This window comes from Roseateles sp. (assembly GCF_049240545.1).
GTDB lineage: Bacteria > Pseudomonadota > Gammaproteobacteria > Burkholderiales > Burkholderiaceae_C > Paucibacter_A.
This window is the reverse complement of record NZ_JBMLSK010000168.1, coordinates 1-46,929: the sequence shown is the minus strand read 5'-3', so window position 1 is coordinate 46,929 and position 46,929 is coordinate 1. Positions and strand designations below refer to the sequence as shown.

Sequence of the window (46,929 nt, the reverse complement as noted above, 5' to 3'; positions counted from 1 at the left end):
ATCTTCCGGGTAAACCTAAATCCGCCGCAGCAGATCGGCTTAAGAATGGAGCGAGGCTTGACCTTCCCATGATGGCAAGCTTTAAAGTGAAGCCATGATGAACGCAAACAAGAGCTCGGCGCTACAAGTCTTCACCCTCCCCATCGCGGGCATGACCTGCGCCTCCTGCGTCAAGCGGGTGGAAAAGGCCCTGCTGCGCGTCACGGGCGTGCAGACCGCCGAAGTCAATCTGGCCACCGAAACCGCCACGGTCAGCGGCAGTGGCGAGATGAGCTTGGCACCGCTGCGGGAAGCCATTGAGGCCGCCGGCTACAGCCTGCCTGAGAAAACCCTGACGCTGCAAATCAACGGCATGACTTGCGCCTCCTGCGTCGGCCGCGTCGAGCGGGCACTGCTGAAGTTGCCCGGCGTCTTGTCGGCCGAGGTCAATCTGGCGACCGAGTCGGCCAGCGTCCACATGCTGGCCACCGTGGTGGCGCAAAGCTTGATCGCAGCCATCGCCAAGGCCGGCTATGACGCGCGCCTGCCGACTGGAGATGCCGACGCCGCCCCCATAAAGCCCGATTGGCAACACAGCGGCTGGCCGGTGCTGATCGCAGCGCTGCTGTCGGCCCCGCTGGTGCTTCCGATGCTGGGCATGCTGTTCGGCCGCCACTGGATGCTGAATGGCTATTGGCAACTGGTGCTGACACTGCCGGTGCAGTTCTGGCTGGGCAGCCGTTTCTACAAGGCTGGCTGGGCCGCGCTGCGCGCAGGCAGCGGCAATATGGATTTGTTGGTGGCCTTGGGCACCAGCGCGGCTTTTGGCTTGTCGGTCTATGAGCTGTGGCTGAACGGCCCGCACACGATGGCGCTGTACTTTGAGTCGGCGGCCGTCGTCATCACCCTGGTGCTGCTGGGCAAGTGGCTGGAGGCGCGCGCCAAGCGGCAAACCACCGAGGCGATTCGCGCGCTCAAAAAGCTGCAGCCCGAGACCGCGCGGGTGCGCCGCGACGGCAAAGAAGAAGAGCTGCCCTTGGGTCAGCTGCGCCTCGGTGACGAAGTGCTGGTGCGACCCGGTGAGCGCATCCCGGTGGACGGCGAGATTCTGGAAGGTGCATCGCATGTGGATGAATCGCTGATAACCGGCGAAAGCTTGGCCGTCAGCAAGGCGGTCAAGGACAAGGTGGTCGGCGGCGCGGTCAACGGCGAGGGTTTGCTGCTGGTGCGCGTCCGCGCACTCGGCGCCGAGTCGACCTTGTCGCGCATTGTTCGCCTGGTGGAATCGGCCCAGGCCAAGAAGGCACCGATCCAGCGCATGGTCGATCAGGTCAGCGCCGTCTTCGTGCCGGTGGTCTTCGGTCTCGCCCTGCTGACCTTGCTGGGCTGGGGCTTCTTCAGTGGCGACTGGCAACAAGCGGTAATGAACGCCGTCGCGGTGCTGGTGATTGCCTGCCCTTGCGCCTTGGGCCTGGCCACGCCGACGGCCATCATGGCCGGCACCGGCGTCGCCGCCCAGCATGGCATTCTGATCAAGGACGCCGAGGCGCTGGAGTTGGCAGCCAAGCTGGATGTGGTGGCCTTTGACAAAACCGGCACCCTGACGGTCGGCAAGCCGCAGCTCATCGCCCTGCTGTCTGCGCCCGGCACCGAGGAAGCACAGTTGCTGGCCTGGACCGCCGCGCTGCAAGCAGGAAGCGAGCACCCGCTGGCCCATGCGGTGGCCGAGGCGGCCGCTAGCAAGGCGGTGGAAGTTCCGCAGGCGACCGAGATGCGGGCCGTGGCCGGGCGCGGTGTGGCCGCAAGCTTGATGGTCAGCGGCGCGACGATGGAATTGCGCCTCGGCAGCAGTCGCTTCATGCAAGAGTTAGGTGTCGCAACCACCGACTTGCAAGCGCAGGCCGATGATTTGCAGCGCCATGGCCGCACGGTTTCATGGTTAGCCGATGTGTCCCCCGCTGGCACCGCACCGCGCCTGCTGGGCCTGCTGGCCTTCGGCGACAAGATCAAGCCCAGCGCAGCGGCGGCCGTGCAGGCCCTGCACAAGATGGGCGTTCGCACCGTCATGCTCAGCGGCGACAACGCCGGCAGCGCCCACCACGTGGGCCAGCAACTGGGTATCGACGAAGTGCGGGCCGAGGTCTTGCCCGAAGACAAGGCACGCATCGTGAGCGAGCTGAAGCTTGCCGGGCAATCCGCCGCCGCTCATTCGGGCCCGCAACGCGTGGCCATGGTGGGCGACGGCATCAATGACGCCCCGGCCCTGGCCGCCGCCGATGTGGGCCTGGCCATGTCCACCGGCACCGATGTGGCGATGGCGGCGGCCGGCATCACGCTGATGCATGGCGACCCGGCGCTGGTGGCGCAGGCCATCGATCTGTCGCGCCGCACGGTCGCCAAGATCCGGCAAAACCTGTTTTGGGCCTTTGCCTACAACGTGGTGGGCATCCCGCTGGCGGCCTTGGGCTACTTGAATCCGGTGATTGCGGGTGCGGCCATGGCGCTGTCCAGCGTCTCGGTGGTCAGCAATGCCTTGCTGCTCAATCGCTGGAAGGCGGCACGATAAGGCAAGCCGCCCTGCGCCGTGAACTCAGCGCTGTTGGCTCAGAAAACCGTCTTTCTGCATGGCTGACAAGGCTTCGTCCAACTCCCTCAGATGCAGTTCCGAATCCTGGGACAAGGCACAGCGCAGCGCGACTTTGTCGACCAACAAGGGCGTATGCATTGCCAACGTGAACAAGCCCTGCGAACGCTGAAACTCCAAGTAGCTGCGGCTGACGATCGCATGCGAGATTCGCTTGGCCGCCAAGCGCCGCAGCAAGGCCTGGGCATCGGGGCCGTCATCACGAACGAATCGGGTGCCGAGTTGTCGCTCGGCACCCGAATATCGAAAACCGGCAATGGTGCCGACCGCCTGATCGGCCACATCGCTCAGCCGCCGCGGCGCCGGCGCATCGGCACGGGTGATCAAGATATCTTCGTGCTGGGCCATCGGTCGGCTCCACTGAAAAGGGCCGCTCAGCCAATGGCGGGCATAACCGCACACCAAATCGGCTTGCCCGGCCTGCAACATCGTGGTCAAACGCTTACGGGCCACGGGCACAAACTGCACCTCACGCCCCAAGCGGCGTGCCAACTCGATCCCTAAGTCGCGGCTCAAGCCTTCCTGCAGCTCTCCACCTTCAAAGCGGGCATAGGGCATCGAGGCACTGGTGTCCACCAGCACACGCAAAGGCGCGGCATCGACACGCAGCGTCAACAACGCACAACACATCACGCCAAGCATCCATCGAACCACCTCTTGAGCCCCTCGCCGCTTCTTCATCCACACGCACAAAGCCGCGAGGATACCGTCTTCGAAGTGCCTGAATCACAACTTGGGCGGGATCAGGACGCAATACCGCACGGCACGCCGGGGACTGTTGCCCCCCTCAGGCAAGCACACCGGCCTGAAAGTCGCGCACCGCCTGGATCAACTCGGCCTGCGTGTTCATCACAAACGGCCCGTGCTGCGCAATCGGTTCGTTCAAGGGGCGCCCCGCCACCAAGATGACTCGCGCGCCAGCCTCACCGGCGCTAAAAGCCAACCCGTCGCTGCCCGGCGTGTTGGCCAACAGCGCCATGCGCTGCTGCGGCACCAGCACGCCGCCGTCAAACTGCAGCTCACCCCGGTACACATAAACGAATGCGTTATGGCCTTCAGGCAAGGCCTGGCTGAAGCGGACACCGGGCGCCAGATGCAGGTCCAAATAAAGCGGCTCGGTGTGATCGCGCTGCACCGCGCCGGCAATGCCATGGCTCTCGCCCGCAATCACCCGCACCTTGACGCCGTCCACCTCCAACTCTGGGATCTGCGCGCTGGGGATGTCGCGGTACCAAGGCGCGCGCATCTTGTCGAAGCTGGGCAGGTTCAGCCAGAGTTGAAAGCCTTCCATGCGGCCCTCTTCCTGCTCGGGCAACTCGCTGTGGATCACGCCACGCCCGGCCGTCATCCACTGCACGCCGCCATTGCCCAGCAAGCCTTCGTTGCCGGCCGAATCACGGTGACGCATGCGGCCTTCCAGCATATAGGTGATGGTCTCGAAGCCGCGGTGCGGATGGTCGGGGAAGCCGGCGATATAGTCGTCCGCCTTGTCCGAGCCAAAGGCATCCAGCATCAGAAAAGGGTCGAGGCGACGTTGCAGGTTTTGCGTCAAGACGCGGGTCAGCTTGACCCCGGCGCCGTCGCTGGTGGCCTGGCCGGCAATCAAGCGCTCCACTGCGCGCGGCTGTCTCAGGGTTTGAGTCGTGCTTGTCATGATCTGCCTTTCTTCGTTTTCTTGGTCTTTACTGCGTGCAAACAGAGAGCGCTGATTGTGTGGGCTCGGGGCTGCGCCCGGAGAAGCCCAAACTCAAAGCCAGCACGATCAGCGCGGGAATGCCCTGGCTCAGCGGTGTGTACAAAGCATGGAAGCCCAAGGCCCCCAGCATCACCACCGCAATGCCAGACGCCGCCCAGGCCCGCAGCGGCCGGAAGAGCAAGCCGATGGCCCCGGCCACTTCGGCCGCGCCGATGAAATAGCCAAACCAGGCGGGCAAGCCCATCAAGGCAAAGCTGAGATGCAGCTGCGGCACACCGGCCAGCTTGGCCGCGCCGGCCGCCAGCAAAGGCAGGGCCAACAAGAGCAGCGCGGCGCGGCGCAGCCAGGTCTTGGTCTTGCGATCGGTCTTGTTCATCCCTGGGCTCCGTTTCTTTCTAACGATTGGCTTCGCCGGCTTCACCGGTTTCAGACGCTCAGCGCGGCGATCTGTTCACGCGCCGCCACCAGGCCGCGGGCCTCAGACTCCGGCCCCATGGCCAGACCTTCGGCATAGATGAACTCCACATCGCTCATGCCCAAGAAGCCCAGCACGGTGCGCAGATAAGGCACCATGGTGTCGGACGCTTGGTCGCGGTAGATGCCGCCACGGGTCAGCACCACAAAGACCTTTTTGCCGGTCAACAAGCCCTCGGGGCCGTTGGCGGTGTAGCGGAAGGTGACGCCGGCCTTGGCCACCGCATCGATCCAGTTCTTCAGCTGTGCCGGCACGCCGAAGTTGATCATGGGCACGGCCAGCACCAGCACATCGGCCGAGCGCAGCTGTTCCACCAAGGCCATGTCCAAAGCCACTCGCTCGGCTTGGGCCGGGCTGCGGCTTTCGGCCGGGGTGAACATCGCTTGCAGCGCGGCTTCGTCCAGCACCGGATGCGGCTGCACCGCCAGGTCCAAGACTTCAAGCTCGGCAGCCTGAGTCTGGGCTTGAGCTTGGCTCAGCAGACCCGCCACCAGCTCATTCGCCAGACGGGTGGAGTTGGAGCCTTGGCCGTCTTCTTGCAGGCGGCGGGCGCTGGAGTTGATTTGCAGAATCTTCATGGCGGGGTCCTTCTATCTGGCGCTGAGTGAGCGTCTTGTGTTGACGATGGCCTCACTGTATTGATATTCGATTTGCACCAGAAGCCATTGAATTGGATAACATCGTTCCACCAATGCACCAATCAAACCCAAAGAAACCATGAGCCTGGACGCTGACGACCTTTTGCTTTTTGCCCGGGTGGTGGAGGCCGGCAGCTTCAGCCGCGCGGCCGAGCGGGTCAATCTGCCCAAATCCACGGTCTCGCGCCGAGTGGCTGCGCTGGAGCTTCGCCTGGGTGAAAAGCTCTTGCAGCGCAGCACCCGCAGCCTGACGCTGACCGAGTTCGGCTCCGGCGTCTTGGAGCATGCCCGCGCCCTGGCCGGCGAGGTGGATGGCGCCCTGGCCCTGGCCCTGCATCGGCAACAACGCCCGCGTGGACGGTTGCGCGTCTCGATGCCGGGCGACCTGGCCAATCTGGCCTTGAGCCGCATGCTCAGCCGCTTTGTGCTGGACTACCCCGAGGTGATGCTGTCCCTGGACCTGTCACCCCGGCGGGTGGACCTGATTGCCGAAGGCTTCGACCTGGCCGTGCGCATGGGCCCCTTGCCTGAGGACAGCCAGCTGGCCGCGCGCCGCCTGGCCCTGTTCAGCAATGGCTTGTATGCCTCGCCGGCCTATCTGCATGCCCATGGCGAACCCTTGATGCCCGAGGCCTTGCAAGACGCCCACGGCCTGATGATTCTGAGCCGCTCCGGCGAGCCCATGGCGTGGGACCTGCGCAAAAGCCAGGGCGAAGGCGCCCCCGAGCTGCGCTGGCAAGGCCTGCCGAGCCGCCGTACCCTGGTCAACGCCCCCGATCTGCTGCTGAGAATGGCTTGTGCCGATGTCGGCATCACCGCTGTGGGCGAACATTTCGCTCAGGACTATGTGGCCCGCGGCGAGCTGGTGCGCATCCTGCCGGACTGGTGCCTGGCCCCGGTGCCCTGCTGGGCCGTGTTCCCAGAGCGCCGCTTGATGCCGCTGCGCACCCGGGTCTTCTTGGAAGCTTTGGCGGGGGCGCTGTCGAATTGCCCGGGACAGGGCTGAGCGGATAGTGCCAAGTCCTTCAGCCCGGGGCTTGCTGCACTTCAGTTCACCAGCGCGAAGGTGACAAAACCACCACCCGCATCGGCCAAGCTCTTGAGGCCCACCGTGCTGGCACTGATGCCGAGGAACTTGACCTGCCGTTCAACTTCCTTGGCATGCTTTGCGATCGCCAAGGCCGAGGCCATGCGGTCGCTGGCATGGGGCGCCAGATCGTTGTAGCTCAGCTCAAGATTCGCGCCTGCGGTCATCAGCGAGTTCAGGTACGCGGGCTGGAGCGAGTTGCTGTGCATGTGATGCCTCCCTTGGGTTCAGCCAGCATAGTCCTGGATGGCGCCCACAGCATCTAGCGCTTACGAGGAGTGAGCCGAAGGTGTAGCGCGCGCGACCAGAATGACCGCGGGGGGGGTGTTGCCGCTCAAGCAAGCCGTGCCATACTTTGCCAAGCACTGCTGCGCAACTAACCGTTGTCTTCATCGCAGGCTTGCCCGTGAGATCTGGGCCATTGTTCGCTCGGCCCCTGACAGCTTTGTTCGGAGGATAGGACATGGATCTGACTTTCTGGATGCGCCGTTTCACGATCCGCACACGCATGCTAGGAGCCATCGCCATTGTGCTCGGCATGTTTGCCCTGGTCGGGATCACCGGTTTTCTTGGGGGCCAGCAGCTCAAGTCGCTGAACACCGAGTTCATGGAGCACTCCGTCAAGGAGCTGACCCAACTCGCTGAGATCCGCAGCGCACTCGCCGATGTGCGGCTGCTGGAAAAAGAGATGGTGATCAATTACGAGGACGGTGTCGCGGTCCTCAAGGCGCGCGAAGGCTGGCAGGCCGCCATCAAGCGAACGAAAGTCGGCTTGGTCTCGCTGCTGCAAGGCGAAGAGGACGAAGACAACGCCCTGGCCCGCGAGGCCACTGAACTGATGGACGCCTACAGCAAGGCCTCGCTGCCGGTGCTAGCGCAGATTCAAGACGGAGGCTTTGATACCGCCAAAGTAGCTGACCGCATGCTGGGTCGGGCCAAAGCCCATATGAGCGGGGTCGAAGAACGGGTGAGCAAGATCGCCACCATCGTTGAGCAAGAGGCCAACGAAACTCAGCTCAGCTTCGACGCCTCGATGCAACGCATTGGCTACGCCTTCTTGGGCGTGCTGGCCGTGGTCGTGCTGCTGGTGGTGCCCTTGACACTGCTGAATTCACGCACGATCACCAGCCCGATCAGCTACGCCCGAACCGTGGCCCAGGCGATCGCATCGGGCGATTTGAACCGGCAGATCCGCGTCGAAGGTCATGACGAGGCGGCCGACCTGCTCGGCTCATTGAAAAGCATGCAGGACTCGCTGCGCCAACTGGTGAACCAAGTGCGCGAGTCCACGCGTTTCATCGAAAGCGCCAGCGTCGAGGTTGCGGCCGGCAACCAGGATCTCAGCGAGCGCACCGAGCAGGCCGCATCCAATCTTCAGAGCACCGCCAACTCGATGGATCAGCTGACCGGCGGCGTGCGCCAAGGCGCTGAAGCCGCCATGACGGCCAAACAACTCGCCAGTTCGGCAGCGGAAGTTGCTCAACGCGGCGGCATCGTCGTGTCTGAGGTCGTCTCCACAATGGACCGCATCAACCAGAGTTCGCGCCGAATCGGCGACATCATCGGGGTGATCGATGGCATCGCGTTTCAGACCAATATCCTGGCGCTGAATGCGGCCGTCGAGGCAGCGCGCGCGGGAGAACAGGGCCGTGGCTTTGCCGTGGTCGCCAGCGAGGTGCGCTCGCTGGCGCAGCGCAGCGCAGCGGCGGCACGCGAGATCAAGCAGTTGATTGGCGCCAGTGTCGAACAGGTCGGTGCCGGCTCACAACTGGTTCAAGACGCGGGCAAAACCATGGACGAGATCGTTGCCTCGGTGCAGCATGTCAGCGACATGATTGGCGATATTGCAAGCGGCACCTCAGACCAAAGCCAGCGCATCGGCAACGTCAACCAAGCGATCAACCAGCTCGACCAAATGACGCAGCAAAACGCGGCCTTGGTCGAACAGTCAGCAGCTGCGGCAGAGAGCCTGCGCGAACAATCACAAAGGCTGGGCGCTGCGGTGTCGCAATTTCATCTTGACGCCAACTGAACGCAGAGCCGAGCTTCAGCGTGCAGCCTTGAACACCGCTCTTTGCTGGGCCTCTTGCTCACTGCGCCGGGCAATGCTGCCGCAGACCAGGTCGCACAAGTCATAGACCGAGGGGTCGGCAATGCGGTAGAAGGCGCTGGTACCACGGCTTTCGCGCTCGACAAAGCCGTGCTGCTGCAGCACGCTCAAATGACGCGATACGTTGGCGGCACTGAAATTGCACAACTCGGCCAGCTCGCCGACCTTGCGCTCTTGCTGACGCAAGAGGTTCAGGATCTGCAGGCGCGTGGGCTCAGACAAGACCTGGAAGTAGGCGGCCACCTGGACAAGCGCGTTTTGAGGGAGGTCCTGCATGGGCGTGAGAGGGGAAGACAACACCAAGGCCCGCCTCACCCGGCCGAACCGCCGGGCCAAACTCCTGAATCCCGAGCTGGGACTCTTGGCCTTTTGATGCGGAATTCTAGTGAAACCCCGCTTTCATTGCGTGCTTGATTGTTTGCAGGCCAACGCAAACAAGATATCCGGGCTCGCTAGGCCCCATGCAGTCCCATACGGCGCCGCCGCGCTGCAGCGTCTACTGCAGCGCCACACCGCTAAGCAAGGCCGGAGCAAACAATGCCCCCTCAATGCAAGCCTGAGATGCCGGCCAAGCAGAGATTGAACCAAGCATGCATGCCCACGCACAGCCAGTACTGCCGGCGCTGGCTCCATAAAAGCCCGAGCGCCAGGCTGGGAACCAGGAGGTCCAGCCGCCCCCAAAGTGGCAGGCCCGGCTGATGCGAGATCACAAAAGCCAGGCTTGCGAGCAGATTGGCCGCGCCATGAGCGAGCCATGAGCCTTGGCGCCCGACGGCCCGACCCAGGGCCTGTGTGAGCGACTCCTGCAAGCCCCAGCGGAAGATGGCCTCTTCCAGAAGCGGCGCCCCCATCAGACACCACAACCAGCCCGAGACGGCGCCAGGTGCGATCTGCCGCCCCAAGACCGCATGGGCGCCCCAAGCCAGCAAGGGCGCCGCTAGCGCCATCGCTGCGGGCCACCCCAGCAGAGCCCAGGAGCGGCAGCGCCCACCGCCCAAGTCGGCGATGGGGCTGCTTTCACCGCGACTTTCAAGGCTGCCACGTGGGCCAGCCGCAGCGCCCAGGGGCTGCGTCATCGCCGTCTCAGCGCCGGCGCTGTGCTGGCCCCGTTGGCCCATGCTCAGCGCTTGCTGCCGAAGGGCAGACGGCGACGCAGCGCCAGGGCCAGCAGCGCCCAGCCGGACAGGAGGGCCAAGCTGGCATCACGGCCATCAGGGTTGGTGGTGCAACCGCCGCCGCTGGCCGACGCTGCTTCAGCATTGGCCCTTTCCTGCGCCACCTTCTTCGCCGCTTCTGCAGCCACGGCAGCAGCGGCGGCCGAATCGGCGGCCGCTTTGTCCGCCGCTGCCGCAAACTGCGTCATCGTGGTCTGGTCCTCAACGAAGAACTCAGCATTGGCCTCGCGAGTGAAGGCCTCAGCCGCGCTGCCGTCCAACAACTTGGAAGCTGCGCCCACCGTGCCTTCCACAGTGACTTCATAGTCACCCAAGGGGAGCTTGCCGCCCAAATTGGCGGTGTACACCCCGTCAGACTTCACATAGTCGCCGTTTTGACCGTCATCGCTGAGCGCAATGTTCTCCAGCACCACATTACCCTCGCGGTCGTAGACGGTCGCCACCAAGCTGGCATTCAGGGCCTTTTTCTGGCCACTGCCCAACTCAGCCGTGATCACCAGCGGCCGCTTGTCTGCCGCCGTGCCGCCCACCATGGTCACGTTCAAAGGCGAGCCCCCTTGCGAAGACACGTCCACGCTCAGCGCCTCGACCATATCGATGGCGGCGCTCAAGCTCAGGGCCCATTCGCCGCCTGTGGCGCGTGACGCCAGCTTGGCCGGGACGGTGATCTCGTAAGTCCCCTCGCTGGGCTGAATGTTGTAGCCATAGCCGCCCACACTGCCTGAGGCCTTGGTGTCGGTCGACCTGGGCAGAGTCACCACGCCACCGCTTGGGTCACGCAATGAAGGCGTGAGCTTTTGGATGTCATCGCCATCAAAGAACAAGGTGATGGAGACATCGTTGTCGGTGTTGCGAGAGGCCAGACGGAAGCTCAGTGTTTGCGAAGCGTCGGCCGCCAAGGGGTCGACGCTGCCGCTGAAGATGGTGGACTCTGCACGACCCAAGAGTTCATTGCTGGCCTGCGCCATCTTCTTGGCGGCCTCAGCACCGGTCTTGGCCGTGGCGGCATTGCCGCCGGTCAAAGCGGCCAACTTGGCCAAAGACATTGTTCCCGTGGGCAGCGGCGTCAAGGCCGCGCTGGCGGCCGCAGCTGGCGCAACGGCCCCCGCGCTGCGCACCGACTGCGCCACCCGCTTGTTGCTGGCGGGCGCCGGCGTGCTGTTCACCTGCTTGATCAACAAGGTGTTCAAGGTGATACGGTTTTTCTTCAGCATCTTGAGTGTTTCTTCACTCAGACCCGGCTCGGCATCGGTGATGTAGTGGATGGTGGAGAAGCCCCCGTCCGTGCGGGTGGTGTCGCTGTTGAGCACCGAGACTGCGTACTGCACCGCGTTGTCAAACGAGTATTTGCCGTAGTCTTCTGGGCAGGTCGCCGCCACCGTCCCCGGCCCCGGCTTGACACGGCTCTTTGCGGTGGCGACAAACTTCTCGTACACAGCTTGCAAGTCGGCGGCTGAGGGCTTGTACTGCGCATCATTGCCGCCGTCGGCCTTGTTCTGCGAGAACGCAATTTCCTTCTTCGCCGCAGCGCCGATCAGATTGTTCGCCGGGTTCTTCTGCGGCAAGACATCCATCGAGGCGGCCGGGCCTTTGCAATCGACCTCGACCGTGTCCCTGGTGTCGTTGAAGGGGGCTTGCGCCACGACCGGCGTCGAGATCATTGCAAACTGCGACAAGGAGCCGCCCGCCTCTGCGGCCGCCTGCAAGATCGGGGCCACAGCGCCCAAGCGGTTGTCACGGTCGGTCTGCCTGCCGTGGAGGATGTCCACCAGCACCACATCCTTGCGATAGACCGTGTCGACAAAAACAATCTCAGGCAAGGTGCTGGGCACACCCGTGCCGTTGGGCACGTTTTTTTGCCAGTCATAGTCGGCCAGGGCGGGGAAGGCGGTGCGGCCCAGGCCCAGCGCCCCCTTGGGGTCGCTGCTCACCGGACGGGACAGCATTTCCCAGGCACTGGCGCCCACGGCATAGGTCTTGTCCGGGCCAAAATCCGTGGAGCTCGCCCAGACGCGCTGTTGCGCCGTGACGGCGGGCGCCGGCGCCAAGCGGGCTTTTTCCGCATCGCGCAGGAAGAAGCGGCTTTGGATGTAGTCCATCGGCGTGGTCAGGCGACGCACCGCCCCGCCCGCCTCATTCTTGGCATTCGGGTTCAGCAAAGACTGGGCGCCCGAATCGGTATCGCAGCTGACCGCTGGGTTGACATTGCAGGGGATGCCAGGACTCTGTCCCTCACTGGCCAGTCCGTACAAATAACCCAGCAGGCCCCGCGCCACTTCCACACCCACGGTTCCGCCAATCACTGAATTGGTGATCGGCGTTGGCGTGTTGTTGCTGACCACCGCGCCATTGCTGATGCTCAACAACTCGTGCGACAGCATGACCACGTTTTGCTTGTTGGGCTTACCCCAACCGGCCAAGTCGACCAAATTGTTGCCGTGGGCATTCACCAGGGTGACGTCGTAGTTGGTGTCCTTGACGTTCCGGTACACATAGATCTTCTTGATCATGTGCCGCGACTCGGTGGCGGCATAGATCAGCGCGGAGGCATCGGTCAAGATGCTTTTGATGGCGTCGCGATCCAGCGTGACCGCGCCATTGCTATTGACCTGCTTGACGCCAGCATCCCAGTCCCAGTCCACGCCGACCGTCAGCGTGAGATCTTCCGTGATCTGACCGGGCGTGTTGTTGGCGACGACCGCGGTGCTGTAGACCGACTGAGCGGCAGACGCGGGTACAGCATGTTGAAGAACGAGTGCACTGCCGAGCAGGGCGGTGACGATTTTGTTGGAGCGACGATTGGATTTCATGACAGCGAGTTTTTTGGCTAAGAAGGGTTGAGTCGGGTTTCTGAGTGACGAGCGCCTCACCACGCCCGACAGAGATCAACGAAATGCGTATGCGCCAAGCCGCGCATAACCGCTGATCTATTCGGCACAGCACACGAGCTCTTGAGGGAAACGCTAACGCCCAATTCACACAAACCTTTTTGCACCATGAAATAAATCACGCAACATCCACGAGCGCTTGACAAGCAAGCCACTGCTACACGCCACAGGAGTCGCAAATCGCGCGAGACCATCGACTCCAGCAGATGGTAGGCGCCTGCATAACCTTCCACAAACACGGAACTAGACTTCGCAAAAATTCAAGGCAAGGCCAGGCCTTCCAAGCAAACCTAAGCCACCCTAATGCTTGAGGCTAGCGCTGCATTTCGGCGGACAAATTTCTGCGAGCACAGACCCATGCGCGTGAACTAGCTAACGCGAAATTCAATCTGTCCCCTCATGTGAGGGCAGGTGAGCAAAGGGCAGGCCCCTACACTTTTCTCACCCAGACGGACGGGCTTCTTGAGCAGCAAAAGCTCGTTCTTTTTTACTTCTATTGCGGGCAAGGCCCAAGAGGTTGAACATGCAGAAAGCTATGAGGACTTTGGCAATTTGGGTGGGCGCATTGGCCTTGACTGGCGCCGCACAGGCGGGCCCAGTGGTCCTGACCAAGTTGGATGACAAGCAAGTGCTGGACAGCAGTACCAAGCTTGTTTGGGCCTCTGACTGGAACCTCGCCAAAACCACCGGCTACGCCAGCGATGGCCGGATGACATGGAGCGAATCCATGGCCTGGATCGCCAAGCTCAACGCCAGCAACTACGCCGGTCACAACGATTGGCGCTTGGCCTCCACCAACACCACGGCCCCATCGAAATGCAACGAAAGCTACAACCCCGGTGGCGGCCATGCTGACCAATACTTCGGCGCCTTCTGTTCCGGCAGCGAAATGGGTCATCTGTTTTATGAAGCACTGGGCGGCAAGAGCGGTGAGAGCGTCTTGAACCAGGCCGGCGACAGTGCCGTCGAAAAGGCCAATCTGGCCTTGTTCAAGAACGTGCAGGCTGATTTCTATTGGTCAGCTACGACTTTCCCACCAAATTCTGACTATGCATGGGGCTTCTATACCCAATTCGGAGGCCAATACCTCACCGACCGCAAGGATCTCTACTTTGCGCTGCCGGTGCGAGCCGCCGATGTGAGCGCCTCCGTGCCGGAGCCTCAAACATTGGCCTTGACCTTGCTTGCGTTGATCGGGCTGACTTTTGTTCGACGCCGCCGAGCGGCTTGAGGCCGTACCGGCCTCGTCGGACCTTGAAGAATGAAATGGGGGCCTTGGCCCCCATTTTGTATCTGCGCCGCCAGCGACCGATTGGAATGACGCCGCTGCCGTTCTGGCCCTTACTCGACTTGGAACCCAATCTCCACCGAAGCAACGCGTGGCGCCTCAATGGGCGCAAAGCGCCACTGCGTCAGCGCTGCGACTGCTGCCGAGGCCAGTCGCTTATTGCTGGCATTGACGGCCTCGGCCTGCTCGACCGAGCCGTCCGCCTTCACCGTGAAACGCAGCTTCACCGAGCCGCCTCGGAAGTCGCGTTGCAGTTGGCGCGGCACCTCGGGATCAACCTTGTGCAGCAACTTCAGCGGGGCCGGTTCTGGCTCCGGCTCGGGCTCCGGTGCCACCGGCGCATGCACGCCTGGCTTGGGAACGGCCAAGCTGGCCGCAGCCAACACGGTCTTTTCATTCGGGGTGGCAGTAGTGGCCGGTGCGACCTCAAGTTCTTGAGGTGGCTGTTGCCGCTGCACTGAGGACATGGTGTCACTGCCTGAGGGCAAGACCGCCGCAATCGCCGCCGCAGCGTCAGCGGGCACTGTAGGTGGAGTGGCGGCAATGGCCGAAGTGGAGGCCGTGGACGTGGGCTTGCTCGCTGGCTTGGCCACAGCCTTGGCCTGAGCGCCGGCATTGCTGTTGGCTGCTGGCTCAGCAGCCGGCGTGTTGCGCTTGGCCTGCGGCTTCTCGGCGTGCAGGCGTATCCAGGTGAAAACCTTGTCGGCTTGCTGCTGGGCCCGCGCTTCAGCGCTGGCGGCAGCGGGGCTAGGAGCAGCACTCTGTGCCTGAACGGCAAGAGCCAAAGAAGTGCCCAGCATCGTCATCACCGCCAGGCGCAAGCGTCGAAACATGAAGAGACACTCCAACACAAAGCCAATCACATCAGAGGGCGCAATACGGCGACGCCAGAGGCCGGCAGTTTAGACACAGCCCCCACTCAAACGAGTGTCGGGTTTTTACTTAATGGCTTGGCCGCACATGAACTAATGCACATCTATACTGCGCACTTGCTCCGGGGTGCCCTGCTGCATGTTGTTTTGTTCAAACGAACATTGACGAGATGCCGGGCTGAGATGTGGTGGAAGCCATAGACCCGCTGAACTTGATCCGGTTGATACCGGCGTAAGAAGAGCCCGTCCCCCTGCCTGGGGTTGCGGGCCCTGGATGTGTTCCGGGGCCGGCCGCTGTCACCACAGCCGCCTCCACCCCTCGCACCGCCAAGGCCCCATCCCTCGCCCGCCGCAGTGCCATCACCGGCAATGCCCAGGGACAGTCCCATTCTGACGCCGGTCCACCACCGACAACGTTTCGGCCCTCGTAGCACACACCTGCCAACGAGAAAGCCACCGATGAACACCGTGACCGACCCCGGCCTGAACACCATCAAGGCCCTGAACTCCAGCCTGAAACTGACGCGCACACCCTTGCCCGGCTCCAGCAAGATCTACATCGCCGGCGAGCGCCACCCCGAGCTGCGCGTGCCCATGCGCGCCATCAGCCTGACCAATGGCGAGGTGGTCAGCGTCTATGACACCTCCGGCCCCTACACCGATGTTTCAGCGGCGATCGACGTCAAGACCGGCCTGCCCGCCACTCGCGCCCCCTGGGTGGAAGCGCGCGGCGACACCGAGGTCTACGAAGGCCGCCCCATCCAACTGATCGACGACGGTCTGCGCGAGGCCAGCCAGCAAGAGCAGCTGATGCAGATGAGCGCCGGCCTGCGCCGCCAGCCACGCCGTGCGGTCCAGGGCGCCAACGTCACCCAAATGCACTACGCGCGCCGCGGCATCGTCACGCCCGAGATGGAATACATCGCCATCCGCGAGAATCAAAAGCTCGAGTGGATGCACGAGTACCAGCAAGACGCAGGGCGCGAAGCCCGCCTGCGCGGCAACTCCTTCGGCGCCAGCATCCCCGAGCTGATCACGCCCGAGTTTGTGCGCGACGAGGTGGCGCGCGGCCGCGCGGTGATCCCGGCCAATATCAACCACACGGAGCTGGAGCCGATGATCATCGGCCGCAACTTCCTGGTGAAGGTGAACGCCAATATCGGCAACTCGGCCGTCACCTCCTCCATCGAAGAAGAAGTAGAAAAACTGGTCTGGTCGACCCGCTGGGGCGCCGACACGGTGATGGACCTCAGCACCGGCCGCAACATCCACACCACCCGCGACTGGATCATCCGCAACAGCCCCGTGCCCATCGGCACTGTGCCGATTTACCAAGCGCTGGAGAAGGTCGGCGGCGTGGCCGAAGACCTGACTTGGGCGCTGTTCCGCGACACCCTGATCGAGCAAGCCGAACAAGGCGTGGACTACTTCACCATCCATGCCGGCTTGCGCCTGCCCTTCATTCCGATGACGGTGAAGCGCCGCACCGGCATCGTCTCGCGCGGCGGCTCCATCCTCGCCAAGTGGTGCATCTCGCATCACAAAGAGAACTTCCTGTACACGCACTTCGAAGAGATCTGCGAAATCATGAAGGCCTATGACGTGACCTTCTCGCTGGGCGACGGCCTGCGCCCCGGCTCCTTGGCCGACGCCAATGATGAAGCGCAGTTCGCCGAGCTGCGCACGCTCGGCGAGCTGACCAAGATCGCCTGGAAGCACGAGGTGCAAACGCTGATCGAAGGCCCAGGACACGTGCCCATGCACCTGATCCAAGCCAATATGACCGAGCAGCTCAAGCACTGTGACGAAGCACCCTTCTACACGCTCGGCCCCTTGACCACCGACATCGCGCCCGGCTACGACCACATCACCAGCGGCATTGGCGCGGCCATGATCGGCTGGTTCGGCTGCGCCATGCTTTGCTACGTCACCCCCAAGGAACACCTGGGCCTGCCGAACCGCGACGACGTCAAGGCCGGCTTGATGGCCTACAAAATTGCCGCCCACGCGGCCGATGTGGCCAAGGGCCACCCGGGGGCGCGGGCGCGTGATGACGCCCTGTCGAAAGCGCGCTTTGACTTCCGCTGGACCGACCAGTTCAACCTCGGCCTGGACCCCGAAACCGCGCGCGACTTCCACGACGAAACCCTGCCCAAGGACAGCGCCAAGGTGGCGCATTTCTGCTCCATGTGCGGGCCGAAGTTCTGCTCGATGAAGATCACCCAGGATGTACGCGAGTACAGCGAGGGACTGGCGGGCATGGCTCAGAAGAGCGCCGAGTTCAAGGCGCAGGGCGGCGAGATCTACATTCCGATCGCCGTGGACAACAGTCCTAAGGACAACAAGGCTTGAACGAAGTGGCCACGATAGGAATCGCCGGCGCGGGCCTGGTCGGGCGCCTGGCGGCCTGGGGCTTGAGCCGGGCCGGCCATTCGGTCGAAGTCTTCGACCCCGCACCCGACGCCCTGCCGCGCTTCGACGGCCAAAGCGCGGCCGCCTTCACCGCTGCCGGCATGCTCAGCCCCATGGCCGAGCTGGAGGCGGCCTCGCCCGAGATCGCGGCCCTGGGCTTGGCCTCGCTGCAGCTCTGGCCGGGCATTGCCGAGGCGCTGGGGGTCAGGTCTTGCCTGGCGCTGGAGGGCAGCCTTTTGCTGGCGCACCGGCAGGACCTGGGTGCGGCCGAGCGGGTGCTGAGCCGGCTGCGCGCCAGCGGCTTGGCGCAGGCCCAGCCCTTGAGTACAGCTCAGCTGGCGCAGCGGGAACCTGCGCTGCTGCCGGGCCTGCAAGCCTGGTCGCTGGCGGGCGAAGGCTTGATCCACCCGGTCGAGCTGATGGCGGCCTTGCATGCCCGCGCTGAGGCGAACTGGCATTGGAAACAAGCAATCGTTGCGGTTGAGCCGGGCCAGTTGCAACTCAGCAATGGCGAAACCCGTCGCTTTGATTGGGCGCTCGACGCCCGCGGCCTCGGCGCCAAGCCGCAGCTGCCGCAGCTACGCGGGGTGCGCGGCGAAGTCATCACGCTGGATCTGCCCGGCCACGGGCTAGTCCGCCCGCTGCGCCTGCTGCACCCACGCCACCGCATCTATCTGGTGCCGCGCAGCCGCGATCAACTGGTGCTGGGCGCCAGCGAGATTGAAAGCGAAGACCGCAGCCCGGTCAGCCTCAAAACCGCCGTCGAACTGATGGCGGCGGCGCACAGCGTGATGCCCTCGCTGGCCGAAGCCCGCATCGCCCGCTTGGACCGCAATCTGCGCCCCGCCCTGCCCGACAACCATCCCCACAGCCATTGCGAGCCCGGCCTGCTGCGCCTGAACGGTCTGTACCGCCACGGCTGGCTGCTGGCGCCGGCCCTGCTTCAACGCTTGCTGCAGCAAAGCGAGCTGGCAAGCCTGAACGACGAATGACGAGGTTCACGTGAACACCACCCCCATCGCTACTCCTTCTTCCATCACCATTTTTCTGGACGACGAGCGCCTGCAGCTGCCCGCGCCCAGCGCCATCAGCGATCTGCTCAGCCATTTGCAGCGCGCGCCCGAGAGCGTGGCCACCGCATTGAACGGCCGCTTTGTGGCCCGCGAGGCACGCGAACAAACACGCTTGCAAGACGGCGACCAAGTGCTGCTCTTCAAAGCCATAGTGGGAGGTTGAAGCACCATGACGAACACGCATGACAGCTGGAAGATTGGCGAGGTCACGCTGAACAGCCGCTTCTTGCTGGGCAGCGCCGGCTACCCCAGCCCGCAGACGCTGGTGCACGCGATCAAGCTCTCGGGCACGCAGATTCTCACCGTCGGCCTCAAGCGCACGTTGCAGGCCGAGGGCGACAACGGCTTTGTCGCCCTGGCCCTGCAAGCCGCCCAAACCCAGGGCGCGCGCCTGCTGCCCAATACCGCCGGCTGCCGCAGCGCCCGCGAGGCGGTGCAGCTCGCCTGCATGGCACGCGAGCTCTATGGCACACCCTGGGTCAAGCTGGAGGTCATCGGTGACGAACACACCTTGCAGCCCGAGCCCTTCGAGTTACTGCAAGCGGCGACCGAACTGGTCAAGCTGGGCTTCACCGTGCTGCCCTATTGCACCGACGATCTGATCTTGTGCCGCCGTCTTCTGGACGCCGGCTGCCCGGTGCTGATGCCCTGGGGCGCGCCCATCGGCTCCGGCCAAGGACTATTGAACCCTTATGCGCTGCGGGTGCTGCGCGAGCGCTTGCCCGACGCCACGCTGATCATCGACGCCGGCATTGGCGCGCCCTCACACGCGGCCCTGGCCATGGAGATGGGCTTTGACGCCGTACTACTGAACTCGGCGGTATCGCAAGCCACCGACCCGGTCAGCATGGCCGAGGCCTTCCGCGATGCGATTCGCGCCGGCCGCAAAGCCTACCGTGCAGGCTTGATGTCAGCACAAGACTTCGCCGTGCCCTCCACCCCGGTGAGCGGCCATGCCTTCTTGCTCGGGGATGCGCCATGACTTGGTCGCAAGACCTGGCCCCACCCATCATCTGGTCGATAGCCGGCAACGACAGCGGCGGCGGCGCCGGGCTCTCGGCCGACGCGCGCATGGCCGCGGCCTTTGGCGTGCATCTGTGCCCGGTGCTGTCCACGCTAACGGCGCAGAACTCGCTGGGCGTGCAAAGCCTGTGGCCCGTCCCCATTGAGCAACTGCGCGCCCAGTTGCAAGCACTCGCCAGCGATTTGCGGCCTTGCGCCATCAAGACCGGCTTGCTGGGCTCGGCCGCACAGATCGAACTGCTCTGCGAAGTGGTGGATCAGCTGCGGCAAGTCGGGCCGGTCGCCCTGTTTGTCGACCCGGTGCTCAGCGCCAGCGCCGGTGGCGCCGACTTTGGCCACGAAGCCCTGCTGCGCGCCTACCGCGAGCAACTGCTGCCGCGCGCCGATCTGGTCACGCCGAATCGGCGCGAGGCCGAGCGCCTGCTGGGCCTGGCACCTGGCACGGGCGAGCCGCAAGCCATGGCAGCGGCGCTGCAAGCACTGGGCACCGCCAGCGTCTGCATCACCGGAGGAGATGATGTCAGCACCACGCACGCGCTGGCCATCGACTGGCTGAGCAGCCCCTTGGCCAGCGGCTATCTGGCGCTGCCACGCCTGCCGTCCTTTCATCACCATGGCAGCGGCTGCAGCTTCACCAGCGCAGCGGCGGCAGCCACCGCGCGTGGCTTCGCCATGCCTGACGCGGTGCTGCTGGCCAAGATGGCCACCTGGTGCGCTGTGCGTGACGGTTATGCCGCTGGTGCAGGTTCAGGCCCGGTGCGAGCGGGGCCTGGGTTTTTGTTCGAGCCGCGCGCCATGCCGGTGATGAGCTTTGGCGCCGAGCCGCTGGACCCTGCCAAGCTGACCCGCTGGACCGAAGTGTTGCGCCGCGAACCCGCAGCGCCAGCGCCGCTGGGCCTGTACGCCATCACCGAGCGTGCCGAGCGTGTGGCCGAACTGGCCGCGGCGGGCCTGCCGCAGATCCAGCTGCGCATCAAACCTGAGCAGGTGCGTGACGAACAAGCACTGCGCGCTGCCATCGACGCTGCACTGCAAGCGGTGGCCGGCAGCCCAACTCGCTTGTGGATCAATGACCATTGGCAAATCGCCCTGGCGGCGGGAGCGCAGGCCCTGCATCTAGGGCAGGAAGACTGGGGTGCTTTGAGCCCTGATGAGCGCGCAAACCTCTTGAGCAGCGGCGTCCTGTTGGGCCTGTCCAGCCACAGCCTGTGGGAGCTGGCGCGGGCTCGCGGCCTGGCTCCGCATTACATCGCCTGCGGCCCGGTCTGGCCCACCACCACCAAAACCATGCCCTGGCAGGCCCAAGGCATGGACAACCTGGCCTGGTGGGTGCGCATGGCCGGCTGCCCGGTGGTGGCGATTGGCGGCATTCTTTCTCCCGAGCAGGTGCAAGCCTGCGCCGAACAAGGCGCGGCAGCGGTCTGCCTGGTCCGGGCGCTGGAGCAGGTGCCCAGCCAGCTGCCGCAATTCCAGGCGGCCTTTGAGCTAGGGCGCAGTGCGCCTGCCCAGGGAGCGATCCAGCCGCCGCATCCTGCGCTGATTTAAAACGTCAGCACAAAGCAAGCGCCGCCGCTGACCGGCTTGACGTAGCGCACGCTGCCGCCCATGCCATGGACCAGATTGCGCACCACGGCCAGGCCAATACCCTGGCCGCCGGCGGCCTTGTCTTGCAGCGATGAAGGCTTGGTGCTGACGAAGGGCAGGAAGATGTCGTTCTCCATGCCGGCCGGCACGCCGGGGCCGTTGTCGCGCACCTCCAGGCTCAGCCGCGCGCCGCGCACCAAGCGGGCGCGCACCGTCAGTCGCGGCTTGTCTTGCTCGACGCAGGCTTGAGCGGCGTTCTTGATCAAGTTCAGCAGCGCCTGCTCCAGCTGACCCGCATCGGCCATCAGACTCAGGCTCGGGGACTCCAACTCGAACTTGGCCTCGCCACCGCGTGCCCGCCAGTCCGCCCCCACCATCTGCTCCAAGCGGGCAAACAGCTCGCTCAGCAGAATCGGCTCCAGCTTGGGCTCCGGCCACTCGCTGACGCGACGGTAGTTGCCCACAAAAGTGGCCAAGGCGTCGGCACGGCGAGCGATGGTGTCCATCGCCAGGGTCAGGTCTTGCCGGTCGGCTTGGGGCAGCGGCGCCTCACGCAACAAGTCTTGCGCGGTGCGCGACAGCGACGCAATCGGCGTCAACGAATTCATGATCTCGTGCGTCAAGACATGCACCAGCTGGCGCCAGGCCTTCAGGGTCTCGGCCTCCAGCTCCGACTCGACCGGCATCAGCGCCAAGAGCCGCGCCGACTGCTGCTGCATCACCAACTCTCGGCTGGCCAAGAGGCAGCGCTCGGTGCCGCGTTCGCTTTCATAGCTGAAGACGCTGTGCTCGCTCGACCCCTGCGCCTCGGCCTGTGCATGCGCAGCGATCTGCGCGAGCAAATCCGCGCGATCACGGGCGCCGCCGGGCGCCAGCATGCGCCGGGCGGCGTTGTTGAGCGCCTGCACCGAGTCAGCTAGGTTTGCGCCTTGGCGACTCCATTGCCAGAGAGCCACCGGGGCATGCTCCAGCCTGGATTCGAGCGCTAGGTTTTGCTGCCGCGTCAGCTGATCGACCGAGCCCTGAAAGCTGAGCCCCGCCTGTTCACGTGACTGCGCGTCCAGATCCATTTGCATCAGCACACGCCGGCCCCAGCGCCAGGCAAGCAGCAGACCAGCCATGGCGGGCAGCAGCGCCAAGACGACCAGCCGGGGCGATTCATGCTGCCAGCCGGCCAGGCCCGCGCCCAGCAGCATCAAGACCAGACCCAGCACGGCGGGCCAGGGCCGCAGGCGGCGTCTAGAGTCCATATTTCTCCAAGCGGCGGTACAGCGCGGCTCGGCTCAAGCCCAGCAAGCGCGCGGCCTGGCTGATATTGCCCTGGGCCGCCTGCATGGCCTCTTCCAGCGCGGCGCGCTCGCGCTCGCTAAGCGGCAACAGGGCCGGGCTGGCCTCGGCTGAATCAGCGGTGACAGCCGGCGCAAGCGGCGAAGCAGCTGAAGCTTGGGGCGCACGCTGCAAAGCAAAGTCCGCCAATTCGAACTGTTCGCCGGGCGCCAAGATCACGGCGCGCTCACAGGCATGGCGCAGCGCACGCACATTGCCGTGCCAATCGCGCGCCATCAAACCGGCCAAAGCCTGCGGCGAGAGCGCACGGTCGGTTTTTTGATACTGCGCCGCGTAATGGGCCAGGTAATGCTGGGCCAGCAAGGGGATATCTTCGCGTCGCTCGCGCAGCGGCGGCAGGCGCAGCACGATGGTGTTCAGCCGATACAGCAAATCGGGGCGAAAGCGCTGCGCATCAAAGAGCGCGGTTTCGTCCAGATTGGTCGCGCTGACGATGCGCACATCAATCGGCACGGCCGCATCCGCGCCCAGCGGCGTCACCTCGCGACGCTCCAAGACGGTCAGCAGCTTGGCCTGCGCCGCCAGCGGCATATTCGCCACCTCATCCAAGAACAAGGTGCCACCCTGCGCGGCTTGGAAGCGCCCCAGGCGCTCGCTGCGCGCATCGGTGAAGCTGCCACGCTTGTGGCCGAAGAGTTCGCTCTCCAGCGTGCTATCACTCAAGGCGCCGAGGTCCACCGACAAAAAGGTCTGGCCGGCGCGCTTGGACAAAGCATGGATCTCGCGCGCCACCAATTCCTTGCCGGAACCCATCTCGCCCAGCACCAGCACATTGGCATCGGTGGGCGCCACGCTGCGGATCAGCGAGCGCAACTCATGCATCACCCTCGACTCGCCCAGCAAGGCCGAAGCCACCTCAGCTTTGGGCTTGCGGCTGGCCAGCGCCGCCGCAACGGTGGCGAGCAGTTTGTCGTTGTTCCAGGGCTTGGTGATGAAGTCAAAAGCGCCGGCCTTCAAGGCTGCCACCGCCAAGTTCACCTCGGCATAGGCCGTCATCACGATCACGGCGGGCGGCTGCGCGCGCCGCATCACCTCGGCCAGCACCGCCTGACCCTGCGCACCGTCGATGCGGCCGGGTAGGAAATTCATGTCCAAGAGCAACAGTTCGACCGGTTCGGCATCCAGCGCTGCGCTCAAATCGGCGGGCTGCTGCAAGAGGCGCACCGGGCCAAAGCGCCGCTGCAAGAGCAGCTTGGCCGCGATGCCGACATCGGGGTCGTCGTCAAGAATCAGGATGGACATGGGCGAGACGATAGCAGCCCACACCCAGGTTTCGAGACCCACAAGTCCCCCGGCCTGCAGACAAAAGCTGGACTGTCCGATTCCGGACAGTCGGAGGCGCCAACCACTGTCCGGAATCGGACAGTGACCCATTAAAAGCACAGTATTGAGTGCCCAATAGAGATGGCACGGCTCTTGCGCTAGTGAGGGCATGAACGCGAATCTGCATCGATTACCCCCCGTCACCGGCGCCGCCATGGACCGCGCCTTGCCCAAGAACAAGTACGCCAAGCCGCTGCGCTGGGCGGGCGCGGCGCTGGCCCTCTTGGCCGTGGTCGGACTCCTGGTCTACAGCGTGCCGCGCGGACTCAGCGTGCCGCTGAGTGAGCTGAGCCTGGCCACGGTGGGCGAAGGCGAGTTCCGCGACGAGCTGGTCTTGCGCGCCCAGGTCGTGCCGGCGCATCAGGTGCTGCTGGATGCGACCGAGAGCGGCCGCGTCGACGCGGTGTTGGTGCGTGATGGCGATATGCTGAAAGAAGGCGCCCTGCTCTACCGATTGTCGAATCCACAGCGCGAGCAAGAGGTCTTGCAGCGCTCGTCGGAAGTCGCCCAGCAGCAGGCCAATCTGGCCATGCAGCGCACCGCGCTGGCGAACGCCCAGGCCATGCAGCGCCGCGACCTCAGTACCTTGCAACATGAGCTGACCAAGGCGGAGAACGATCTGAGCCGTCAACAAGGCTTGGCGGCCCAAGGCTTTGTGTCGGCCTCGGTGCTGGAAGACGCCAAGCTGCGTCGCGAACAACAACAGCGCCTGCTGAACCAGGCCCGCGAAGACGGCGCGGCCGAGTTGCGCACCCGCGAGCAAGCGGTGGCCGAGATGGAGCGCGCCGTCAAAGGTCTGAGCGAAGGGCTGTCGGTGGTGCGCAAGGCGGCCAGCGGTTTGTCGGCCCGCGCCCCGCGCGATGGTCAGCTGAGCGGCTTCACGCTGCAGGTAGGCAGCTCGGTAAAGCCCGGCGACCGGCTTGGCCGCATCGATGACATCAATGGTTTCAAGCTCAGCGGCAATGTCGATGAGTTCTACCTCAGCCGCGTGCAAACTGGCCTGAAGGCCAGCTTGGAAGCCGGAGGCAAGACCTGGCCCCTGACGGTCTCGCAGCGCCTGCCGCAGGTGAAGGACGGTCGCTTCGGCGTCGAGCTGGAATTTGCCAAGGACATGCCGCCGGCCCTGCAAGCCGGCCAGAGCCTGGACGCCCGCATCGTGCTGGGCCAGCCCAGCCGCGCCAAGCTCTTGGCCGACGGCCCCTTCTACGCCGACAGCGGCGGTGCCTGGGTCTATGTGCTGAGCGCCGACGGCAGCAAAGCCGAGCGCCGCAATGTGCGTCTGGGCCGCCGCGCTGCCGGCCAGATCGAAGTCTTAGAAGGCTTGGCACCCAACGAGCGCGTGATCGTTTCCAAGGTGCGCCAGTTCGGCGAAGCCAAAACCCTGAATCTCAAATCCTGAACCCCTCATCCAGAACCCAATTTCCGAGGAGCGAACCCATCATGATCCAGCTGAAAAACCTGAGCAAACTGCACCGCAATAGCGAAGTCGAAACCACCGCGCTGAACTGCATCGACCTGCAGATCGAAGCCGGCGAGTACCTGGCCATCACCGGCCCCTCGGGCTGCGGCAAGTCCAGCCTCTTGAGCATCCTGGGCCTGCTCGATGCACCCAGCAGCGGCGAATACTGGTTCGACGGCCAGAACGTCACCGGCTGGAACGAGCGCCAACTGAGCAAACTGCGCCGCGGCCGCATCGGCTTTGTGTTCCAGAGCTTCAACCTGATCGATGACCTGAGCGTGCGCGAGAACATCGAGTTAGCACTCGAGTACGGCGAGGTGCCGGTGGCCGAGCACAAAGGCCGCGTTGATGAAGCGCTGCACCGCCTGGGCATCACCCACCGCGCCAACCATCGCCCCTCGCAGCTCTCGGGTGGTCAGCAGCAGCGCGTGGCGATTGCCCGCGCCATCGTCTCGCGCCCGGCTCTTCTGCTGGCCGATGAGCCAACCGGCAACCTCGACAGCGCGCAGGGCGACGAGGTGATGCGCATCCTGCGTGAGCTGAATGCCGAGGGCACGACGCTTGTGATGGTGACCCACTCGCCGGCTCATGCGGCCCAGGCCTCGCGCAGCCTGCGCCTGCTGGATGGCCGCATCCTGGTCGACGCCCTGGCCGCTTGATTGCGGGAGAACAGACCCATGAAACTCAAAGACCTGCGCGTCAGCTGGCGTCAGCTGCTGGCGGAACCCGCCTACTCCCTGGTGGTGGTGCTGGGCCTGGCCGTGGCCATCGCCGCCGCCTACCTGATCGCCCTACTGCTCAACGACCGCTGGCTGCCCGACCCCAGCGTGCCCCGCCCCGACCGCGTCGTACGCCTGGAGTTCAAGGGCAACATCCCTGGTCGCAATGACGATTGGTTCAGCTCCATGCCCTACGTCTTCCGCAACGCCTTGCTGGATGCGAAGGCACCGGTCAGCCATGTGGCGCGGGTGACGGAGAGCGAGCTCGGCCTGCGCGTGGGCGAGCAGATCAGCAAGAACCGCGTCATGTTCGCCGACCCTGAGCTGGTCGCCATCTTCGGCCTCAAAGCCTTGAGCGGCGATGTGCAGGCGGCCCTGAGCAAGCCCGACACCGTCGCCCTGACCACCAGCGCGGCCGAGCGCCTGTTCGGCCGCAGCAGCGATGTGCTGGGTCAGCGCCTGCGCATGCGCGGCCAGGAGATGACCGTGGCCGCACTGCTGCCGCGCCAAGCGGCCAATAGCGAGCTGGAGTTCGATGTGCTGGCCAGCTTCGAGTCGCCCGCAGCCAACCAAGCGCCCTGGATGCTGAGCGCCTGGTACTTCATCAACGGCAATGTCTATGCCCGCCTGGCCGATGGCGCCAACGCCGCCCAACTCGGCACGCTGATGCAGTCCATCTTCGACCGCAGCCCGGGCACGACCGAGGTCCCACCCGAATGGCGCGCCGACGGCCGCAAGAGCGCCTTCGTGCGCGCCGTGCCCCTGACCCGCATTCCCTTCGAGGGCGGTGGCAGCCAGACCCGACTGATGCTCTACAGCGCGCTCAGCGTCATGGCCCTGACCATGCTGGCCCTGGCGGCCATCAACTACGTCAACCTCAGCAGCGTGCGAACCCTGCGCCGCCAGCGCGAGATTGCGGTGCGCAAAAGCCTGGGCGCCAGCCCAGCACGCCTTGGCCTCCAGTTCGTGCTGGAGTCCAGCCTGGTGGCCTCGCTGGCCGGTGCCATGGGGCTGCTGCTGGCCTGGCTGTTGGCACCGGGCTTTGCCGATCTGCTCGATGTGAAGTTCGCGAGCAAGTTGTTCGCGCCGGTGCAGCTGGCCAGCCTGGTCCTGGCTTGCCTTCTGCTGGGGGCCTTGACCGGGCTTTACCCGGCGCGTGTTGCCCTGGGGGTGCACTGCGCCCCGGCCCTGCAAGGCCGCAAGCAAAGCGAAGGTGCAGCCGGCCGCCGCATGCGACGCGCCATGACGGTGCTGCAGTTCGGCGCCGCGCTGACCCTGTCGGGCGCCGCCGTGGTGGTGGTCTGGCAGAGCGAGTTCGTGGCCCGCATCAACCCCGGCTTCAAGACCGAGGGCCTGCTGGCCATCGACCTGCCCGAGACCGCCAAACGAGAGGCCAAGCGAGGTCTGTTTGACACCTTGCAAAGCCATGCGGCCGTTCGGCAGCTGAGCATGAGCGATGACATTCCGGGCCGCAACGGAATCGGCAGCGTCACCAGCGTGGCGCGCGGCGAAACCAAGGTCGCCGTCCGCAACAGCGCTGCGGACGCGCAGTTCTTCAGCACCTACGAGATCCCCTTCCTGGCAGGCAGCCTGAACGGCGTGCAGATCCCCGAGCAGCCGCCTCGTGGACCAGAGGCAGCCAAAGAGGTCTGGCCCACAGTGATCGACGCCACCGCCGCCAAGTCTCTGGGTTATGCCTCGCCCCAGGACGCCTTAGGCCAAGTCATCCGCTCCGATGAACTGCAGTTGCGTGTGGTCGCAGTGGCAGGCGCGATTCGCCAGGAATCGGCGCGCGAGCTGCAGCAGCCGCAGCTCTTCATGCTGCACCAGAACGGTCACCGGGTGCTGACCCTGAACGGCCCGGATATGGCGGCGCTGCGTGCCGCGGCCCAAGAAGTCTGGCCGCGCTACTTCCCAGACGATGTGTTGCTGATGAATGGCGTTCACGAAGAACTGGCGCAACGCTACCGCCTCGATCGAAATATCGGTCGCCTGATCGCCGCGACCAGCCTGCTGGCCCTGCTGCTGGCAGCCTTCGGCGTCTACGCACTGGCGGCCTACACCGTGCGGCGCGCGGCATTGGAGATCGTCATCCGCAAGCTGCACGGCGCCGGCCACCGCCACATCGCCGGCCTGCTGATCAAGGAGTTCGCGCCCCTGCTGGGTCTGGCGGCCCTGGTCAGCCTGCCGCTGATCTGGTGGATTGCCCAGCAGTACCTGAGTGGCTTCGTCGAGCGCGCGCAGATGGGCGGCTGGCCGCTCTTGGTTGCCCTGGTCGCTACCTTGCTGATGAGTGGGCTGGCCGGGCTGCGCCATGGCTTGGCGGCGATGTCGATGCGGCCTATCTTGGCGCTGCGCGACGGGGGCTAAGCGCCCAATCCAAAAGCCGAGTCAGGCGGGAGGCTGCCTCTCCCGCCCGACTGCAGATCAATCGAAACGCAAGACCTGACCCTCGATGAGACTGCTAGACCTGAGAGTTGCGGCGCGTCAGCTCCGCGCAGAGCCGCTCAACGCGACCGTGCTGATCGTCGGCCTGGCCTTGGCCCTGGCGGCCTGCTACTTGCTGGCCTTGCTGCTGGGCGAGCGCCTGCGCCCCGACCCGGCGCTGCAAGATCCGGAGCGCATCGTCTTGATCGACTTCCACGGCAATATGCCGGGTCGGCAAGAAGACTGGTTCATGGGCGCGCCCTTTGTGTTCAAGCAAGCGCTGCAAGACGCCCGCGCACCGCTGGAGATGCTCACCCGGATTTCGGATGACAAGCCCAGCCTGCGCGTTGGCAATCGCAAGCTGCGCGCTCAGGTGACGGCGGCCGACGCCAGCGCGGCAGCGCTCTTCAATCTGCGCGCTCTGCAAGGCGATCTGCAAGACGCGCTCAGCCACCCCGACACCATCGCCTTGACCGAGCCTTTGGCGCAGCGCCTGTTTGGCAGCGACAAAGCCCTGGGGCGCAGCGTCGATATCGGCGAGCACCGCTTGCGCGTGGCCGCCGTGCTGCCCGAGCCCAGCTCGCGCAGCCTGCTGCGCGCTGAGGCCTGGGTCGGCTTTGACTCGCCGGCTGCGGGGCTGGACGAGGAGACCCGCAGCGCTTGGTTCCAGATCAATGGCCAGGTCTTTGCCCGCCTGGCCCCAGGGGCCAACACCGAGCAGATTGGCGCGCTGGCCCAAGCCCTGCTCGACCAAAGCCCGGTGATAAAACAGCTGCCGTCCGACTGGACAGCGGGCGGGCGCAAGGCCGCTTTCATGCGCGCCCTGCCGGTGCCGCAAATGCCGTTTGAAGGGCGCGCGGGCCGGCAAAGGCTGCAGATGCTGGGGGCGCTGGGCGGCGTGGCGGCCTTGCTGCTGAGCTTGGCGCTGCTGAATCACATCAACCTCAGTGGCGTGCGCACCTTGCAACGTCAACGCGAGATTGCGGTGCGCAAGGCACTGGGCATCAGCCCGGCGCGCTTGCTGCTGCAGTTTGCGGTGGAAGCACTGCTGATCATCGCCCTGGCCGCCGGCCTGGCCCTGCTGCTGGCCTGGCTGCTGCTGCCTTGGGCCAGCCTGGCCCTGCAAGTGCCGCAACCCGACAGCCTGCTGCAAGCCCAGCCACTGGCCGGCCTGCTGCTCGCATGCGGCCTGCTCTCGGTCTTGGTGTGCCTCTACCCCGCTCGCCTGGCCTGGCGCATGCACGCCGCTGCCGCGCTGCAAGGGCGGCAGGCCAGTGAAAGCCCGGGCGGCCGCTGGCTGCGGCGCGCTTTGACCGGGCTGCAGTTCGCCATCGCCTTGTTTGTGGTGAGTGCGGCCCTGATGTTGAGCGCGCAAAACCGCCATGTACTGAGCCGGGAGCTGGGCTTCCAGCCCGAGGGTGTGATCACGCTGCGCTTGCCAGAACAAATCAGCGCCCAGCAAGCCCAAGATTTTCATCAAGCGCTGCAACAAGGGCCCGATGTGGCGGCACTGGCCTGGAGCGACAGCGTGCCGGGCAATGTCTTCATGGACCGTAACGCTCAATTCACCCGTGGCGATCAGCAAGCCGAGCTGCGCTTCAACGAAGTGGACTCAGACTTTTTCAAGCTCTACCGCATCCCGGTCTTGGCCGGTCAAATCGAGAGCCAAGGCCAAGACGGCTTGGTGCTGGATGAGGCAGCCACCAAGGCCTTGGGCTGGGGCTCGCCGGCACAGGCACTCGGTCAACCGCTCAACACGATGATGAAGGGCTTGAACCAGACCAGCTCCACTTGGCGAGTGGTGGCCGTGGTCGCCAATCAGCGCCTGGAGAGCACCCGCGAAGCCGGCCGCCCCCACGCCTTTTATCTGAAGAGCCGAGCTCAGGCCTTCGGCGGCCAGCGCGCCTTCTGGGTGCTGAACTTGCGCATGAACGCGTCCGGCGACCCAAGCAAGGTCTTGGCCCCACTTTGGGAGCGCTATTTCCCTGGCGAGCCCTTGGTGTGGGAATCGGCCGAGCAGGTCTTGATGGCTGCCTACAAGTCGGACCTGCGCATTGCCCAGTTGGTCAGCGCTTGCGGCGTGCTGGCCTTGCTGCTGGCCGGCTTCGGGGTCTATGCCCTGGCGGCCTTTTTGGTGCAGCGTCATGCCAAAGAGATCGTGCTGCGCAAGCTCCATGGCGCCTCGCCGCTGCAGGCGATGAAAAGCTTGTTCCGGGAGTTTGCAGCGCTGCTGCTGGGCGCGGCGCTGCTGGCCCTGCCGCTGTCCGCCGTCTTGGGAGAGCGTTATCTGGCGCAGTTTGCTGACCGGGTCAGCCTGGGCGGCGGGCCACAATCCTGGGCTCTGGCAGGGCTGGTGTTGGTGACTTTGCTGGCCAGCTTGCGTCATGGCTGGGCGGCGCTGGCGATGCGGCCGGTTTTGGCTTTGCGGTCCTGACCGAAGTACGGCAGCAGAGCCAAGGAATCGTCACGCAAGTCAGGTCCAATGCGCAGGTTTCAACTGCTGGCTGACCATGAGCCCCTCCTCACTGCCGCGCCTGTTCGGCGCTCTTTTACTGCTGTTCTTGAGCGATACCTCGCAGGCGGGCCGGCCCTTGACGACCGACGATGCAGGCGTGGCCAAAGCCGGCAGCTGCCAAATCGAAAGCTGGCTGGAGCATCAGCCGGGCTCCCCCGGCCCGCGCCAGCCCCAGGGTTTTGTGCTGGCGCCGGCCTGCGGATTGGCGCCGGGCTGGGAACTCGGCTACGCCTATGGTCGGCAGCGCCAACTCGATGAACCGGCCCGCTCGCAAAGCAGTTTCGGGATCAAGTACGCCCCCTCCCATTGGCGAGGCCAGGGCGCCTTGGGCGAATGGCATGCAGGCTTCCGCCTGTCCAGCAACCACGAGCAGTCTTCCTCTCGGAACTGGCAGCAAACTCAGTATGGCTTGGTGAGCCTGCTCAGCTTGGCGATCAGCCCGTCTTGGACCCTGCATGCCAATCTCGGGCTGCTTCGGCAAAGAGAGGCGCGCCGCAGCGCGGCCTCGATGAATCTGGCCGCCGTTTGGAGCCCGCGCGAGCATGGCTTCTTGTTTCTTGAAATGCAGGCCAATGACCAACACCCAGCCGTCGGCCCCAATAGTTATGCCCTGGGAGGCCGCTGGTGGCTGCAAAAAGATGTCTTGGGGCTGGATCTGAGTGCCAGCCGGGACGATCAGGCCGGCAGCCGCGTGCTTTGGACCTTGGGCCTGAGCTGGTACGGCATCAAGTTCTGAGCGCCGTCGTCAGGGCAGCTGATTCAAGCCGCCGCCCGCGAACAAGGCCGCCGCCAAAGCCTCTTCCCGCGAGCGCACCGTGTCCAAAAACTCATCGGCGCCGCGCATGGCTTTGAAGGTGTCAAAGCCTCGCTCCAAAAAGCTCTGCAGCTCGCTCAGGCCTGCTGCTGTAGCCGGGCCCCGCATCATGCGCAGCGCCTGACGCAGCAGCGGCTTGCGGGTCAGCTTGTCCAGCGAGACACCCACCGCCAGCGTCAGGTCGATTTGCTGCTGACGCAAGCCGGGCTCACCGCAAGCGCACCAAGCTGCTTGATAACTTTTGGCCTGCACGGGCTCTTGACCCAGGGCCTGAGCCATGCGGGTGTCCAAATCTTCGGAGATCGCGTGCAGAGCCGCTAGCTGGGCCACGGTCGCCACCACTTCAGACGGGAAGATGCGCACCAGCGCCGGCACCACACGGGCAAACTGCGCATCACGCCGCGAGAAGTCACCGGGGCCGTAAAGCTCCCGCAAAAAGAAGGTGGTGGCCGCCTCGTAGCGCGGCGACAGCAGCAAGTCGGCATAGGTCAGCGAAAAACGGCGCTGCTGGTAGAGCTTGAGGGCTTGCACCCGCGCCTCCAGCCCCGCTTCGTCGATGCGCAACTGCCTCTGCGCATCCACCTCAGTCAGGTGATGGAGAATTTCGTCTTCAATCGGGCGCGTCATGGAAAGAGGAAACAGCAGCGAAGGAGTCCCTATTGTGGACTGGCTGCTCGGCCCTTTAGTAACTCACCGAATGCGATGCGCCCCCGCGCAAAAACCTCAGTCCGGCACCACTTGATCCACCTGCACCAGCGCAAGTTGCCCGGCACTGTTGCGCCTGACGCTGTAGACAATGAAGGAGCCGGTGCTCAAGTCGCCACGAGCATCCCAGTTGACTGCGGTCTTGGCGCCTTCATAGTCCCAGTCCATGCCTGGATTCTTCAGGGCCAAGCCAAACTGCCCTGGGATGATCTTCAAGGGCGTGGCCGTGTCGGGCCGCGAGACAGGTCGCAACCACTTGGCCACAGACGCTTTGTCGGTGCTGCCGCCGGCCTGCGCCGCCAGCGCGAACAGATAAACCGCGTCATAACCGGAGGGGCTGATGCCCACATCCGGCGGCGCGCCATAGGCTTGGGCAAACAAGTCTGCAAAGGCGAGGTATTCGGGTCGCTTGGGGTTGTTATCCGCGCCCATGATGGTCATGCCCTCAACCACCGACGCGTCCGCCGTGGTGACAAACTGCGAGGTGCTGAGCGAACTGGCCGCGTACATAGCCGGGCGCGGTCTCGCCACACCTACGGCCAGGTCTTTGCTCAGCCCAACCGCCTCAGCGGACTGCGCGGCGATGTAAATCGCGTCCGGCCGCCCTCCGCTCATGGCCTGGCTGACCACGGCCGCAAAGTCCGAGGTCTTGCCCGCCTTGAACGAGGCGCTTGCCAACACCACGCCGCCCCGGGCAACAAAGGACTTGCTGAAATTGTCGCGCGCCGACACGCCAAAACTATCGTCGGAGTGAATGATGGCCACCGTTGCCTTGCCATCGCGTCGAGCAATCTGAGCGGCCACACCGCCGGAGAACGAGTTGGAAACGATCAGTCGATAAAAGACGCTAGGCGTTCCCCGATCCATGGTGTCGAGATCGGTGGTGCTGGGCCCCGTGGCGACCACAGGCCCCCCCGTCTTGATGATGGTGGGCGCCAGCAGCAGCGCCTCGGCGCTGGTCAAAGGGCCGATGATGCCGAAGCAACCGGCACTCACCAAGTCCAGATACTCGCCGATTTGCGCGGCGCTACCCTCGGCGGTACCCGCCTTGGTGTCGCGGACCATATAGCCCAAAGTTTTGCCGTTCACGCCCCCGGCGGCATTGATCTCTGCGACCGCTTGCCGAATGTAGCGTTCGCGAGAGTCGGCGTTGGCCGATGAGGTGCCGGTGAAGGGGAACAAAACGCCAAGCATCAACTCGCCTTGAATGCCCGGACGCATGCTGCCCACCGGCCCTTCGGCCTGCGCGCTGCTGCCTTCAACTCCGCCTCCGCCGCAGGCGCTCAACAAGGCCGCACCGAGCAAACCGAGGCCAGCGATGCTGCGCACAGAAAACATGGATGTACTCATGATGCTCAGTTCCAACGATAGCGATAGCTCAGCAAGGCACTGCGGCCATTGCCCGGGAAGTCGACACTGCCATAGCCCACCTCGGAATACTTGGCATTGAGCAGATTGTCCAGGCGCAACTGCACCTCATGGGCATCCATCGTCTTCGTCCAGACCAAGTTCATCCGGGTGCTCGGCGCCAAGGAGTAGGGCGTCAAGAAATTCGCGAACGCATTGCTGAAGCTGGCGTGTCGCCGCGAGGCATACAAAACTTCGGTCGCCCACTGCCCCAATTGCGCCGAATGCCAGCGCCACTCCGCTCGCACCGAGTGCTCGGGGAAGCGTTCCGGTGGCCGGACCAAGTCACCCACCAAAGGAACCGGGTCGCGCTCGGTCAAGTTCAGGCCGGTCCAGGCCAAGCCGAAACGATGCGCCCCGGCTTCATAACGCATATCCAACTCAGCCCCCTGACCCGAGAATCGCCCGCGATTGACGGGCTGGTAGTTCAGTCCGGTTTGCTGCAATTCAATCTTGTCCCTGACTTCCAATTGATACACATTGGCACTGAGATGCACTTTGGGGCTGGGGCGCCAGTTGATCTGGAGTTCGGTGTTGCGCGCCGTCTCTGCGCGCAATGACTGATTGCCGACCACATCACCGCTGTACAGGGGTTGTGCCATCAAATCAAACACGCTGGGCGCCTTGTATGAGGTGCTCCAGATCAGTTTGGCATTGAGCTCCCGGCTTTGCTCAAACACAGCCGCAGCCCGCCAGTTCTGATTGGCTCCGAAACGATTGTGTTCATCTTGTCGCCAGTTGCCGCTCAGCCCCAGGCGCTCGGTAAGCTGCCACAGGTACTGAGCAAAAACGCCGGTGTTGGACAAACGCAATGCAGTGCTGGGTTGGCCCTGCAAGCTGGTACTCCCATTCGCGGACACCCGGGTCACTTGCATGCTTTGTTGCCGATCAACGGTGCGATCCAGGCCCACATTGAAGCTGTGGTCGGGATTAGGCGCCCAATTGATGTTCAAGCCCAAGTCATTGGCCACCGAGGAAAATTCCCTCTGCGGGTAGTTGGTGCTGGAGTTAACAGAGAGACGCTCATCGGGGCCGGGCGCCGACTTGCTGGCATTCCAACGAAACTTGGCCTGCCACTGCGGGCTGATGTCCCAAAACGACTGCCAGCCCACCTGCGCACGATATTGTGAATAGCGATTGCTCGGGCTGAGCGTGCCGAAATCCAAGAACTGAGCCACGCTGTCGATGCGCGAGTAATTGATCTCCAACTGATTTTGCAAAACGCCTGTATCCAAGCTGGCGCGCGCCATCAAGGACAGCGGGCGCTGCCAGGCATCGCGGGACTTCTGATCACGCAAGCTGGGCTGCGCGCCCAGGATGGGTGAACTCTTGGGGACGCGCAGGTCATTGAGCTGATAGCGTTCCGCTTGCACCGCCAGCAACAAGCCCAGGCTGCCATTGCCTCCGGCCACGCTGAAGTCCAGCCCGTTCGCGCGGCCGCCGTAGGCGCGGGCCCGCAAGCTTGCGTCGTTAGCACCAACGTAATGCTTGCGCGTCACCACATTCACCGTGGCAAGAAAGGCGTCGGCGCCGTACAGGGCCGAGGTCGGGCCTCGCACGACTTCAATGCGGTCGATGCTGCTCATGGGCATCAAAGCCGCACTGAGAAAATTGACCGCATCGGGCCGAAAGGCTTGTGGCTGGCCGTCGATCATCAGCTTGATCTGACGATTCCAGGCGCGCTGGCCGCCGAACAAGCCTCGCACGCCAACATCCTGAAACCCTTGGGCATCGACCCGGTACAAGCCCGGCACGCGGGCCAAGGCGTCGGCCACCGAGCGATCACCCCAGGCCTCGATCTCCTCGCGGCCAATCACCGAAACAATCGCAGGCGCTCGGGACTGCGCCACCGCCACAAAGCTGGCCGCCGCCACCTTGACCTCGGCCAATTGCTCCAAGGACAAGCCGAAAAAGGCGGTCTCCTTCTCATCGCTGGCTTGTGCAAAAGCCGCTGCGACGCAGCAATTCAGGGCAGCAAGCGCCAGCCATGGGGCGGCGCCGACGGCCCGTCGATCAGAAGCGCTTCTCTTCATCTTGACCCATCCTTGCTCATCATGAAGAAAGCGGCAAAGCCGCTGCGGCCATCCAGCCCGCTGCGCAGTATTCATAACAACCCGTGTGTGCGCAAGCTTGATCTGCCCAAGAAAGTGGCTGTAGTTCAAGGCCTTGACTCTTTGGTAAAGAGATGCTGTGCATGGACTAATATGCCCCGTCATGAACGTGCCTCCTCACTGAGGATTTGCACACAATGCCGGCCTCGCAAGCCCAGGAGCGATTGATGCCCGATGACGACCTGATCATGCTCATTGACGCAGAGACCCCGGACGCAAGTCCAGGGCAGAAGCCTTGGCGGGTCTTGGTCATTGACGATGACGACGAGGTACATCGGGCCACCCAGTTCGCTTTTCGCAATGCTCACATCCTGGGCCGGCCCATGGTCTTGATGCATTGCTATTCCGCCACAGAGAGTCGCGCCCTGTTGGCGCAAGACAAGGACTATGCCTTGGTGCTCTTGGATGTGGTGATGGAGGATCCTCAGGCCGGCTTGTCACTGGTCGAGTACATCCGCACGTACTGCCAGATGCATGAGACTCGCATCATCTTGCGCACAGGCCAGCCCGGGTCGGCCCCTGAGTTGCCCATCATCGAAGCCTATGACATCAACGACTACCGCACCAAAAGCGAGCTGACCCAAACCCGGCTGATCACCGCGGTGACCGCCGCCTTGCGCTCCTACGAACAGATCCGCACGATTGCAGAAAGCCGGCGCGGTCTTGAGTTGATTGTTCGCTCCTCCGCCGACCTGATGGAGCGCCATGCCATGCTCAGTTTTGCGGAGGGCGTGTTGACTCAGTTGGCGGCCCTCTTGGGTCTGCCCAAGAACGGCATTGTTTGTGTGCACCGGGGCCAAGAAAAACGCGGCGAGCGGGCAGACGCGTTTTATGTCATCACCGCCGGCGGCCAGTTTTCTGACTATTTGAGTTGCACCCTGGACACCCTCAGCAATAGCTTGGTTCGCACAGCAGTGCTGAAAGCCTTGGAACAGCGTGAGCATCACTTCGCCAACGATCACACCGTGCTGTTTCTAGAAGCAGAAGGACATGAAGCCGCCGTCTACATTCAATCGCCCTTGCCTCTGGCGCCCATAGACCGGCAGTTGGTGGAAGTTTTTGCGACCAATATTTCAGCCTATTTCGGCAATGTGCATCTGATTGGTGAGCTCAACCGTCTGGCCTTTTGGGACACCTTGACCGGGCTTGCCAATCGAGCGCAGTTTGTCAAAGACATTGAAGCCGCGCTGCAGGCCGGCTCCGGCCATCATGCCCTGTTGCTGCTGGACATCCGGCGCTTTGCCGAGCTCAACAATGGCTTGGGCCACGATGTCGGCAACGCCCTTTTGACAGCGATTGCTCAGCGCCTGCGCGCCGGCTTCTCCAGCCGCACCCAAGTGGCGCGGCTGACAGGTGATGTGTTTGGCCTGATCGGCCCGGAAGAGGAAGTGTCAGCGGCCCAGGTGGGGGCCTTGTTTGATGAGGCACTGCAAGTCGGCGAACACCACTTGAGCGTGGCCTTTTCTTCCGGTTGCTACCTGCTGAAGCAACATCAGGATTCAGCCGCGGCCGCGCTGCGGCGCGCCAGCATCGCGCTCACCGGCGCAAAGTCCAGCCCCCAGGTGATGGCGCTGCAATTCGAAGCCAGCATGGAGGCTCACACCCACAAGAGGCTGGCGCTGCTGCGTCGACTGCGCAGCGACATCGAAGCCGGGCGCCTGCAACTCTGGTATCAACCCCAGCTCAGCATGCAAGGCAATCAACTCAGCGGCATTGAAGCCTTGATGCGTTGGCCAGAGAACGAATCGGTATCGATGGTGGAGTCACCCGCCGTGTTTGTGCCGCTGGCCGAGCAGTCTGGCTTGATCCATGTGCTGGGTCGCTGGGCACTGGAGCAAGCGGCCGAGGACTGGTGTGCCTTGCAATCAGTGGCCGGAGCGCCACCCCGGGTCAGCGTCAACATCAGCATGCCGCAGTTCCGCAGCGGCGAGCTGCAAGCCCAAGTGGACCAGGCCCTGGCAAAGCATGGCATGCCTGCCAGCGCCCTAGAGCTTGAGATCACCGAGAGCATGGCGATGGATGAGCCCGACTTGGTGATTGCCGCCTTGCAAGCGCTGCGGCAGCGTGGCGTGCGTGTGGCCCTGGACGATTTCGGCACCGGCTACTCGTCGCTGGCGCATTTGCGAGCCTTGCCCATCGATGTGCTGAAGATCGACCGGTCCTTTGTCCAGCAAATTGGCGAACCTCAAGGCCAGGTTTTTGTCGAAACGATGTTGTCGCTGGGCAAGCGACTCGGTACCGAAATCATCGCCGAAGGCGTGGAGACCGAAGGGCAAGCCGACTTCTTGCGCCAGCAAGGCTGCCATACCGCGCAAGGCTGGCTCTACGCCAAAGCCATGCCCTTGGCGGAGTTGAAGGCCTGGATGGCGGCGCGCAGCGCCAAGGTTTGAGGCAATGCTTGAAGTAAGACTTAAAGCGACACCCTGAGGTGCCCCCTTTGCCTAGAGCTGGTTCATGGGCGCGCGGCTCGGGAAGCGCAGCTCAAAGCAAGTGCCAACGCCTTTTTCGCTACGCACCTCAATGCCGCCGCCCAGCGGGCTCTTCGCCAAACTGTGCACCACATGCAGCCCCAATCCCGAGCCGCCCTGCCCCAGGCGCGTGGTGAAAAAGGGCTCAAAAACACGCCGCAAATGCTCGGGCGAGATGCCAGCGCCCTGATCCGTGACGGTGAGCAGCAAGTCACTGCCGCCTGATGGATCCAAGGGGCCAGTACGTCGAACCTGAACGTCCACCACACCCCCGCCGATCGGCTCCAAACCGTGGCGAGCCGCGTTCTCTACCAGATTGCTGACGATTTGAGTCAAGGCGCCGGGGTAGCTGTTGCACGGGATGCCTGCCGCGCAGTCGAGCCGAATCTCAATCGGGCGATGCTTCATCCCGGGGCCCAACAAGGCGATGCAATCGTCCAAGACCTGGCGCAGATCAAAGTCCATCCGAGCTTCGCTGGTCTCATTGACGGCCACCGATTTGAAGCTGCGCACCAAGGCGGCCGCTCGTTCCAAGGAGCGCGTGACGATGCCCGAGCCTTCTTCGACCGAAGAGACGAAGTCGTCCAAGCCCTTGCGGCTGAGCGAGTTGCCGGTCATCTGATCGCGCATCTGGTGGGTGTTCTTGCTCAAGCTGGTCGCTGCCAGCAAGGCATTGCCAATCGGCGTGTTCAGCTCATGAGCCACACCGGCCACCACATTCCCCAGCGCAGCCAGCTTCTCGCTCTGCATCAGCAATTCCATCGCCTGCTCCAACTCCTGGCTTCGCTCCTGGACGCGCTGCTCCAACAAATCATGCGCCTGCTGCAAGGCGGCATCGCGATCACCCACCACGCCCAGCATGCGGTTGAACTCGACCGTGAGCTGCCCAATCTCGTCATCGCTGCTCTTGAGCACCCGCAGCGAGAAGTCCCCCGTTCGCCCCACCTCCACTGCCGTCTTGCTGAGCCGCTCTAAAGGCTCGCTGATCAGCCATTGCGTGGCCCGTTGCAACACCAAGCCCAGCACAAGAATCGCCATCGCCAAGGCGCCAAACATGATGGCGTATTGAGGCATACGCTGGACCAAGGGCGGCAACTGCACCCGCACCCAGATACGGCCCAGCTCATGGCCCTCACGCGCGACAGGCAGGGTGAGGCTGGCATGAGACAACTGCTGCACCACCCCATCTTTGGGTGGCGCCGATGGGTGCGGGGGCTGCGCCCCAGTAAGCTTGAGATCGGCTTTAGTCCAAGTCGCAAACACACTGCCGTCCACACGGTACAGCGCCCCGGCATCCACGCCCTCATACAAACGCAAGAAGGCCAGGTTTTCTGTGGCTTGATCTTTGTCATCAAACTCCAGGGCCGCCTGATTGACGTCCGCCATCACCTTGCCGACGGCTTCTAACTGCGCCGCCATGCGGGGGCGGAAGCTGGTGGTTTCATAGGCCAAGACCGCCAGGGCGGCCACCAAAACAGCCAGCAAAGTGCCAAACACCATCGCCAGCAGGATCTTGCGCTGCAGCCGCATGGATGAAAGTCGCTGCATCATCAGCGCAGTTCCTCATAGGTGTTGAGTGCCAACTGCTGCAGCTTGGCCGAAACCTTCAAGCCCGAACGCTCGGCCGCCTTGGCATTGAACTCAAAGCGGAGGCGATCTTTGTGCATCAACAGTCCGATCACTCCGCCTCGGTCCAGAAACGCGGTGCCGGCTCCCACCGTCAACACCGACAAGCCATTCAAGGGCCGGAGCGATGCGGTGTTGCCCTCGGGCACATAAAGCATATGAATGCGGGTGGCCTGAAGAATGCTATCGATGCGACGCACCTGCACCTGTCGGCCTTGCAACTTGCGGGATTTGAAGCCCGCCTCCAAGAGGCGCAGCATCGGCTCGTCATCCATAACCCCAATGACAAACGGCGCCTCCGCATCTGCAAACGCGGCCGCCGGCCATTCGATATAACTGCCAAACCCCGCCACATAGCTGGCCCGGAGTTGATCCTCATTCGGCGCGGCCAGCGCCACTTGCGCATGGCTACTCGTGCCGAGCAAGAGCATGCTCAACAGAGTCATCACAAGGAAGGAAGCGAAACGGGCCATAACTCTGGGAGTTTCACCTCATTATGAATGGGTCAATCGCAATATATGGCCCCCAAACACCGCCAAGCCGGCGGCTCAACAGCGCACGCCCAATTTCGGCTAACGCATCAAAGGCCCGGCTTCCCTTCAGCCAAAAGACTGAGGCAGCGCTCCTCATGCTGGCTGATTTCGGCAAGCGTCACTTCGATGTCGTCGAGTTGCTGTTCCAACTGACTGCGATGCTGCTGCAAAACCGCCAAAAACGCGCGCAGCTGCGATTCAGCGCCGCTGGACGCGTCGTACATGTCCACCAACTGCTTGATCTCTTGCAGCGTCAAGCCGAGTCGCTTGCCACGCAGGGTCAGCTTCAAGCGGGTGCGGTCGCGGTGGGTGTAGACGCGGTTGCGGCCGGCGCGGGCGGGCTCCAGCAAGCCCATATCTTCATAAAAACGAATCGCGCGCGGCGTGATGTCGAACTCGGCAGCCAACTCGGTGATGGTGAACAAGCGCCCGTTGCCCTCGGGGGCGGCTGCAGCCGGGACTGCGGGGCGGGAATCGTTGCTCATGGCTAAACTGGGGCCTTAGTGACGTTAACGTAAACGGCAATTCTATTCATTGCCCGCCGCTTCAAACCGCGGGGCGGCAGCACAAGGCAGTCTTCATGGCCAATCTCAGAGAATCCGAACTCCACTATCCCTTGGGTGACGCGCTGCCTGCGCCGGGCGGTGTGCTGGAGTTGGCGCCGGGCGTGCGCTGGTTGCGCATGGGCCTGCCGTTTGCGCTGGACCACATCAATCTGTGGCTGCTGCGCGATGAAATTGACGGCCAAGCCGGTTGGACCGTGGTCGACTGCGGCGTTGCGAATGACGCCACCCGCGCGCTGTGGGAGCAGGTGTTTGCCGAGCATTTGGAAGGTTTGCCCGTTCTGCGTGTGGTCGTCACCCACTTCCACCCCGACCACATCGGCCTGGCCGCATGGCTGACCGAGCGCTGGCAATGCCGCGCCTGGGTTAGCGCCACCGACTTCAATCTGGCCCGACTGGCCAGCGGCTCCACCGTGGGCATGGGTGGCAACACGGCCGCAGCCTTCTTCGCCAGCCACGGCCTCAGCGACGAGGATTCGCTCGCCAAGATCCGTGCCCGCAGCAGCTACTACCCGAGCATGGTGCCGGCCGTGCCGAGCAGCTTCCGCCGCTTGATGGACGGACTGCAGCTGAACATCGGCGGCCACGCCTGGCACTGCATCACCGGCTACGGCCACGCGCCCGAGCACATCAGCCTGCACTGCCCCAGCTTGGGGTTGTTGATCTCCGGCGATATGGTGCTGCCGCGCATTTCCACCAATGTCTCGGTGGTCGATGTGGAACCCGAGGCCGACCCGCTGAGCCTTTACTTGAGCTCCATCCAGCGCATGCTCAGCTTGCCCGCCGACACCCTGGTGTTGCCCTCCCACGGCAAGCCCTTCACCGGCCTGCACGCCCGCGTCGATCAGCTGCAAGAACACCACGATGAACGCCTGGCCGATGTTCTGCAGGCCTGCAGCACCAAGCCCTGCCATGCCGCCGAACTGCTAGACCTGCTGTTCAAGCGCAAACTGGACCTGCATCAAACCACCTTCGCCATGGGCGAATCGGTCGCCCACTTGAACGCCCTGTGGTTGTCCGGCCGCTTGCAACGGCGTTTGGATGCGGACGGGGTGTACCGCTTCAGCGCCCGCTGAACCGGGCGGAAGACAAGGCAAAAAAAACCGCCGACACTCAGCAAGAAACTTGCAAGGTGGCGGCGGAATTTCAGCCTTTTGTTTTGACAAACAGGGAAGAGCGAACTTGCTTGCCCCTCGAATCGACCTGTTCACACAGATCCTGTTTGCTGGCGATGACAGCTTGTGAACAAAGTTTGCGGGAAGCCCCCCGCACCAACAAGCCCCCCTTAAGTGGGATGGACGCGACCGGGCTTTAGAAGCGACTGGTATTTCTCTGGTATCTACTCCGCAATGATGGACTCATCGCGCAGCTGGCTTCGTGCTTGCTCAAACTCGGGAAGCACCGATCGCACCACCGCCCAGAAACGGGCACTGTGGTTCATTTCCCGCAAATGCGCCAACTCATGCGCCACCACATAGTCAATGATGGCCGGCGAAAAATGAATCAAACGCCAGTTCAAACGGATCGAGCCGTCCACGCTGGCACTGCCCCAACGGGTTTGCGCCGAGCTCAGGCGAAGATGCGTCATCTGCACCCCCAATGCCTGGGAGAAATGCAGACAGCGCGGTTCAAACACAGCCCGCGCACGACGTTTCAGCCAAGCCTGAACCATATCGCGCACCTGCTCTTCACTGGCCTGCAACGGCAGTCCGATGATCAGCAATGCGCCGGACTCATCGAGCTTCACCCCGGTGGCGCGGGGATCCAGCCGCAGCCAAAGTGGCTGGCCGAGGAACTTCAGGCTGCCACCATCGCGCCATTCGATTCGCGAGGCCTCGACACGGCGCGCACGCTCGCCTTGCTCCACCAGCTTGCGCAAAATCCAGTCTGACTTTTGCAGCAGAGCGCGTTCGATATCGGCCTGCGGCAACCAGCGCGGCGCGCTGACGCGCAAGCCCTCCGTACTGACCACAAAACCGATGCTGCGCCGACGCGCACGGCGCAACTCATAAGCCACGCGATGCTCACCCAGACTTAACTCGCGCTGCGCACGCGCCCCCGGTGTGGCGTCCGCAGTTGGGGGCTTGGCAACAAGGGGCGGCACCGCATCCACGGCATCTGCGTTAAACAAGGACAGCTGTGCGTCTTGCAAGAGCTGAGCCATTCGTTTGAGCATGAGGCCGGGCCTTCTTTCTTAAACCATCAGGCTTGCGCGGCCGCCACATGGGTCGAGGAACTGCGGTAGGCCGAGGGATCGAGCCGGTGCATTTCGGACTCGATCCAGGTTTCAACCTCGCGCATCAACTCGCCAGCCTCGCGGCCCACGGAAGGAATCGGCTTGCCAATCGAGATATCCACCACACCGGGCCGCAGCAAAAAGCTCTTGCGAGGCCAGCATACCGCCGAGGTCGCCGCAATCGGCACCACCGGCACACCGGTCTCGATCGCCAAGCGGCTGCCGCCGGTTTTGTACTCACCTTTTTTGCCGCGCGCAATACGCGTGCCTTCCGGGAACATGATGACCCAGTGGCCCAAGGCGGCCAGGCGCTTGCCTTGCTCGGCCACCTTGGTCCAGGCCTGGGCCCGCTTGCTGCGGTCGATGTGAATCATGTCCATGCGCGCCATCGCCCAACCGAAGAAGGGCACATAAAGCAACTCACGCTTGAACACATAGGCCAGGGGGTGCGACATCAGCGCCGGGTAAGCAAAAGTCTCCCAGGTACTTTGATGCTTGGACAGCAGGATCACCGCCGAGCGACGGTCGGCCTCGGTGGGCAGGTTTTCCATGCCCTGAATGCGCCACTGCACGCCGCAGATATAGCGCGCGCCGTAAATCGCCAGCCGCAGCCAGCCCGCGCAGGACCAGTAGACCTTGTCGCCCTTAGCGAATACAGAAATCAACAAGACGGCCAGGGCCCAGGGAATCACCGTGACAGTCAGAAACAAGACAAACAAGAAAGACCGCACAGCGGCGAGCAAAAAAGACATCAGTTCAATTCTCCAGGGCCGGTATCCGGTGGCAAGCCTTCGCCGCGCGCATCGGCTTTGCTGCGGCGTTCTTCATGAATCAGGGTTTCGGCAAAGGCGCTGAGGTGGGCATGAACCCGGGTGCCTGGCACCAAGGCCACCATATCGGCCAATTGTTCCTCATCCAACATACCGAGGCGATCGCTGCGAACCAGATGCGGAATGCAGCCCGCCGCCTTGGCGGTTTGCAGATCACGCAAGGACGCGCCCACCATATGCACCTGCGCCAGTCCGACACCAAAACGCTCACCAATCTGCAGCAGCAAGCCAGGCAAGGGCTTGCGGCAATCGCAGCCCTCTTCCGGCGTGTGTGGGCAGAAGAAGGCGGCGTCCAGACGACCGCCTTTCTCAGCCAGCAATTGATTCAGTCGCAAGTGAATGGCATTCAACGAAGCCATGTCCAAAAGCCCACGGCCAATACCGGGCTGGTTGGTCGCCATCACCGTGTGCCAGCCCGCGTGGTTCAAACGCGCCACGGCCTCCAACGCGCCAGGCAGAGGCTGCAACTCCTCGACCGACTTCACATGGTCATCGCGGTAATGGTTGAGCGTCCCATCACGCCCCAGGATGACCAATTTCATGGGGTGACCGTGATCGGAACGCATGGGCAGGTCCTCGTGAGTAAAGCGTTAGCTGGCCAGGCGCGACAGATCGGCCACGCGGTTCATGGCCTCGTGCAGCGTCTTCAACAGGCCCAGTCGATTGGCGCGCAGGGCTGGGTCTTCGGCATTCACCATCACGCCGTCAAAGAAGGCGTCCACCGTTGTGCGCAAGGTCGCCAGCTCACGCAGCGAAGACTCGTACTGACCGGCATGGAAGAGGCTGTCCGCAATCGGCTGCACATTCTTCAAGGCCGTCGCCAAATGCTGCTCCGCCGCTTCTTGCAGCAGGGCCTCATCGATACGCGCCTCGACCGCCTGCTCGCTCTTCTTCAGAATATTGCCGATGCGCTTATTGGCTGCGGCCAAAGATGCGGCTTCGGGCAACGCTGCAAAAGCGCGCACCGCTTGCAAGCGCGCAGCCACATCGGCCAGGCGCTGCGGGCGCAGGGCCAGCACGGCGTCAACCTCTTGCGCGCTATAGCCCTGCTCGCGCAGCGAACCAGACAAGCGGTCAAAGACAAACTCGCCCAAGGCCACGCTCGGGTCTTGAATCAAAGCGCCAAAAGCTGGCACCGCCGCCTGAATCAAAGCATCCAGACTCAAGCCAGAGGCTCGCTCGCTGAGCATGCGCACCAGACCCAAGGCATGGCGACGCAGCGCAAACGGGTCCTTGTCGCCGGTAGGCAGTTGGCCAATGCCGAACATCCCAACCAGGGTCTCCAGCTTGTCGGCCAGGGCCACGACCAAACCGACCTCGTTGCGCGGCAATTCATCACCGGCAAAGCGCGGCTTGTAATGGTCTTCAATGGCAAAGGCCACCGCTTCGCTGAGGCCGTCATGGCGAGCGTAATAGCCGCCCATGATGCCTTGCAATTCGGGGAATTCGCCGACCATATCGGTCAGCAAGTCGGCCTTGGCCAGATGTGCGGCTTGGTCAACCTGCTCGGTCAGCGCGCCGCCGCCCAGCAGGCCGGCAATGGCGCGAGCGATGGCTCGCACGCGCTCGACGCGCTCACCCTGCGTGCCCAGCTTGCCGTGATACACCACCTTGGCAAGACCTGGCACCCGATCGGCCAAGGTCTTCTTGCGGTCTTGATCGAAGAAGAACTTCGCGTCGGCCAGGCGCGGGCGCACCACGCGCTCATTGCCTTGAATCACGGCACTGGCGTCGGCCGGGCTGATGGCGCTGACGACGAGGAAGTGGTTCGTTAGCTTGCCGGCGGCGTCGAGCAGCGGGAAGTACTTCTGATTGGCCTTCATGGTCAGAATCAGGCACTCCTGCGGCACGGCCAGGAACTCGGCTTCGAACTGGCAGCTCAGCACATTCGGGCGCTCGACCAGGGCCGTCACCTCGTCCAACAAGGCTTCGTCCTCGATGGGCTTGAGGCCTTGCTTGGCAGCAGCGGCCTGCAACTGGCGAGCGATCTCGGCGCGGCGCTCGGCAAAGCCGGCGATCACGGCACCCTGCTCGCGCAGCTGCGCGGCGTAGCTGTCGGCGCTCTCAATCGTCAGCTCGGGCGTGCTGGCTTCGAAGCGGTGGCCGCGCGTGGTGCGGCCCGATTGCAGGCCCAAGGCCGAGACGGCCACCAACTCGGCGCCGTGCAGGGCGACGATGCCGTGCGCCGGGCGCACGAACTTCACATCGGTCCAGCCGTCTTTCAGCTGGTAGGTCATGACCTTGGGAATGGGCAGCTTGGCCAGGCTTTCGTCCAGGGCTTTTTGCAGGCCTTCGGCCAGGGTGGCGCCGGGCACCAACTGGTCCAGGAACAGCGCTTCGGCCTTGCCGTCGGGCAGGCGCTTGAGCTGGGGCAGCACCGAGGCATCGGCGCCGACGCTGGCCAGCTTCTTCAGCAGGGCCGGCGTGGCCTGGCCATCGGCGGTCAATGCCACCGCCACCGGCATCAGCTTTTGCTGCACGGCGCGGTCGACGGCCTTGGGGGCGACGTTCGTCAAATGCAGGCCGAGGCGGCGCGGCGTGGCGATGGCGGTCGCTTGCGCGCCCTCGCCCACCAGGCCCTGGGCCTTGAGGCTGTCCACCAGCACGGCGGAGAAAGCCTCGCCCAGCTTCTTGAGCGCCTTGGGCGGCAGCTCTTCAACAAACAATTCAATCAGCAGATTCTTGTGCGCGCTCATGACTCAGGCCGCCTTTGCTTTCTTTTCAATCTGGGCGATGACTTGATCGGCCCATTCCTTGGGCGCCATGGGGAAGCCCAGGCGTGCGCGGCTTTCCAGATAGCTCTGCGCCACAGCGCGCGCCAGATTGCGGATGCGGCCGATGTAGGCCGCGCGCTCGGTCACGCTGATGGCGCCGCGGGCGTCCAGCAGGTTGAAGCTGTGGC

At 63.8% G+C, this 46,929-nt stretch carries 38 protein-coding genes and 1 riboswitch; of the genes, 16 read left to right on the top strand and 22 right to left on the bottom strand.

The annotated features are described in order from the left end of the window. Positions 1–94: 94 nt before the first annotated feature. Positions 95–2,545 carry a heavy metal translocating P-type ATPase gene (locus tag ACOVRJ_RS11015; RefSeq protein ID WP_422043897.1) on the top strand — a complete coding sequence of 817 codons (2,451 nt, stop codon included), beginning with the start codon at positions 95–97 and terminating at the stop codon, positions 2,543–2,545. Between the two features lie 24 nt (positions 2,546–2,569). Here ACOVRJ_RS11015 and ACOVRJ_RS11010 read toward each other — a convergent pair whose 3' ends face one another. The 4 genes from ACOVRJ_RS11010 to ACOVRJ_RS10995 form a co-directional block, all read right to left on the bottom strand. Then, positions 2,570–3,253, bottom strand: coding sequence for a substrate-binding periplasmic protein (locus ACOVRJ_RS11010; protein WP_422043896.1), 684 nt, complete (start codon positions 3,251–3,253; stop codon positions 2,570–2,572). A gap of 157 nt (positions 3,254–3,410) precedes the next feature. Beyond that, on the bottom strand, positions 3,411–4,277 hold the full coding sequence (locus ACOVRJ_RS11005) for a pirin family protein (protein WP_422043895.1): 867 nt from the start codon (positions 4,275–4,277) through the stop codon (positions 3,411–3,413). Between the two features lie 28 nt (positions 4,278–4,305). After that, positions 4,306–4,695, bottom strand: a complete 390-nt coding sequence (locus tag ACOVRJ_RS11000; protein WP_422043894.1) for a DoxX family protein — start codon at positions 4,693–4,695, stop codon at positions 4,306–4,308. Between the two features lie 50 nt (positions 4,696–4,745). Then, positions 4,746–5,372, bottom strand: coding sequence for an FMN-dependent NADH-azoreductase (locus ACOVRJ_RS10995; RefSeq protein WP_422043893.1), 627 nt, complete (start codon positions 5,370–5,372; stop codon positions 4,746–4,748). 139 nt (positions 5,373–5,511) lie between these two features. Here ACOVRJ_RS10995 and ACOVRJ_RS10990 point away from each other — a divergent pair, with 139 nt between their 5' ends. After that, positions 5,512–6,438, top strand: a complete 927-nt coding sequence (locus ACOVRJ_RS10990; protein WP_422043892.1) for a LysR family transcriptional regulator — start codon at positions 5,512–5,514, stop codon at positions 6,436–6,438. 41 nt (positions 6,439–6,479) lie between these two features. On the opposite strand, the gene ACOVRJ_RS10985 is transcribed toward ACOVRJ_RS10990, so the two are convergent. Beyond that, a complete protein-coding gene (locus tag ACOVRJ_RS10985) occupies positions 6,480–6,728 on the bottom strand; it encodes a hypothetical protein (protein WP_422043891.1) in 249 nt (82 codons plus the stop codon). 254 nt (positions 6,729–6,982) lie between these two features. Here ACOVRJ_RS10985 and ACOVRJ_RS10980 point away from each other — a divergent pair, with 254 nt between their 5' ends. Then, entirely contained in the window at positions 6,983–8,551 is a 1,569-nt protein-coding gene (locus ACOVRJ_RS10980; RefSeq protein WP_422043890.1) for a methyl-accepting chemotaxis protein, read from the top strand. Positions 8,552–8,566: 15 nt separating this feature from the next. On the opposite strand, the gene ACOVRJ_RS10975 is transcribed toward ACOVRJ_RS10980, so the two are convergent. The 3 genes from ACOVRJ_RS10975 to ACOVRJ_RS10965 form a co-directional block, all read right to left on the bottom strand. Continuing rightward, positions 8,567–8,905 (bottom strand): ArsR/SmtB family transcription factor, encoded by a 339-nt coding sequence (locus ACOVRJ_RS10975; RefSeq protein WP_422043889.1) that lies wholly within the window; start codon positions 8,903–8,905, stop codon positions 8,567–8,569. Positions 8,906–9,174: 269 nt separating this feature from the next. After that, positions 9,175–9,705 (bottom strand): type II CAAX prenyl endopeptidase Rce1 family protein, encoded by a 531-nt coding sequence (locus tag ACOVRJ_RS10970; protein WP_422043888.1) that lies wholly within the window; start codon positions 9,703–9,705, stop codon positions 9,175–9,177. Between the two features lie 44 nt (positions 9,706–9,749). Then, positions 9,750–12,614, bottom strand: a complete 2,865-nt coding sequence (locus ACOVRJ_RS10965; RefSeq protein ID WP_422043887.1) for a choice-of-anchor X domain-containing protein — start codon at positions 12,612–12,614, stop codon at positions 9,750–9,752. A 613-nt stretch (positions 12,615–13,227) separates the two neighbouring features. Here ACOVRJ_RS10965 and ACOVRJ_RS10960 point away from each other — a divergent pair. After that, the gene (locus ACOVRJ_RS10960; RefSeq protein ID WP_422043886.1) at positions 13,228–13,923 is read left to right on the top strand and encodes a DUF1566 domain-containing protein; all 696 of its coding nucleotides are present in this window, start codon (positions 13,228–13,230) and stop codon (positions 13,921–13,923) included. Between the two features lie 110 nt (positions 13,924–14,033). On the opposite strand, the gene ACOVRJ_RS10955 is transcribed toward ACOVRJ_RS10960, so the two are convergent. Beyond that, entirely contained in the window at positions 14,034–14,813 is a 780-nt protein-coding gene (locus ACOVRJ_RS10955) for a TonB family protein (RefSeq protein WP_422043885.1), read from the bottom strand. A 152-nt stretch (positions 14,814–14,965) separates the two neighbouring features. Then, positions 14,966–15,108: riboswitch (TPP riboswitch) on the top strand. A 203-nt stretch (positions 15,109–15,311) separates the two neighbouring features. Here ACOVRJ_RS10955 and thiC point away from each other — a divergent pair. Genes thiC through ACOVRJ_RS10930 form a run of 5 tightly spaced genes read left to right on the top strand, consistent with a single transcriptional unit; the run spans position 15,312 to position 20,905 of the window. Next, positions 15,312–17,204 (top strand): phosphomethylpyrimidine synthase ThiC, encoded by a 1,893-nt coding sequence (gene thiC / locus ACOVRJ_RS10950; RefSeq protein ID WP_422043884.1) that lies wholly within the window; start codon positions 15,312–15,314, stop codon positions 17,202–17,204. Positions 17,205–17,209: 5 nt separating this feature from the next. Beyond that, positions 17,210–18,256 carry an FAD-dependent oxidoreductase gene (locus ACOVRJ_RS10945; protein ID WP_422043898.1) on the top strand — a complete coding sequence of 349 codons (1,047 nt, stop codon included), beginning with the start codon at positions 17,210–17,212 and terminating at the stop codon, positions 18,254–18,256. A 10-nt stretch (positions 18,257–18,266) separates the two neighbouring features. Further along, on the top strand, positions 18,267–18,500 hold the full coding sequence (gene thiS, locus ACOVRJ_RS10940; protein WP_422043883.1) for a sulfur carrier protein ThiS: 234 nt from the start codon (positions 18,267–18,269) through the stop codon (positions 18,498–18,500). 6 nt (positions 18,501–18,506) lie between these two features. Further along, entirely contained in the window at positions 18,507–19,319 is an 813-nt protein-coding gene (locus ACOVRJ_RS10935) for a thiazole synthase (RefSeq protein WP_422043882.1), read from the top strand. Further along, positions 19,316–20,905 (top strand): bifunctional hydroxymethylpyrimidine kinase/phosphomethylpyrimidine kinase, encoded by a 1,590-nt coding sequence (locus tag ACOVRJ_RS10930; RefSeq protein WP_422043881.1) that lies wholly within the window; start codon positions 19,316–19,318, stop codon positions 20,903–20,905. The genes ACOVRJ_RS10935 and ACOVRJ_RS10930 overlap by 4 nt, the downstream gene beginning before the upstream one ends. On the opposite strand, the gene ACOVRJ_RS10925 is transcribed toward ACOVRJ_RS10930, so the two are convergent. Continuing rightward, positions 20,902–22,194: a sensor histidine kinase gene (locus ACOVRJ_RS10925; protein WP_422043880.1), complete on the bottom strand. Its 1,293-nt coding sequence runs from the start codon at positions 22,192–22,194 to the stop codon at positions 20,902–20,904. The genes ACOVRJ_RS10930 and ACOVRJ_RS10925 overlap by 4 nt on opposite strands. Beyond that, positions 22,184–23,533, bottom strand: coding sequence for a sigma-54-dependent transcriptional regulator (locus tag ACOVRJ_RS10920; RefSeq protein WP_422043879.1), 1,350 nt, complete (start codon positions 23,531–23,533; stop codon positions 22,184–22,186). Before ACOVRJ_RS10920 ends, ACOVRJ_RS10925 begins: the two co-directional genes overlap by 11 nt. Positions 23,534–23,723: 190 nt before the next feature. On the opposite strand from ACOVRJ_RS10920, the gene ACOVRJ_RS10915 reads away from it, so the two are divergent. From ACOVRJ_RS10915 to ACOVRJ_RS10895, 5 genes are all read left to right on the top strand, one after another. Beyond that, on the top strand, positions 23,724–25,013 hold the full coding sequence (locus ACOVRJ_RS10915) for an efflux RND transporter periplasmic adaptor subunit (protein WP_422043878.1): 1,290 nt from the start codon (positions 23,724–23,726) through the stop codon (positions 25,011–25,013). Between the two features lie 41 nt (positions 25,014–25,054). Then, positions 25,055–25,732 carry an ABC transporter ATP-binding protein gene (locus ACOVRJ_RS10910; protein WP_422043877.1) on the top strand — a complete coding sequence of 226 codons (678 nt, stop codon included), beginning with the start codon at positions 25,055–25,057 and terminating at the stop codon, positions 25,730–25,732. 18 nt (positions 25,733–25,750) lie between these two features. Continuing rightward, entirely contained in the window at positions 25,751–28,162 is a 2,412-nt protein-coding gene (locus ACOVRJ_RS10905) for an ABC transporter permease (protein ID WP_422043876.1), read from the top strand. Between the two features lie 85 nt (positions 28,163–28,247). Beyond that, a complete protein-coding gene (locus ACOVRJ_RS10900) occupies positions 28,248–30,653 on the top strand; it encodes an FtsX-like permease family protein (RefSeq protein WP_422043875.1) in 2,406 nt (801 codons plus the stop codon). Between the two features lie 76 nt (positions 30,654–30,729). Continuing rightward, a complete protein-coding gene (locus tag ACOVRJ_RS10895) occupies positions 30,730–31,470 on the top strand; it encodes a hypothetical protein (RefSeq protein ID WP_422043874.1) in 741 nt (246 codons plus the stop codon). A gap of 9 nt (positions 31,471–31,479) precedes the next feature. Here the strand turns inward: ACOVRJ_RS10895 and ACOVRJ_RS10890 are convergent, their stop codons facing one another. The 3 genes from ACOVRJ_RS10890 to ACOVRJ_RS10880 form a co-directional block, all read right to left on the bottom strand. Next, a complete protein-coding gene (locus tag ACOVRJ_RS10890) occupies positions 31,480–32,175 on the bottom strand; it encodes an FFLEELY motif protein (RefSeq protein ID WP_422043873.1) in 696 nt (231 codons plus the stop codon). A gap of 96 nt (positions 32,176–32,271) precedes the next feature. Then, positions 32,272–33,603: an ABC transporter substrate-binding protein gene (locus ACOVRJ_RS10885; RefSeq protein ID WP_422043872.1), complete on the bottom strand. Its 1,332-nt coding sequence runs from the start codon at positions 33,601–33,603 to the stop codon at positions 32,272–32,274. Between the two features lie 5 nt (positions 33,604–33,608). Next, positions 33,609–35,693, bottom strand: a complete 2,085-nt coding sequence (locus ACOVRJ_RS10880; RefSeq protein ID WP_422043871.1) for a TonB-dependent receptor plug domain-containing protein — start codon at positions 35,691–35,693, stop codon at positions 33,609–33,611. 215 nt (positions 35,694–35,908) lie between these two features. On the opposite strand from ACOVRJ_RS10880, the gene ACOVRJ_RS10875 reads away from it, so the two are divergent. Next, positions 35,909–38,161 carry a putative bifunctional diguanylate cyclase/phosphodiesterase gene (locus ACOVRJ_RS10875; RefSeq protein WP_422043870.1) on the top strand — a complete coding sequence of 751 codons (2,253 nt, stop codon included), beginning with the start codon at positions 35,909–35,911 and terminating at the stop codon, positions 38,159–38,161. A 51-nt stretch (positions 38,162–38,212) separates the two neighbouring features. Here the strand turns inward: ACOVRJ_RS10875 and ACOVRJ_RS10870 are convergent, their stop codons facing one another. The 3 genes from ACOVRJ_RS10870 to ACOVRJ_RS10860 form a co-directional block, all read right to left on the bottom strand. Beyond that, complete coding sequence (locus ACOVRJ_RS10870; protein WP_422043869.1) at positions 38,213–39,790, bottom strand: ATP-binding protein; 1,578 nt, start codon at positions 39,788–39,790, stop codon at positions 38,213–38,215. Beyond that, complete coding sequence (locus tag ACOVRJ_RS10865; RefSeq protein ID WP_422043868.1) at positions 39,790–40,311, bottom strand: YfiR family protein; 522 nt, start codon at positions 40,309–40,311, stop codon at positions 39,790–39,792. The genes ACOVRJ_RS10870 and ACOVRJ_RS10865 overlap by 1 nt, the downstream gene beginning before the upstream one ends. A 134-nt stretch (positions 40,312–40,445) precedes the next feature. Next, positions 40,446–40,883 (bottom strand): MerR family transcriptional regulator, encoded by a 438-nt coding sequence (locus tag ACOVRJ_RS10860; RefSeq protein ID WP_422043867.1) that lies wholly within the window; start codon positions 40,881–40,883, stop codon positions 40,446–40,448. 95 nt (positions 40,884–40,978) lie between these two features. On the opposite strand from ACOVRJ_RS10860, the gene ACOVRJ_RS10855 reads away from it, so the two are divergent. Further along, on the top strand, positions 40,979–42,037 hold the full coding sequence (locus ACOVRJ_RS10855) for an MBL fold metallo-hydrolase (RefSeq protein WP_422043866.1): 1,059 nt from the start codon (positions 40,979–40,981) through the stop codon (positions 42,035–42,037). Between the two features lie 263 nt (positions 42,038–42,300). On the opposite strand, the gene ACOVRJ_RS10850 is transcribed toward ACOVRJ_RS10855, so the two are convergent. The 5 genes from ACOVRJ_RS10850 to ACOVRJ_RS10830 form a co-directional block, all read right to left on the bottom strand. Further along, the gene (locus tag ACOVRJ_RS10850; protein WP_422043865.1) at positions 42,301–43,137 is read right to left on the bottom strand and encodes a M48 family metallopeptidase; all 837 of its coding nucleotides are present in this window, start codon (positions 43,135–43,137) and stop codon (positions 42,301–42,303) included. Positions 43,138–43,163: 26 nt separating this feature from the next. Beyond that, positions 43,164–43,949, bottom strand: coding sequence for a lysophospholipid acyltransferase family protein (locus ACOVRJ_RS10845; protein WP_422043864.1), 786 nt, complete (start codon positions 43,947–43,949; stop codon positions 43,164–43,166). After that, positions 43,949–44,593 carry a D-glycero-beta-D-manno-heptose 1,7-bisphosphate 7-phosphatase gene (gmhB, locus tag ACOVRJ_RS10840; RefSeq protein WP_422043863.1) on the bottom strand — a complete coding sequence of 215 codons (645 nt, stop codon included), beginning with the start codon at positions 44,591–44,593 and terminating at the stop codon, positions 43,949–43,951. Before gmhB ends, ACOVRJ_RS10845 begins: the two co-directional genes overlap by 1 nt. 24 nt (positions 44,594–44,617) lie before the next feature. Next, positions 44,618–46,723, bottom strand: a complete 2,106-nt coding sequence (gene glyS, locus ACOVRJ_RS10835) for a glycine--tRNA ligase subunit beta (RefSeq protein ID WP_422043862.1) — start codon at positions 46,721–46,723, stop codon at positions 44,618–44,620. 3 nt (positions 46,724–46,726) lie between these two features. Continuing rightward, the coding region (locus ACOVRJ_RS10830) for a glycine--tRNA ligase subunit alpha (RefSeq protein WP_422043861.1) at positions 46,727–46,929 on the bottom strand (203 nt) is incomplete at its 5' end.

Bases quoted from the DNA above. Each gene is read 5' to 3' on its own strand.
- ACOVRJ_RS10895 (WP_422043874.1), top strand. From the start codon at position 30,730: ATGAGCCCCTCCTCACTGCCGCGCCTGTTCGGCGCTCTTTTACTGCTG.
- gmhB (WP_422043863.1), bottom strand. From the start codon at position 44,593: ATGCGTTCCGATCACGGTCACCCCATGAAATTGGTCATCCTGGGGCGT.
- ACOVRJ_RS10920 (WP_422043879.1), bottom strand. From the start codon at position 23,533: ATGTCCATCCTGATTCTTGACGACGACCCCGATGTCGGCATCGCGGCC.
- ACOVRJ_RS10875 (WP_422043870.1), top strand. From the start codon at position 35,909: ATGCCGGCCTCGCAAGCCCAGGAGCGATTGATGCCCGATGACGACCTG.
- ACOVRJ_RS10990 (WP_422043892.1), top strand. From the start codon at position 5,512: ATGAGCCTGGACGCTGACGACCTTTTGCTTTTTGCCCGGGTGGTGGAG.
- ACOVRJ_RS11015 (WP_422043897.1), top strand. From the start codon at position 95: ATGATGAACGCAAACAAGAGCTCGGCGCTACAAGTCTTCACCCTCCCC.
- ACOVRJ_RS10960 (WP_422043886.1), top strand. From the start codon at position 13,228: ATGAGGACTTTGGCAATTTGGGTGGGCGCATTGGCCTTGACTGGCGCC.
- ACOVRJ_RS10930 (WP_422043881.1), top strand. From the start codon at position 19,316: ATGACTTGGTCGCAAGACCTGGCCCCACCCATCATCTGGTCGATAGCC.
- ACOVRJ_RS11000 (WP_422043894.1), bottom strand. From the start codon at position 4,695: ATGAACAAGACCGATCGCAAGACCAAGACCTGGCTGCGCCGCGCCGCG.
- ACOVRJ_RS10915 (WP_422043878.1), top strand. From the start codon at position 23,724: ATGAACGCGAATCTGCATCGATTACCCCCCGTCACCGGCGCCGCCATG.
- ACOVRJ_RS10905 (WP_422043876.1), top strand. From the start codon at position 25,751: ATGAAACTCAAAGACCTGCGCGTCAGCTGGCGTCAGCTGCTGGCGGAA.
- ACOVRJ_RS10900 (WP_422043875.1), top strand. From the start codon at position 28,248: ATGAGACTGCTAGACCTGAGAGTTGCGGCGCGTCAGCTCCGCGCAGAG.
- ACOVRJ_RS10855 (WP_422043866.1), top strand. From the start codon at position 40,979: ATGGCCAATCTCAGAGAATCCGAACTCCACTATCCCTTGGGTGACGCG.
- ACOVRJ_RS11010 (WP_422043896.1), bottom strand. From the start codon at position 3,253: ATGTGTTGTGCGTTGTTGACGCTGCGTGTCGATGCCGCGCCTTTGCGT.
- ACOVRJ_RS10890 (WP_422043873.1), bottom strand. From the start codon at position 32,175: ATGACGCGCCCGATTGAAGACGAAATTCTCCATCACCTGACTGAGGTG.
- ACOVRJ_RS11005 (WP_422043895.1), bottom strand. From the start codon at position 4,277: ATGACAAGCACGACTCAAACCCTGAGACAGCCGCGCGCAGTGGAGCGC.
- ACOVRJ_RS10860 (WP_422043867.1), bottom strand. From the start codon at position 40,883: ATGAGCAACGATTCCCGCCCCGCAGTCCCGGCTGCAGCCGCCCCCGAG.
- ACOVRJ_RS10865 (WP_422043868.1), bottom strand. From the start codon at position 40,311: ATGACTCTGTTGAGCATGCTCTTGCTCGGCACGAGTAGCCATGCGCAA.
- ACOVRJ_RS10980 (WP_422043890.1), top strand. From the start codon at position 6,983: ATGGATCTGACTTTCTGGATGCGCCGTTTCACGATCCGCACACGCATG.
- ACOVRJ_RS10870 (WP_422043869.1), bottom strand. From the start codon at position 39,790: ATGATGCAGCGACTTTCATCCATGCGGCTGCAGCGCAAGATCCTGCTG.
- ACOVRJ_RS10925 (WP_422043880.1), bottom strand. From the start codon at position 22,194: ATGGACTCTAGACGCCGCCTGCGGCCCTGGCCCGCCGTGCTGGGTCTG.
- ACOVRJ_RS10935 (WP_422043882.1), top strand. From the start codon at position 18,507: ATGACGAACACGCATGACAGCTGGAAGATTGGCGAGGTCACGCTGAAC.
- glyS (WP_422043862.1), bottom strand. From the start codon at position 46,723: ATGAGCGCGCACAAGAATCTGCTGATTGAATTGTTTGTTGAAGAGCTG.
- ACOVRJ_RS10850 (WP_422043865.1), bottom strand. From the start codon at position 43,137: ATGCTCAAACGAATGGCTCAGCTCTTGCAAGACGCACAGCTGTCCTTG.
- ACOVRJ_RS10955 (WP_422043885.1), bottom strand. From the start codon at position 14,813: ATGTTTCGACGCTTGCGCCTGGCGGTGATGACGATGCTGGGCACTTCT.
- ACOVRJ_RS10910 (WP_422043877.1), top strand. From the start codon at position 25,055: ATGATCCAGCTGAAAAACCTGAGCAAACTGCACCGCAATAGCGAAGTC.
- ACOVRJ_RS10995 (WP_422043893.1), bottom strand. From the start codon at position 5,372: ATGAAGATTCTGCAAATCAACTCCAGCGCCCGCCGCCTGCAAGAAGAC.
- ACOVRJ_RS10845 (WP_422043864.1), bottom strand. From the start codon at position 43,949: ATGTCTTTTTTGCTCGCCGCTGTGCGGTCTTTCTTGTTTGTCTTGTTT.
- ACOVRJ_RS10880 (WP_422043871.1), bottom strand. From the start codon at position 35,693: ATGAAGAGAAGCGCTTCTGATCGACGGGCCGTCGGCGCCGCCCCATGG.
- ACOVRJ_RS10985 (WP_422043891.1), bottom strand. From the start codon at position 6,728: ATGCACAGCAACTCGCTCCAGCCCGCGTACCTGAACTCGCTGATGACC.
- ACOVRJ_RS10970 (WP_422043888.1), bottom strand. From the start codon at position 9,705: ATGACGCAGCCCCTGGGCGCTGCGGCTGGCCCACGTGGCAGCCTTGAA.
- ACOVRJ_RS10885 (WP_422043872.1), bottom strand. From the start codon at position 33,603: ATGAGTACATCCATGTTTTCTGTGCGCAGCATCGCTGGCCTCGGTTTG.
- thiC (WP_422043884.1), top strand. From the start codon at position 15,312: ATGAACACCGTGACCGACCCCGGCCTGAACACCATCAAGGCCCTGAAC.
- ACOVRJ_RS10965 (WP_422043887.1), bottom strand. From the start codon at position 12,614: ATGAAATCCAATCGTCGCTCCAACAAAATCGTCACCGCCCTGCTCGGC.
- ACOVRJ_RS10975 (WP_422043889.1), bottom strand. From the start codon at position 8,905: ATGCAGGACCTCCCTCAAAACGCGCTTGTCCAGGTGGCCGCCTACTTC.